We start from the raw sequence: 45,667 nt of genomic DNA, 5'->3' as shown, positions 1-45,667 counted from the left end.
CGGGCGCGCTGGCAGGCGCAAGCCGCTGTGCAGCCTGGACTTTTTGCTTGAGAGTTTTTTCCGGACAGCAGTGCGCGAAAGCGGGAACCCAGTGCCTCGGTTCCCGCTACTTCAGACGCGGTCGCCGCGATCGAATGTCGATCCGCCCTAGGGCCGGTTGGCCCTAGCCGCGCGCCTGCATCCAGGCCAGCGTGGCCATGCGGCCGGTGCGCCGGTCGCGGCGGTGCGAGAAGAAGCGTCCGGCGTCCGAGATCGTGCACAGCCCGCCGCCGTGCACCTGCCCCGCGGCCAGGCCGGCACGCTCCAGGCGCCTGCGTGCAAGCGCGTACAGGTCGACGAGCCAGTGGTCGGGCCGCGTGCAGCGGAAGGCGCTGCCGCAGGCCCAGTCGCGCGAGACGAAGGCGTCGTACACCTCCACCCCGACCTCGTAGCGTTCCGGCCCCGCGGCCGGACCCAGCCAGGCGACGACCTCGTCCGGACGCGCACGCATGGCCGCCAGCGTGGCTTCCAGCACGCCGTCGGCCAGACCGCGCCAGCCGGCATGCGCGGCTGCGACCTCGCTGCCGTCGCGCGCGGCGAAGACCACGGGCAGGCAGTCGGCCGTGAGGATGGCGAGGACTACCCCCGGCGTCGACGTCACCGCCGCATCGGCCTCCGGCTCGGCGGCATCGGCCTGCGGCGGGGCGTCGAAGCGCCGGACCGCGACGCCATGCACCTGCCGCAGCCAGTTCGGCGGCGAGGGCAGGCCGAAGCGCGCCGCCAGTTCGTCGCGATTGGCCTGCACCACGGCGGGGTCGTCGCCGTCGGGGGCAGAGCGGTTGCCCAGGTTGAAATGGTCGAACGGGGCCGGCGACCGCCCGGCGCCATGCCGGACCGTGGTGAAGGCGCATACGCCCGGCGGCACGGGCCAGTCCGGGGTGATGCGCGCGGGCGTCACCGCCCGCGCTCCGCCGCCTCGCGGCTGTCGGCGCGCAGCGCATCCACCAGTGCCTGCATGTCGGCCGGCATCGGTGCGCTGCAGCGCACCGGCTCGCCCGTCACCGGATGCGCGAATTCCAGCGTCTCGGCATGCAGGGCCTGGCGGCGGAAACCGCGCAGCATGGCCACGGTCCCGTCCGACGCACCCTTCGGCAGCTTCAGCGGCCCGCCGTAGAGCGGGTCGCCCACGATCGGGTGCTTGAGGTGCGCCATGTGCACGCGGATCTGGTGCGTGCGGCCGGTTTCCAGCCTGCACTCCAGCAGCGTGTGCGCACGGAAACGCTCGCGCAGGCGGAAATGCGTGACCGCGTCCTTGCCGTCCTCGCGCACGGCCATGCGCAGGCGGTCGCGGGGATGGCGGTCGATGGGCGCATTGGCGGTGCCGCCGGACACCAGCGCGCCCACCACCACCGCGAGGTACTGGCGGTGCACCTTGCGTGCGGACAACTGCTCCACCAGCGCGGTATGCGCCTCGAGCGTGCGCGCGATGACCATCACGCCCGAGGTGTCCTTGTCGAGGCGGTGCACGATGCCGGCGCGCGGCAGCGCGGCCAGCGCGGGGTCGCGGTGCAGCAGCGCGTTGACCAGCGTGCCGGCCGGATTGCCGGCGCCTGGATGCACGACCAGCCCCGCGGGCTTGTCGACCACGATGACGTGGGCGTCCTCGTAGAGCACGTCCAGCGCGATGTCCTCGGCCGGGGCGTCGGTGGCGATGCCCACCTCGGCCTCGACGCTGACCCGCTCGCCGCCGCGCACCGGATCGCGGGGACGCGCCTCGCGGCCGTCGAGCCGGGCCTGCCCGGACTTGATCCACCCGGCCAGGCGCGAGCGCGAATGCTCGGGGAACAGCTCGGCGAGCACCGCGTCGAAGCGGCGGCCGGCGCTCGCGTCGGGCACGCGCGCCTCGAGGCGGACGGGTTCGGGCATCTGCGGAACCATTGGGCGCGCGCGGGGTCGGTTAATTCGGGCCTGCTATTATCGGCCCTTCCCGCTCCGGCGTCCGTAAGAACCCCAATGCGCCCACGCTCCAGCCGCATTTCCGCCGCCTCCCTGCTCCGTCCCGGCCTGGCCGCCGTCCTCGCGGTCGCCCTGCTCGCCGGCACGGGCTGCGCGCGCCTGGGCAAGATGTTCAAGGACGACGACGCGAACGAGGGCGTGGCCGTCGAGACGCTCTACGAGCGCGGCCACCGCTCGATGACCAACGGCAACTGGTCGGGCGCGGAGGAAACCTTCCGCCGCCTGGTCGCCCAGTACCCGTACGGCCCCCACACCGAGCAGGCCCTGATCGAGACCGCCTACGCCCAGTACAAGGCCGGCAAGCACGAGGAAGCGATCAGTTCCATCGACCGCTTCATCCGCACCTACCCCACGCACCGCAACATCGCCTACCTGTACTACCTGCGCGGGCTGGTCAATTCCAGCCGAGACACGGTGTTCCTGCAGCGCGTCTGGCGCCTGGACCCGGCGCGTCGCGACCTGGCCACGCCGATGCAGGCCTACAACGACTTCAGCATCGTGGCCGAGCGCTACGGCAACTCCCGCTATGCCGAGGACGCACGCAAGCGCATGGCCGACCTGCGCGACATGTTCGCCCGCCACGAGATGGACACCGCGCTGTACTACCTGCGCCGCGGCGCCAACGTCGCCGCCGCCAACCGCGCGCGCTACGTGCTCGACACCTACCCGCAGAGCCGCCACCAGGCCGACGCCATCGCCACCCTGGCCGCGGCCTACACGGCCCTGGGCAACGAGGCGCTGGCCAACGACGCCCGCACGCTGCTGCAGCAGCAGGCGCCGAACCATGCCTACCTGCGCGGCGACTGGCCGGACTACCCCAGCCACCTGCGCCGCCTGAACCCCTTCGCCGGCGACCGCTCCGCGCTGCAGGCCGACGAGCACTGAGCCGGCCCGCCCGCGCCAGGCCGAACGACGCCGCCTCCGGGCGGCGTCTTCGTTCCAGCAGGGCAGATCCGCCGGCCGCGCATCCTGCCCGCTTGGCGCGCGCAGCCCCGGGCAATCGACCACCGGCGCGGGGGCCGCAGTGCAGGCACGCGGCCCGGGCCCGGGCGCGCTGCGCGGTAGCCGGGCCCACAGATCCTCGGGTAACGGGGCCCGGCGGTCCCGGGTGCGGCGGGCCTGCGGGGTCGTGCCCGTGGCGATGGCCGGTCCGCGCCCGGTCGGCCCTCAGCGGTACCCGTTGGTGATCGGATAGCGGCGCTCGCGTCCGAACGCGCGGCGGCTGACCTTCGGCCCGGGCGCGGCCTGCTGGCGCTTCCATTCCGCGGCGCGAACCAGCCTGACCACCCGGTCGACCGTGGCGGCATCGAAGCCCGCCGCCACCACGTCCTCGCGCGACTGCTCCTGATCGACGTACCGGTGCAGGATCGCGTCGAGCACGTCATACGGCGGCAGGGAATCCTGGTCGGTCTGGTTCTCGCGCAGTTCGGCCGACGGCGCGCGGTCGATCACCTCGTTCGGGATCACCGGGTCGCCCACCGTGTTGCGCCAGCGGGCGAGGCGGTAGACGTCGGTCTTGTACACGTCCTTGATCGGCGCGTAGCCGCCGGCCATGTCGCCGTAGATCGTGGCGTAGCCCACCGCGTACTCGCTCTTGTTGCCGGTGGTGAGCAGCAGGCCGCCGAACTTGTTCGACAGCGCCATCAGCATCGCGCCGCGGATGCGCGACTGCAGGTTCTCCTCGGTCGTATCGGACGCGCGACCTTCGAACGTCTCGGCCAGCGTCTGGAGGTAGGCGGCGAACGGCTTCTCGATGGGCAGGGTCAGCAGGCGCACGCCCTGGCGTTCGCACTGCTCCTGCGCGAGCGTGTTCGACAGGTCGGCCGTGTAGCGCGAGGGCAGCCGCACCGCGGTCACGTTCTCCGCCCCCAGTGCGTCCACCGCCAGAGCAAGCACCACGGACGAATCGATGCCGCCCGACAGCCCCAGCCACGCGCGGTCGAACCCGTTCTTGCGGCAGTAGTCGCGGGTGCCACGGACCAGCGCGCGCCAGGCCAGCGCCTCGCGGCTCTCGTCGCCGTCCACGGTCCACTGCAGCGCGGCGAAGCGGCGCGTCGGCGCGTCGAACTCGACCACCAGCCACTCCTCGCTGAAGGCCGCCGCCGCCGGGTGCACACGACTGTCGCCGTCGCAGACGACCGACGCGCCATCGAAGACCACCGAATCCTGCCCGCCCACGCAATTGAGATACGCGATCGCGGCACCCGTCTCCTTCGCGCGCTGCTCCAGCAGCGCATCGCGCGCGGCGTGCTTGTCGTGCTCGAAGGGCGAGGCATTGGGCACGACGACGACCTCCGCGCCCGCCCGCACGGTGTCGGCGATCGGCTCGGCGAACCAGAGGTCCTCGCAGATCACCAGGCCCACCTGCACGCCCTCGACCTCGAACACGCAGGTTTCGGCGTCCGGGTCGGCGCTGAAATAGCGGCGCTCGTCGAAGACCGCGTAGTTGGGCAGCTCGCGCTTGCGGTAGGTCTGCTCGACGCGGCCGTCGCGCAGCACGCTGGCGGCGTTGTAGACGATCGCGCCGGCCGTCTGCGGCCAGCCCACCACCGCGACGATGCCCGTTGCGGCGGCCGCGACCTCCTGCAGGGCCTTCTCGCAGTCGGCAAGGAAGCTCGGGCGCATCAGCAGGTCTTCCGGCGGATAGCCGCTGATGGCGAGCTCGGGAAAGACGACCAGCTGCGCGCCGTACTCGTCGCGCGCCTCCGCGATCATGCGTGCGATGCGGCCGGCATTGCCGGCGACGTCGCCCACCGGGAAGTCGAATTGCGCGAGTGCGATCCGCAGAGCCGCCATGATCCGTCCTCAGATTCCCGAAACCAGCATGTCCAGGGCCGCGAGTATCCGCGCGCGCTCGTGCGAAAGGTCGGCGACGGCGCTGCCCAGGACCGTCCGCGGTACGCCGGCGAGCTGCAGCGTATCCATGACCCAGGGCTCGCCGGCGATGTCGAACGTCGGCATCAGGCGCTCGGCCGGGCGCCCGGCGCGCGCCGTGGAGATGAGCGGCACCACGACGCAGGTCGCGGCCTTGGCGACGAGGTCGCTCTGCACGTCGAGCAGGTAGGGCACCGCGGCGCGCGTGCGCTCATCGCCATTGGCGTAGACGGTGAACTGCACCGCTCAGAACGCCCGCAGCATGTCGCTGAAGGCGCCCTCGCGCTCGACGCGCGCGTTGTAGGCCTCGATGGCCTCGCGGTTCTCCTCCAGCCAGCGGGCGCGGCGCCGGGCGCGGACCTCGGCCTCGATCGCCCGCTCCAGCGTGGCGGAGAGGTTGATGTCCAGCTCCTTGGCCAGCCGCAACAGGCCCTCGTTGATGCTGAGGTTGGTGGGCCGCTTGCCGTAGCCGGCCGTCTCGTCATGGATGCGCATCGCCCGCTCCCGTTAAGGATGCGCATCGATCATGCGCATTCACGTGGCCGGGCGTCAACCCCGAACGAAAAACAACAACGCCCCTGACGGGGCGTTGTCGGGGCCGCGCTGCAGCTGCTTTCACACAGACTGCGAGGCGGCCTTTTCGATGCACCTCGCCGGTATCAGCCGGCGAGGCGCCTGGCGATCGCCGCGCCGAGGTCGCCCGGCGACTTCACCGTGGTGACGCCCGCCTTCTCCAGCGCCGCGAACTTGCCTTCGGCCGTGCCCGAGCCGCCGGACGCGATCGCGCCCGCATGGCCCATGCGCTTGCCCTTCGGGGCGGAGGCGCCCGCGATGAAGCTCACCACCGGCTTGGTCACGTGCTGCGCGATGAACTCGGCCGCCTCTTCCTCGGCGCTGCCGCCGATCTCGCCGACCATGATGATGCCTTCGGTCTGCGGATCGTCCTGGAACCAGCGCAGGGCGTCGATGAAGTTGGTGCCGTTGATCGGGTCGCCGCCGATGCCGATGCAGGTCGACTGGCCCAGGCCCACGTCGGTCGTCTGCTTCACCGCCTCGTAGGTGAGCGTGCCCGAGCGCGAGACGATGCCGATCTTGCCCGGCTGGTGGATGTGGCCCGGCATGATGCCGATCTTGCACTCGCCCGGCGTGATCACGCCCGGGCAGTTCGGGCCGACGAGCACCGTCTCCGGATGCGACTTCAGCACGTTCTTGACGCGCAGCATGTCCAGCACCGGGATGCCCTCGGTGATGCACACGATCACGCGGATGCCGGCGGCCGCGGCCTCGAGGATCGCGTCGGCCGCGAACGGCGGTGGCACGTAGATGACGGAGGCGTCGGCGCCGGTGGCGGCGACCGCCTCGGCCATCGTGTTGAACACGGGCAGCCCGAGGTGCTGGCTGCCGCCCTTGCCCGGGGTGACGCCGCCCACGACCTGCGTGCCGTAGTCGAGCATCTGCTGCGCGTGGAAGGTGCCCTGCGAGCCGGTGAAGCCCTGCACGAGCACCTTGGTGTTTTTGTTGATCAGAACGGACATGTCTTGGAGTCCTTCGTGGTTCGTGTCGCTGCGGCTTCGGATGCATCGGACAACGATGGAGCTGCGTCGTCCGCCAGGGATTGCTTGCACAGCCCCCGCCCGTTGCTTCGCTTGGGGCCGCCCCCCCCGTGACTGGAGGGGCCTGGAGCATCGCGTCGCCGCGCGGGGTCAGGCGGCCTGCTGGACGGCCGCGACGGCCTTCTTCGCGCCGTCGTTGATGTCGTCGGCCGCGGTGATGGCCAGGCCGGAGTTGCGCAGCAGCTCCTTGCCGGCCTCCACGTTCGTGCCTTCCAGGCGCACGATCACCGGCACCTTGACGTCCACCTCGCGCACCGCCGCGATGATGCCCTCGGCGATCATGTCGCAGCGGACGATGCCGCCGAAGATGTTCACGAAGATCGCGCGCACCTTGTCGGACGAGAGGATCAGCTTGAAGGCCTCGGTCACGCGCTCCTTGGTCGCGCCGCCGCCCACGTCGAGGAAGTTCGCGGGCTGCCCGCCGTTGAGGGCGATCACGTCCATCGTGGCCATGGCCAGGCCCGCGCCGTTGACCATGCAGCCGATGTCGCCGTCCATCGTGACGTAGTTGAGGTCCCACTTCGACGCGAGCACCTCGGTCTCGTCCTCCTGGCGCACGTCGCGCATGGCGACGAGCTCGGGGTGGCGGAAGGAGGCGTTGTCGTCGGAGTTGATCTTGCCGTCGAGCACGGCCAGGTCGCCGCTGGTGAGGATGGCGAGCGGATTGAGCTCGACCAGCGCCAGGTCCTTCTCGTTGAACAGGCGGTACAGGCCCAGCATGATCTTCGTGAGCTGGCCGACCTGCTTGGCGTTCAGGCCCATCGCGAAGCCGAGGTCGCGACAGTGGTAGGGCTGCAGGCCTTCGACGAAGTCGACGTTGAGCGTGTGGATCGCCTCCGGCTTCTCGTGGGCGACCTGCTCGATGTCCATGCCGCCCTCGGCCGAGGCGATGAAGGTGATGGAGCGCGTCGCGCGATCCACGAGCACCGACAGGTACAGCTCCTTGGCGATGTCGGTGCCTTCGGAGATCAGCACCGAGTCGATCGGCAGCTCGACGCCCGCCGTCTGGTAGGTGGCCATCTTCGTGCCGAGCATCGCCTTGGCGTACTCGCGCACCTCGTCGAACGACTTCGCCAGCTTCACGCCGCCGGCCTTGCCGCGGCCGCCGGCATGGATCTGCGCCTTGACGACCCACAGGTCGCCGGGGATCTGCTTGGCCGCCGCCACCGCCTCGTCCGGCGAGCGGGCGACGATGCCCTTGGGAACGGCGATGCCGTAATCGGCAAAGAGCTGCTTCGCCTGGTATTCGTGGAAATTCATGCGTCACCGAAGGATGGACGTGGGAGCTCGCGCGAAAGCGCGGCGCAGGGCCGGCGCGAGGGGGCGGTATTGTCGCCGATCGGGCATTTGCGGGCAAAAGACGGCCCGATGCCGGCGGATCCGGCTCGGCGTGGCCGCCTATACTCGGGCCAAACCGCCTCCGGACACGCGCCGTGCCCCTGCAGACGACCGTCTCCCCGCGCGATGCCGACCAGGTGCTCCATCGCGAGCTCTGGCTCTTCAGCCTGTATCGGGTGCTGGAGGCCGCGCTGCTGGTACTGGTGGTATTCGGCCCGGCCGCGGACGTGGCCGATCCGGTGCGCCACGAGCTCCTCGCCCGCTCGGTCACCCTGGCCTACCTGTTCTTCTCGCTGGTCATGCTGGCGCTGGTGCGGCGCGTGGAGCTGCGCACGCTGGCGGCGATCGGCGTTGCCGGCGACCTCTTCTTCGGCATCCTCGCCATGCACGCCGCCCCGCTGGCCGCGGTCGGCATCGCGCTGATGCTGATGTTCAACGTGGGCGCCGCGTCGCTGCTGCTCCCCACCCGGCTGGCCGCGCTCGTCGGCGTGGCCGCCGTGGGCGGGCTGCTGGGCGAGTACGCCTGGAGCCGGGTGGACATGGACATGGCCCGCTCGTTCGCCGAGGTGCTCATGTTCGCCATCGGCTACGCGGCGCTGGGCACGCTCATGAACGTGCTCGGCCGCCAGATGCGCGAAAGCTACGAGCTGGCCGCCTCGCATGCCTCCGAGAACGAGCACCTGGCGCAGGTCAACGAGCTCATCATCCGCCGCCTGCGCACGGGCGTGCTGCTGGTCGACGGACAGGGGCGCCTGCGGCTGGCGAACGAGGCGGCGGTGGCGCTGGTGGGCGACGTGGGCGACGAGGAGAGCGGCTACCGCGAGCTGGCCGTCGCCGTGCCCGAGCTGGGCCGGCGCCTGGCCGAGTGGCGCGCCACGGGGCGTTCGGACGACAGCCCGCTGCGCATCGCCCCCGACCAGCCCGACGTGATCCCGCGCTTCGCCCGCCTGCAGGCGCAGAGCGACCAGGTGCTCGTCTTCCTCGACGACACCTCGCTGGTGTCGCAGCGCGCCGAGTCCATCACCCTGGCCACCCTGGGGCGCTTTTCCGCGAGCCTGGCGCACGAGATCCGCAATCCGCTGGCGGCCATCAACTACGCCGTGCAGCTGCTGCAGGAGTCCGACGACATCCGCGCCGCCGACCGCCGCCTGCTCGAGATCGTGCACCAGCACGCGCAGCGCATGAACGGCATCGTCGACAACGTGCTCGGCCTGGCCCGCCGCGAGCCGGCCAAGCCGGAAGTGATCGACGCGGTGGACTTCGCGCGGCACTTCGTCGACGAGTATCTCGTCAGCCACCCGATCGAGGGCGACACGATCACCGCCAGCTCCACGCTGCAGGAGCTGCCGGCGCTGTTCGACCCGCGCCAGCTCCACCAGGTGCTGACCGTGCTCGTGCACAACGCCCTGACCTACGGGCGCATGCCCGGCCAGCCCGCGCGCGTGACCCTGCGCGTGGCCAGCGACAACGGCCGGCCGGTGCTGGACGTGCTCGACCGCGGCCCCGGCATCCCCGAGGGCGTGCGCGGCCGGCTGTTCAAGCCCTTCTTCACCACCTCGCACCACGGCACCGGCCTGGGGCTCTACATCGCCCGGGAACTCTGCCGCGCCAACCAGGCCGGGCTCGACTACCTGCCCACCGCCGGCGGCGGCGGCTGCTTCCGCATCCGCATGAGCGCGCTGGGCCACCGGCTGACCGACGAGCGGTCGATGGACCTGGCCGCCGGTTGACACAGACCGCCCGAAGTGGCCGCTTTCCGTCACTTCGGCTAAGGTGGGGGGCGGAGGATCCGATGACCGAAGCCCGCACCGCCCCGCCTTCGCGTACCGCCCTCGTCGTGGACGACGAACGGGACATCCGCGAACTCCTGGTCATGACCCTCGGCCGCATGGGCCTGCGCTGCGACACCGCGGCCAACGTCACGGACGCCCGCGCCCTGCTCGCCCGCAACCGCTACGACCTCTGCCTGACCGACATGCGCCTGCCCGACGGCAGCGGGCTGGAGATCGTCGCCGACATCAACCAGAACCACCCCAATACCCCGGTGGCGATGATCACCGCCTTCGGCAACGTCGAGGCCGCGGTGGAGGCGCTGAAGGCGGGCGCCTTCGATTTCGTGGCCAAGCCCGTCGATCTCGGCGTGCTGCGCGACCTGGTCAAGCAGGCGCTGGAACTGCACGAGCGCCGCCGCGTGGCCGCCGAATCCGGCATCGCCACCCGCCTGCACGGCACCTCGCCGGCGATGGCGCAGCTGCGCGCCACCCTGACCAAGGTCGCCCGCAGCCAGGCGCCGGTCTACATCTCCGGCGAGTCGGGCGTGGGCAAGGAGCTGGTCGCGCGCACCATCCACGCCGAGGGCGGCCGCGCCTCGGGCCCGTTCGTGCCGGTCAACTGCGGCGCGATCCCGGCCGAGCTCATGGAGAGCGAGTTCTTCGGCCACAAGAAGGGCAGCTTCACCGGCGCCCATGCCGACAAGCCCGGGCTGTTCCAGGCCGCCGACGGCGGCACCCTGTTCCTGGACGAGGTGGCCGAGCTGCCGCTGCCCATGCAGGTCAAGCTGCTGCGCGCGATCCAGGAGAAGTCGGTGCGGCCGGTGGGCGCCAATGCCGAGGTCAAGGTCGACGTGCGCATCCTCTCGGCCACCCACAAGGACCTGGCCGCGCTGGTCGAGGAAGGCCGCTTCCGCCACGACCTCTACTACCGCATCAACGTCATCGAACTGCGCGTGCCGCCCCTGCGCGAGCGCCCCGAGGACCTGCCCACGCTCTCGGACCTCATCCTCCAGCGCCTGGCCACGGCGCAGGGCCGCCCGGTGCCGCGACTCTCCCCGGAGGCCGTCGAGGCGCTCAAGACCTACCCCTTCCCGGGCAACGTGCGCGAGCTGGAGAACATCCTCGAGCGCGCCATGGCCCTGGCCGATGGCGACGCCATCCAGGTCGAGGACCTGAGCCTGCCGCGCGCCGTGGCCCGGCCGGCTGCGCCCACCACCACCATCGCGCCCGCGGCCGGCGCCGACCCCCGCAGCCTGGACCCGCGCGACACGGCCACCAGCGCCCTGCCCTCCTACATCGAGGAGATCGAGCGCGCCGCCATCCAGCACGCGCTGCAGGAAAACCGCTACAACAAGACCCGCACCGCCGCCGCCCTGGGCATCACCTTCCGGGCGCTGCGCTACAAGCTCAAGAAGCTCGGGATCGAGTAACCCGCCGCCGCCGCGCAGGCACCGATCTGACGCGGAGCGTCACCTTCCCCCGCCCACCTGACGCTGCGCGTCACCGCGACGGAATCCCGGCGCCCGGCAAGCGTGATGAACTGCCGGAAAACCGTAACGCCGGCTGGCGTTCAGGCTTGGCACGGGTTATGCGTATGCCCGGATGCACGGACAGCCTCGGCGGACCTACAGGACCCAGGCGAGCCGTCCGGCACCGTCCGTGAGGATCCACTCCACTCCTAGGGGATACACCATGAAGAAGCAGCAGGGCTTTACCCTCATCGAACTGATGATCGTCGTCGCGATCATCGCCATCCTGGCCGCCATCGCGCTGCCGCAGTACCGCAACTACACGCAGCGTTCGGCCAATGGCGCGTGCCTGGCGGAGGCGAAGTCGTGGATGAACACGGCGGTCGCCGAGGCTGCCGACAACCGCACGGGCGCTGCGTTCGTGGCTCGCGCCTGCGCAGCCGGTGGGCAGACCCTGACCCCGACCGAGTACGGCACCACCGGCCACACGGAAACGTTCACGACCCCGGTTCGCGGCAACGGCGCTCTGCGCGAGAACGTGTCCTGCGAGGGCGGCAGCGGTACCTGCCAGCTCGTGGCTGCCCCTGCCACGTAAGCATCAGGCTTGGTTCGTACGGAAGCCTCCGGCAGGTGCCGGAGGCTTTTGCTTTTTTTGCCAGCCTCTACCCAGTGCGGCAGCTTTGAACCGGCTATGGCGGGGATCGGAAATCGCCTGAGCGAAGCACGCGCCGCCTGCCCGTGCGCGCGCAACGTTGGACCGATTCTTGCTGACGTCGATGCATTCCAATGGCACCGGCCGAGAATCGACGTGCACCTGCGCAACGACGGCTTTTCACTTGTCGAGATGATGGTCGTCGTGGCGATCATCGCACTGCTCGCCGCCATTGCCCTCCCCGTTCTCTCGCGACAGCAGGTACGCGCGGCCGAAACCGCCTGCTTGTCGGAAACGAGGACGTACGTGACCATGACGCTCGCCGCCATGGCGAGCGGGGCCACGCCCCAGGCGCACCCCCGCCGGGCCTGCACGAGCGGCGACGACATCACGGCGGACAGCATTTCGGTGGCCGCCAGCCCCAGACCTCCCGGGACGCGACAGTCCGTCTGCCTCGTGGCGACGTCGACCTGCGCGCTGGAATAGCGCGGGGCAAGGCAGCGGCCAAGCCGCGCATGGCGGGCTCGACACTACGCATCGACCGCACTCGCGAAACAACGGGCTTGGCCTGAAGCGACGCCCAGGGGATCGAGAAACGCGGTCGACTCCGCAATGCAGGCGCCACGTTTTGCGCTAGAGTCCCGACGGGGAATTGGGACCGCGCACATGAACACCGTCGCTACCGCCAATCTGGTGGGGATCACGGGCATCGCCCGACGTTTGGTGCTTGACGGCGCGCTCGACGAGAGCGCGGCCCGCGAGGCCATGGCGGCCGCGACCGCCGAGAAGAAGCCCCTCGCCCAGTATTTCGTCGACCGCCGGCTCGTGTCGGCCGCCAGTCTGGCGGCCGCGAACTCGGTCGAGTTCGGGGTGCCGATCTTCGACGCCACCGCCTTCGACCCCTCACAGGCCGCCCTCAAGCTGGTCAACGAGGAACTGCTCCGCAAGCACGGGGTGCTGCCCCTGCTCAAGCGCGGCAACCGGCTGTTCGTCGGCATGACCGACCCGACCAATACCGCGGCCCTGGACGAGATCAAGTTCCAGACCAACCTGGCGGTAGAGGGCATCCTGGTCGATGCCGACACCATCGCCCGCTGCCTGGACCGCTGGGCCGACTCCGGCGACGCCCTGTCGGATGCGACCGGTGACGAGGAGGGCCTGGACCTCATCGACACCGGCAAGGACGAGGACGGCGGCGTCGGCGACTCCGGGGTGGACGCCAAGGGCGACGACACGCCCGTGGTCAAGTTCGTCAACAAGGTGCTGGTGGACGCCATCCGGCGCGGCGCCTCGGACATCCATTTCGAGCCCTACGAGACCGACTACCGGGTGCGCCTGCGCATCGACGGCATCCTCAAGCAGGTCGCCAAGGTGCCGGCCAAGCTCAATACCCGGATTGCGGCGCGCCTGAAGGTGATGGCCCAGCTGGACATCGCGGAAAAGCGCGTGCCCCAGGACGGGCGCATCAAGCTCAACCTGTCCAAGACGAAGCAGATCGATTTCCGTGCCAGCACCCTGCCCACGCTGTTCGGCGAGAAGGTGGTGCTGCGTATCCTCGATGGCAGCGCCGCCAAGCTGGGCATCGACAAGCTCGGCTACGAGGAGGACCAGAAGAACCTGTTCCTCGAGGCCATCCAGAAGCCCTACGGCATGGTGCTGGTCACCGGCCCGACCGGCTCGGGCAAGACGGTCTCGCTCTACACCGCGCTCAACATCCTCAACGACGAGACGCGCAACATCTCCACCGTGGAGGATCCGGTGGAAATCCGCGTGCCCGGCATCAACCAGGTGCAGCAGAACCAGAAGCGCGGCATGACCTTCGCCGCCGCCCTGCGCAGCTTCCTGCGCCAGGACCCGGACGTGATCATGGTGGGCGAGATCCGCGACCTGGAAACGGCCGAGATCGCGGTGAAGGCGGCGCAGACGGGCCACATGGTGCTGTCGACCCTGCACACCAACGACGCGCCGCAGACGGTCGCGCGCCTGATGAACATGGGCATCGCGCCCTACAACATCATCTCGTCGGTGACCCTGGTGATCGCCCAGCGCCTGGCCCGCCGCCTGCACGACTGCAAGCGGCCGGCCCACCTGCCGGAGCACGCCCTGATCGCCGAGGGCTTCACGGCCGAGGAAATCGCGCAGAGGTTCACGGTTTACGAGCCCGTCGGTTGCCCCGACTGCACCGAGGGGTACAAGGGGCGGACGGGCATCTACCAGGTCATGCCCATGACCGAGGAAATCCAGTCCATCATCCTGGAAGGGGGCAATGCCATGCAGATCGCGCAGGCCGCGCAGCGGTCGGGGATCCGCGACCTGCGCCAGTCGGCATTGCTGAAAGTGAAGAACGGCGTGACCAGCCTCGCCGAAATCAACCGCGTGACCAAGGACTAAGCCATGTCGGCCACCCGAAACGCCGCCAAGTCTTCCGCCCGCGCCAATGACGGCCTGCAGACGTTCACCTGGGTCGGCAAGGACAAGCGCGGCGTCGTCATGAAGGGCGAGCAGGCCGCCCGCAACATCAACTACGTCAAGGCCGAGCTGCGCCGCCAGGGCATCACCCCGCAGACGGTCAAGCCCAAGTCCAAGCCGCTGTTCGGCGGCGCCGGCAAGGCCATCAAGCCGCGCGACATCGCCATCTTCAGCCGCCAGCTGGCCACCATGATGAAATCCGGCGTGCCCATCGTGGGCGCCATGGAGATCATCGCCAACGGCAACAAGAACCCGCGCATGCGCAAGCTGGTGGAGACCATCGGCGCGGACATCCAGGGCGGCATGTCGCTGACCGAGGCGCTGAGCCGCCACCCGGTGTACTTCGACGAGCTTTACCGCAACCTCGTGCGCGCGGGCGAGTCGGCGGGCGTGCTGGAGACGGTGCTCGAGACCATCGCGACGTACAAGGAAAACCTCGAGGCGCTCAAGGGCAAGATCAAGAAGGCGATGTTCTACCCGATCATGGTCGTCGCGGTGGCGCTGATCGTGAGCTCGATCCTGCTCGTGTTCGTGGTGCCCCAGTTCGAGGAGGTCTTCAAGAGCTTCGGCGCCGACCTGCCCGCCTTCACGCAGATGATCGTCGGGCTCAGCCGCTTCATGGTGGCCTGGTGGTGGGCGATCGCGCTTGGAATCGGCGCGGCGATCTTCGCCTTCCTGGCCGCCTTCAAGCGCTCGGTCGCGTTCCAGCACTTCCTGGACCGCATGATCCTCAAGGTGCCGGTGATCGGCCAGATCATGCACAACTCGGCGATCGCCCGCTTCTCGCGCACGCTGGCGGTGACCTTCAAGGCGGGTGTGCCGCTGGTGGAGGCGCTGGATACCGTCGCGGGCGCCACGGGAAATTCCGTCTACACCGATGCCGTGCGCCGCATCCGCGACGACGTGGCCGTGGGTTATGCCGTCAACATGGCCATGAAGCAGGTCAACCTGTTTCCCCACATGGTCATCCAGATGACGGCCATCGGCGAGGAGGCAGGCGCGCTCGACACCATGCTGTTCAAGGTGGCGGACTTCTACGAGCAGGAAGTCAACAACGCCGTGGATGCGCTGGCCAGCCTGCTGGAGCCCATGATCATGGTCTTCCTGGGCGTGGTGGTGGGCGGCATGGTGGTGGCCATGTACCTGCCGATCTTCAAGCTCGCCTCCACCGTGGGCTGACCCCGAAGGATGGCGTTCCTCGACCAGAACCCCGCCCTGGGCTACCCGCTCGCCGCAGGCTTCGGCCTGCTGGTGGGCAGCTTCCTCAACGTGGTGATCCTGCGGCTGCCGCCCCGGCTCGAATGGGGCTGGAAGCGGGACTCGCGCGAGATGCTGGAGATCCCCGACGTCTACGACCCGCCGCCGCCGGGGATCGTGGTGGAGCGCTCGCACTGCCCGCACTGCAAGCACGTGCTGAGCTGGTACGAGAACATCCCGCTGTTCAGCTGGCTGGCGTTGCGCGGCAAATGCCGGCACTGCAAGGCGCCGATTTCGGCCCAGTACCCGCTGGTCGAACTGCTGACGATGCTGCTGTTCGTGGCCTGTGTCTGGCGCTTCGGCTTCGGTTGGCAGGGCTTCGGGGCGATGGTGTTCACCGGGTTCCTGATAGCGCTGTCGGGCATCGACCTGCGCACGCAGCTGCTGCCCGACCAGCTCACCCTGCCGCTGATGTGGCTGGGCCTGATCGCGGCCTCCGACAATCTCTACTTCGGCGCCAAACCGGCCCTGCTGGGCGCGGTGGCGGGCTACCTCAGCCTCTGGGTCGTGTGGTGGCTGTTCAAGCAGCTCACCGGCAAGGAGGGCATGGGGCATGGCGACTTCAAGCTGCTCGCCGCCATCGGGGCCTGGACCGGGCTCAAGGGCATCCTGCCGACCATCCTGATCTCCTCGCTGGTCGGCGCGATCATCGGCTCGATCTGGCTGGCCATGAAGGGCCGCGACCGCGCCACGCCCATCCCCTTCGGGCCGTACCTGGCCATCGCCGGCTGGATCGTCTTCTTCTGGGGCGAGGCGCTGGTCGACGGCTACATGCGCTATTCAGGCCTGAAGTGAGATGGCCGGCTATGCCGTCGGCCTGACCGGGGGCATCGCCTCGGGCAAGTCCGCGGTCGCCGGGCGCTTCGCGGCGCTGGGCATTACGGTGGTCGATGCCGACCTGGTTGCGCGCGAGGTGGTCGCGCCGGGTACCGAAGGCTTGGCGGCGCTGGTCGAGGCGTTCGGCCAGGACATCCTCGACCCCACCGGCGCGCTCGACCGCCGGCGCATGCGCGAGCGCGTGTTCGCGGACGACGCGGCCCGGGCCCGGCTGGAGGCCATCCTCCACCCCCGCATCCGCCGCCTGCTGCGTACTCACGCGGGCGAGGCGCCGGGCGCCTACGTGGTCGTCGCGATCCCCCTGCTGGCCGAAGGCGGCGGGCGGACGGCCTATCCCTGGCTGGACCGCGTCCTCGTGGTCGATGTACCCGAGGCGACGCAGCTGGCGCGCCTTGCCGCCCGCGATCGTATCGACGCGGCGCTGGCACGTCGCATGCTCGACGCCCAGGCCACGCGCGCGCAGCGCCTTGCGATCGCCGACGACGTGGTCGTCAATGCAGGCGGCGTCGAGGAACTCGACCGACTCGTGGCCGCGCTGGACCGCCGCTATCGGCAGCTCGCGGAAGCGAAGGCTTCGCCTGCGGCGTAGGCGAAGCGACATCCAGCGCGCGGTGCCGCACATGGGCGCCCTGTGCCGGGGCAGGCTGCGGTCTCGCGAGCGCCCGTGGACATCGGCCCACCCATCCGGCGCGCCCGCCCTGCTCCCTGGGCATCGCGCAACGCCGGTAACGCCGCGTCGACTGCGTCAGTCGACGAACGCGCGGATCGCCGCGACGCCCTGCGCGCCATGTGCGCGGGCCGCGTCGAGATCGGCGGGGCCCAGCCCGCCGATGGCGTAGATCGGCAGGCTGGCGCGCTCCCGTAGCCCGGAAAAGCCCGCCCAGCCCAGTGGCGGCAGGCCCGGGTGCGAGGGCGTGGGCGCGACGTGGCCGAGCACCGCGAAGTCGCAGCCCAGGCGCTCGGCATGCGCGAGATCGGCCGCGTCGTGGCAGGACGCGGCCACGGGCAGGTCGTCCGGCAGCGGTCGCGATGGCAGGGCCGCGAGCTGTGCGGCCTTGAGATGCAGCCCGGTGCCCAGCGCCCGCGCCAGCCCAACATCGGCATTGAGCAGCACCTGCGCGCCCGCCTCGCGGCATCGCGCCAGCGCGGCTTCGACGCGCCTGCGCCAATCGGGCGAACCGGGGCTGCCGCCGCGCAGCTGGATGCGCCGGATGCCGGCGGCGAGTGCACGGTCCAGCGCGCGCTCCCATGCGTCGCCCGCATCCGGCGGGGGCGTCACGAAGTAGTACGCAGGCTCGCGGAGCGCGGCGACCACCGGCCGGTCGGCAGGCGGCATCGGATAGCGTGCGAGGCGTTCCTCGGGCACCCAGGCCAGCGCCTGCCCCTCGCGTCCGCGGGCCGGCCCCTGCCATGCCTCGACGAGACGCACGTCCAGCACCAGGCGCTTGTCGGGATAACGCTGCGGCACGGCGATCAGTGGCGCGCCGATGCGGGCCTCGATGCCCAGCTCCTCGCGCAGCTCGCGCACCAGCGCGGCCTCGTCCGATTCGCCGGGCTCGCGCTTGCCACCGGGAAATTCCCAGAGCCCCGCGAGGTCGCGCCCCTCGGTGCGCCGCGCGAGCAGGATCCGGCCCCGCGCGTCGCGGATGACGCCGGCCACCACGTGGACAGTCCGGGATTCCTTTGCCGGAGACGGGAAATCGGTCATGCCGAGCACTGTTCGCCCATGCGCCGCGCCGGCTCAAGCGGGCCGGGAACACGTGCGCCGACCGGATCCGCCCGCCGCGCCACGGCTACTGCGTGCCGCGGGCTGCGGCGAATGCGGACCCGCCGTCAGCCGGGACCACGGGCATGCGCAGGTGCCGGTGCCGCGATTCCCGATTCCTCATGCCCGCGATCCGACGGAACTCAGCCCAGCTGCCCGTGGCAGTGCTTGTACTTCCTCCCGCTGCCGCAGGGGCAGGGGTCGTTGCGGCCGATGTTGACCGGCACCGCCCCGGCATCGAGCGCCTGGGCGGCCTCCTCGTCGGCGCCCAGGCCACCGCTGCCCGGGTGCTGGAACTGCATCTGCCGCGCCTGGGCTTCCAGCGCCGCGCGCGCCGCGGCCTCTTCCTGGGCGATCTCTTCCTCGGTGCGGATGCGCACGCGGGCCAGCATCGTCACCACCTCGCGCTTGACCTTCTCCAGCATGTTGGAGAACAGCTCGAAGGCCTCCTTCTTGTACTCCTGCTTGGGCTGCTTCTGCGCATACCCGCGCAGGTGGATGCCCTGGCGCAGGTAGTCCATGCGCGCCAGGTGCTCCTTCCAGTTCTGGTCGAGCACGTTGAGCATGATGTGCTTTTCCAGCATGCGCATGGTTTCGGCGCCCAGCTGCTGCTCGCGCTGCTCGAAATGCGCGTCGATCTCGCGGTCGACGTGCTCGAGGATGCCCTCGGCGTCGAGGTTCGCCTCGCGCTGCGCCAGGCCCTGCAGGTCGAGCCGCACGCCGAACTCCTCGGCGATGGTCGCCTCCAGCCCCGGCAGGTCCCACTGCTCGTCGATGGAGTTGGGCGGCACGAAGCGCATGACCATCTCGCCCACCACGTCGCGGCGGATCGCGGCGATGTTCTCGCCCACGCTCTCGGCCTCGAGCAGCTCGTCGCGCTGGCCGTAGATCACCTTGCGCTGGTCGTTGTTGACGTCGTCGAACTCGAGCAGGTTCTTGCGGATGTCGAAGTTGTGCGCCTCGACCTTCCTCTGCGCATTGGCGATCTGCTTGGTGACCAGCGGGGACTCGATGATGTCGTCCTCCTTCAGGCCCATGCGCGCCATCACCTTCTGCACCCAGTCGGCCGCGAAGATGCGCATCAGGTTGTCTTCGAGCGACAGGTAGAAGCGCGAGGAGCCCGGGTCGCCCTGGCGGCCGGAGCGACCGCGCAGCTGGTTGTCGATGCGGCGGGACTCGTGGCGCTCGGTGCCGATGATGTGCAGGCCGCCGGCGGCTTTGACCGCCTCGTGGCGGGCCTGCCACTCGGCCTTCAGGCGCTGCCGGGTGACCTCGTCAACCTCCTGCCCGCCGGCCTCGAGCTGCGCGATCTCGGCCTCGAACGAACCGCCGAGCACGATGTCGGTACCGCGGCCGGCCATGTTGGTGGCGATGGTGATCGCGCCCGGGCGGCCGGCCTGCGCGACGATGATCGCCTCGCGCTCGTGCTGCTTGGCGTTGAGCACCTCGTGCGGGATACCCGCCTCGCGCAGCTGCTCGCTGAGCATTTCCGACACCTCGATCGAGGTGGTGCCCACCAGCACGGGCTGCTTCTTCTCGTAGCAGGCCTTGATCTCGCCCACCACCGCGCGGAACTTGCCCGCCTTGTTGAGGAACACCGCGTCCGGGTGGTCCTTGCGGATCATCGGGCGGTTGGTCGGGATCACCACCACCTCGAGCCCGTAGATGCTCTGGAACTCGTAGGCCTCGGTGTCGGCCGTGCCGGTCATGCCGGCGAGCTTGCCGTACATGCGGAACAGGTTCTGGAAGGTGATCGACGCGAGCGTCTGGTTCTCGCGCTGGACCGGCACGCCCTCCTTCGCCTCCACCGCCTGGTGCAGCCCGTCGGACCAGCGGCGGCCCGGCAGCGTGCGGCCGGTGAACTCGTCGACGATCACCACCTCGCCGTCGCGCACGATGTAGTCCACGTCGCGCTGGTAGATCGCGTGCGCGCGCATGGCGGCGTTGAGGTGGTGCACGACGCTGAGGTTCTTCGGGTCGTACAGGTCGTCGTCCTCGCCGAGGATGCCGGCGGCGCGCAGCAGCGCCTCGGCATGCTCCTGGCCGGCCTCGGACATGTGCACCTGCTTGGACTTCTCGTCCACCCAGAAGTCGCCCTCGCCGTCTTCGGTGGCCTGGCGGGTGAGCTGCGGGACGATGCGGTTGACCTTGATGTACAGCTCCGGCGACTCGTCGGCCGGGCCGGAGATGATCAGCGGCGTGCGCGCCTCGTCGATCAGGATCGAGTCGACCTCGTCGACGATGGCGTAGTTCAGGCCCCGCTGCACGCGGTCGTCCTTCGACAGCGCCATATTGTCGCGCAGGTAGTCGAAGCCGATCTCGTTGTTGGTGGCGTAGGTGATGTCCGCCGCGTAGGCCGCATGCTTGTCGCCGTGCGGCATGCCCGGGTAGACCACGCCCACGCTCAGGCCCAGCCAGTTGTAGAGCTTGCCCATCTGCGCCGAGTCGCGGCGGGCGAGGTAGTCGTTCACGGTGACCACGTGCACGCCCTTGCCTTCCAGCGCGTTGAGGTACACCGGCAACGTCGCGGTGAGGGTCTTGCCCTCGCCCGTGCGCATCTCGGCGATCTTGCCCAGGTGCAGCACCATGCCGCCGATCAGCTGCACGTCGAAGTGGCGCATGCCCAGCACGCGGCGGCTGGCCTCGCGGCAGACGGCGAAGGCCTCGGGGAGGATGCGGTCGAGCGACTCGCCCTTGGCGATGCGCTGCTGGAACTCGGGGGTCTTGGCCTGGAGCTGCTCGTCGCTGAGTTTCTGCAGGTCGGCCTCGAGGGCGTTGATCTTTTCGACCGAGCGCTGGAGCTGGCGCAGCAGGCGGTCGTTGCGGCTGCCGAAAACGCGGGTGAGCAGGCTGTTGAGCATCGTGGGGCCGAGTTGGGGTGAGGCGCGGGCCGGGGGCCCACGACAAAACGGGGCGCTCGGCGCCCCGCATGGCAATCACGGATTGTACGTCGGGGCGGCCGGCGGCGTTTCAAGCCGCGGCCACCCGGACCGCGGGGGCTCAGCCGCGCTGCGAGAGGAAGCGCCGCGGGTCGATCACGCGGCCGTCCTGCCAGACTTCCAGGTGCACGTGCGGGCCGGTCGAGCGGCCGGTGGAACCGGCCTTGGCGATCTCGTCGCCCGCGCGCACCAGCTCGCCGACGCGCCGAACGAGCCGCGAGTTGTGGGCGTAGCGGGTGGTGATGCCGTTGCCATGGTCCACCTCCACCGTGCCGCCGTAGCCCGCGCGCTCGCCGGCGAAGCTGACCACGCCGTCGGCCACCGCCAGCACCGGGTCGCCCACGTCGGCCTCGAAGTCGATGCCCTTGTGGAACTGCCCGCCGCCCAGCAGCGGGTCCACGCGCATGCCGAAGCCGGAGGTGACGTAGCTGTCGCGGATCGGCGCGCGCAGCGGCAGCGCATTGGCCGCGAGGCGCTGCTCGCCCAGCAGGCGTTCGATCACCGACAACTGCTCGCCGGAGGCGGCGAACTGGCGCTCGAGCGCGGCGATGGAGTTGTCGAGCTCGGTGCGCGGCAGCGACTGCACGTCGCCCATGCCGCCACCCACGCCCGGCGGGCGCTCGAAGTCGAACTCGCCGCCCTTGAGCTCGCCCATGCGGGTCAGGCGCTCGCCCAGCGCATTGAGGCGGTTGGCCTGGGCCTGCAGCTCGCCCACGCGGGCGGCCAGCGCGTCCAGCTCGCGCTGGGCCTGGTCGCGGCTCATCGAGGCCTCGGCGGCGCGGGCCTGCAGGTGGTCGCGGGTGAGCGCCGTGCCGGCCGCGGCGCCGGCGCCGAGCAGCGCCAGGCCGCCGGCCATGAACATGGTCAGGGCCATCGCCGGGCGCCGGGCCGCGTGCTGGCCCAGGAAGGCGATGCCATCGCTCACGAGATGACGGGCATTTAGGATGTCGAAAAAGCGCATAGGTCCGATGTCAGATTCCAAGCCCAGGTTCCGGAAGGCCACCGGACCCGCCCGCACGCCGCTGGACGTGCTGATGGCCGATCCGGGCGCCGATCCGGTCCGCCGAGCCCTCTGGCTCGACGACCTGGACGGTCGATTACGCCCATGCCTGCCGGACGGGCTCGCCGCGCATGCGCGGCTCGCGAATTTCGATCGCGGCAGGCTCGTGTTTGTCGTCGATGCCCCGGCGTGGCGCGCGAAGCTGAGGCTCGCCGCGCCGGAACTCCTCCAAGTGGCCCGCTCCATCGGGCTCGCTGCGAGCGAGGTCGTGGTGAAGACCTCGCCGGGGACTTCCGCCGACCGACCGGTCAAGGCGCCTCGTCCCATGTCGGCCGCGACCCAGCAGGCGCTGCGGTCGGCCCTGGCATCGCTGAGGGAACCCGGGGAGCCCCGTACGCCTGATGCCGGCTCCGTACGGCGACGTACGCCGTGAAGCGGGAGTGATGCTAGCGGGGGGCCCGGCCCGGGGTGTTAAGGGGTCGGTAAGCGAGGCGACGCAGGCGTTAAGAAAACTGAAATCGTCACCGGGAATTCACCGGTGTGACGACGAGCGGTCGCGGGCGCCTGGCCGATGCCCGGACGAGGCGGCTGGCATTCCAGAGGCGGCGGAACGTGCAGCCGGGCCCGGTGCGGGCCGGCTCGGGCGCGGGTTTGCGCCGGTGTCGGCGCCAGCCCGCGATCCGGTTGGACGCGAGCCGGCAGTCGACAGGCTCAGGCGAAGACAGGCAGGCCGTAGACGACGGGCGTGGGCGCGCCGCTGGTGAAGGTGACTTCCTCCCACGCCGCCTGCTCGGCCAGCAGCGCGCGCACCAGCTGGTTGTTGAGCGCGTGGCCGGACTTGAAGCCCTCGTAGGCGCCGATGATGGGCCGGCCTGCGAGGTAGAGGTCGCCCACGGCATCGAGGATCTTGTGGCGCACGAACTCGTCCGGATAGCGCAGGCCGTCCTCGTTCAGCACGCGGAACTCGTCGAGCACGATGGCATTGTCCATCGAGCCGCCCAGGCCGAGGTTGCGCTCGCGCATGTACTCGAGGTCGCGCATGAAGCCGAAGGTGCGGGCGCGGCTGACCTCGCGGATGTACGCCTCGGTGGAGAACTCCAGCACCTGCCGGGACTGCGTGGCCGGGATGGCGGGATGGTCGAAGCGCACGGTGAAGTCGAGGCGGAAGCCGTCGAAGGGGGTGAAGCGGGCGAACTTGTCGCCGTCGCGCACTTCCACCGGCCGCGTGATGCGGATGAAGCGCTTGGGCGCATCCTGCTCGGCGATGCCCGCCGACTGAAGCAGGAACACGAAGGGACCGGATGAGCCGTCCATGATCGGCACTTCGGCCGCCGACAGCTCGACGTAGCAGTTATCGACACCCAGGCCCGCAAGCGCGGACAGCAGGTGCTCCACCGTCTGGACCTTCGCCGGTCCGCAGGCCAGGCCGGTGCAGAGCGTGGTTTCGGTGACCAGATCGCCCCGGGCCGGAATCTCCTGGACGGGCTGCAGGTCGACCCGGCGGAACACGATGCCGGTGTCGGCCGGCGCCGGCCGTAACGTCAGGAACACCTTCTCGCCGCTGTGCAGGCCCACGCCGGTCGCACGGATGACGTTCTTGAGGGTGCGCTGGCGCAGCATCGGGGCTCGGGCGGTGGGTTCGGAACGGGAAGTTAGCACGCAAGCGGCTGAACCTGAACGGAAAAGGCTGCCTGCCGTCGGCTGCATCAATCGCCGAATCCGCCGCAGTCCGCCTGCGCGGGGCGTGAGTGCGGCGCGCCGGGTGCAGGCACGCGCGGCCTGAGCGCGGAAGGCGCCCCCGCCGGGACATGGAACCGGCGGGATGCGCGCCGCATCCAGACGCGCCGCGACGCGGCCTGTCCGGCCGGGCCACTCGCGCGGCCGTGCCGAAGCGGCACGACCACGTCATCGGCGGCGGGCGAACCGGCGCGGCGCCGGCACGCAGCCGAACGCTTCAGTCGGCCTGTCGGCGCAGGAACGCCGGGATGTCCAGGTAGCTTTCGCTCGGGAAGTCGGCCACGGCCGGCTGGGCGGCGGGGGCGGACGGTTCGATGCGGCCGGTCGGCTGGCGCAGGCTGCCGGTGAAGCTGGGCATCGCGCCGGCCGTCGTGGCCGGGGTGTAGGCGCTACCGACCTCGTCGATGGGCAGGCCGGTGGTGCCGTCGCGACGCGAGGCCACGACCTGCATCTGCGGACGGCGCTGGCTCTCGAAGCCGCGGTCGGTGGCACGCGCAGCCACGCGGTTGAGACCGGTGGCCACCACGGTGACGCGCACCTCGTCCTGCATGTCCGGATCGAGCACGGTGCCGATGACGACGGTGGCGTCCTCGGAGGCGAACTGCTCGACCGTGCGGCCGACCTCGTCGAACTCGGCCATGGTGAAGTCCGGGCCGGCGGTGATGTTGACGAGGATGCCATTGGCGCCCGACAGGTTGACGTCGTCGAGCAGCGGGTTCTGGATCGCGGCCTCGGCGGCGGCCTGCGCGCGGTCGTCGCCGCGGGCGGCGCCGGTGCCCATCATCGCCAGGCCCATCTCGCTCATGACGGTGCGCACGTCGGCGAAGTCCACATTGATCAGGCCCGGACGGACGATCAGGTCGGCGATGCCCTGCACGGCGCCGAGCAGCACGTCGTTCGCCGCACGGAAGGCCTGGATCATCGTGGCGTTGCGGCCGAGCACGGTGATCAGCTTCTCGTTCGGGATCGTGATCAGCGAATCGCAGTGGTGGCTGAGCTCCTCGATGCCCTTGAGCGCGACCTGCATGCGGCGGCGGCCCTCGAACGGGAAGGGCTTGGTGACCACGGCCACCGTCAGGATGCCCATCTCCTTGGCCAGCTGCGCCACGACCGGCGCGGCGCCCGTGCCGGTGCCGCCGCCCATGCCGGCGGTGATGAAGACCATGTCCGCGCCCTGCAGCGCGTCCATGATCCGCTCGCGGTCCTCGAGCGCGGCCTGGCGGCCCACTTCGGGGTTCGCGCCGGCGCCCAGGCCCTTGGTGACGTTGCCGCCCAGCTGCAGCTGCAGCTTGGCGCCGCAGTTCTTGATGGCCTGCGCGTCGGTGTTGGCGGTGATGAACTCCACGCCGTCCACGCTGCTGTTCACCATGTGCGCGACCGCGTTGCCGCCGCCGCCGCCCACGCCCACCACCTTGATGACGGCGTTGGGAGCCATCTTCTCGACCAGTTCGAAATGCGCCATGTCCGTTGTCCTCGTTGGTGCGGGGATTCGGGATTCGAGATTCGGGATTCGCAAATGCGATCCACCGCTCGTTCCGATCCACGCTTTCTTTGATGTTGATTGTTGCCGATGCCTGAAACGTTGTGTGCTGCCGCTACAAACTTTTTTTTCGACTACCGCGCTTCGCCGCCGCCCATCCGCCTGTTCGAATCCCGAATCCCCGATCCCGAATCCCGCCGTCAGAACTCGCCGCGATACCAGTTCTTCAATCGGCTGAAGAAGCCGCCCGCCCGCCCCGTCGGCAGCATCGGCCGCCGCGGGTTCTCGATCTGGCTGCCCATCAGCAGAAGGCCCACACCGGTGGCGTGCACCGGGTTGCCGACCACCTCGCCCAGGCCGGTGACGTGCTGCGGGATGCCCACGCGCACCGGCATCTGCAGCATTTCCTCGGCCAGTTCGACCACGCCTTCCATCTTCGAGGCGCCGCCGGTGAGCACCATGCCGGCGCGGACGTGCTGCTCGAAGCCCGAGCGGCGCAGTTCGGCCTGCACCATCTCGAAGATCTCCTCGTAGCGGGCCTGCACCGCCTGCGCCAGCGAGGCGCGTGGCATGCGCCGCGGCGGCCGGTCGCCGACGCTGGGGACCTGGATCGATTCCTCGGCGGTCGCCATCTGCGCCAGCGCGCAGGCGTAGCGGACCTTGATCTGCTCGGCCTCGGGCGTTGGCGTGCGCAGCATGTGCGCGATGTCCTCGGTGACCTTGTCGCCGGCGATCGGCAGCGAGGCCGAGTGGGCGATCGCGCCCTGCACGAAGACCGCGATGTCGGTGGTGCCGGCGCCCAGGTCCACGCAGACCACGCCGAGTTCGCGCTCGTCCGGGGTCAGGACGGCCTGCGAGGACGCGAGCACCGACAGGATCAGGTCGTCGACCTGCAGCCCGCACTTCTGCACGCACCTGGAGATGTTGGCCGCGGCCGACTGGGCGCAGATAACCAGGTGGGCATGCACCTCCAGGCGCACGCCGGTCATGCCGACCGGGTTGCGGATGCCTTCCTGCGAGTCGTCCAGCACGTAGTCGCGCGGGATGGCGTGCAGGATCTTCTGGTCGGCGGGGATGGCCACGGCCTTGGCGGCCTCGAGCACGCGGTCGAGGTCGGCGTAGGTGACCTCGTTGTTGTCGCGGATCGGGGCGATGCCCTGCGAATTGCGGCACTGCACGTGGCTGCCGGAGATCGAGGCGTAGACCGAGCGGATCTCGCAGCCGGCCATGAGCTCGGCTTCCTCGATCGCGCGCTGGATCGACTGCACGGTCGAGTCGATGTCCACGACCACGCCGCGGCGCATGCCGCGGGACTCGTGCGAGCCCAGGCCGATAACCTCGATGGGCTGGCCGGGCATGTACTCGCCGACCAGCGCGGTCACCTTCGAGGTGCCGATGTCGAGACCGACGATGAGGGATTTGTCGCCCTTGCGATTCATGAAAGGCCGGGAGTGGGAGTGGGAGACCGCGCCTGCGAAGGGCGGGCGGAATGGGAGGACGCGGGAACCTGCGCCCGCGCGACGGGCGCCGGGGCCGTCGGTGGAACCGCGGCGCCCGGGGCCTGCGCCTGCGCGTCCGTCTTCACCCAGGTCAGCGCGAAGCCGTTGGTGTAGCGCAGGTCGGCGAGGTCGATGCGCCGCTGCGGATTGATGAGCAACTGCGGCAGCAGGCGCACGAAGCGGCCGATGCGCGCCCGCGCCTCGCTGCGGCCGACCACGACGCGCGTCGGCGCGGCGCCGCGCGCGCGGTCGCGCAGGCGCACCGACCAGCTGCCGCGCGGATCGAGCTCCACGCCCTCGACGGTCATGCCGACCGGCGAGAACAGCTCGCGCGACTGCTGGTAGAGCTCCACCACCTCGCGCACCCGCGTCTCCGGCCCGCCGAGCTTCGGCAGCCCGTCCGGAACCTTCGCGCCACGCGCGGCGAACAGGCGCCCCCGCTGCGAGAGCAGGCGGTCGGCGCCCCAGTGCGCATACGGGCGGTGCTCGCTGATGCGCACTTCCAGCACGTCCGGCCAGCGCTTGCGCACCTCGGCCTGCTCCACCCACGGCAGCGCCGCCACGGCCGCCTGCGCCGCCTGCAGGTCCACCGCGAAGAAGCCCCGCTTCGCGTAGGGCAGCAGCGTGGCCCGCACCTGCGCGGCGTCCACGTAGTCGAATTCACCCTGCGCGCGCAGCGTGCGCAGCGGCCACTGCTCCGCGCCGATCCACCCGCGCAGCACGGCGACCACGGGCAGCGCGACCAGCGCCACCGCGACCAGCCATGCGACGAGGCGGAGCATCGCGTTCACCCGCGCGCGCCTCCGTCACGGTCGAAGCTCGACTCGAGCACGCGCCAGCACAGGTCGGCGAACCCGATGCCGACCTGGCGCGCGGCCTTGGGCACCAGCGAATGGCTGGTCATGCCCGGTGCGGTATTGACCTCCAGCAGGTGGAACCGGCCGCTGGCGCGGTCGCGCATGATGTCCACGCGGCCCCATGCACTGCAGGCGGCGGCCTCGAACGCGGCGACCGCCAGGCGGCGCAGCTCGGCCTCGTCGTCGCCCTCGGCGCCGGGGCAGAGGTACTGGGTGTCGTCGGCGACGTACTTGGCGTGGTAGTCGTACCACTCGCCCGCCGGCACGATGCGGATCGACGGCAGCGCCACGTGGCCCTGCGCGCCGTTGGCGATCACCGGCACGGAGTACTCGTCGCCGCGGACGAGCTGCTCCATCAGCATCTCGCCCGGGTAGCGCGCGGCCAGTGCCACGGCCTCGTCCAGCCCGGCGTCGTCGAGCACGCGCGAGACGCCCACGCTGGAGCCTTCGCAGGAGGGCTTCACGATCACCGGCAGGCCCAGCTCGCGCGCCGCGGCATGCACGTCCATGCCCTTGTGCAGGCGGATGTAGCGCGGGGTCGGCAGGCCCAGGCTCAGCCAGACCTGCTTGGTGCGGATCTTGTCCATCGACAGCGCCGAGCCCAGCACGCCGGACCCGGTGTACGGCACGCCCAGCGCCTCCAGCAGCCCCTGCAGCACCCCGTCCTCGCCACCGCCCTTGTTGCCGTGAAGGATGTTGAAGACGCGATCGACGCGGCCTTCGCGGATGGCGTCCACCAGGGCCGGGATGCCGTCGACCGCGAACGCGTCGATGCCCTTCGACTGCAGGGCGTCCAGCACGTTGCGGCCGGAATCGAGCGACACCTCGCGCTCGGCGCTGGTGCCGCCCATGAGCACGGCGACGCGGCCGAAGGCGGCCGGGTCGGTGGTGCGCGGCGGGGCGATGTCCAAGGTCACTTCGAAACTCCTTCGAAACCCTGCGCGGCGATGTGCTGCGCGGCATGGCCGATGTCGCCCGCGCCCATCATCAGCAGCAGGTCGTCGGGGCGGAGGACGTCGGGCAGCACGCGCGCGAGGTCCGCGGCGCCCTGCACCACCACCGGCTCGGTGCGCCCGCGTGCACGGATGGCACGCGCCAGCGACTTGGCATCGGCGCCGGCGATGGGCGCCTCGCCCGCCGGGTAGACCTCGGTCAGCACGAGTACGTCGACTTCCGACAGCACGGCGGCGAAGTCGTCGAACAGGTCCCGCGTGCGGCTGTAGCGGTGCGGCTGGAAGGCGACGACCAGGCGCCTGTCCTTCCATCCGCCGCGGGCGGCCCTGAACACCGCCTCCAGTTCCTTCGGGTGGTGCCCGTAGTCGTCGACCAGCGTGACGGTGCCCTCGCCGACCGGCACCTGCGCCAGCAGGTTGAAGCGCCGGCCGATGCCGGCGAACTTCTCCAGCGCGCCGCAGATGGCGGCCTGGCCGACGCCGAGCTGCCAGCCCACCGCGGCCGCGGCGAGCGCGTTCTGCACGTTGTGGCGGCCGGGCATGGCCAGGGTGACGCCGCAGCGCACACCGTCGGGCATCACCAGGGTGAAGCGCATGCGCGCCCCGTCCTGCTCCACGTCCTCGGCGCGCACGTCGGCCTCCGGCGCGAAGCCGTAGGTGAGCACGTGGCGCGTGGCCTTCTTCGCGAGCGCGGCCACTTCGGGGTCGTCGATGCAGAGCACGGCCAGCCCGTAGAACGGCAGGCGGTGCAGGAACTCGTCGAAGGCGGCCTGGACCTTGGCGAAGTCGCCGCCGTAGTTCTCCAGGTGGTCGGCGTCGATGTTGGTGACGATGGCGATCTGCGGGTTCAGCCGCAGGAAGCTGCCGTCGGACTCGTCGGCCTCGGCCACCAGCCAGTCGCCGCCGCCGAGCCTGGCGTTCGCGCCCGCGGCGAGCAGTTGGCCGCCGATGACGAAGGTCGGGTCGATGCCGCCTTCGCCGAGCACGCTGGCGGTGAGCGAGGTCGTGGTCGTCTTGCCATGCGTGCCGGCCACGGCGATGCCGCGCTTGAAGCGCATCAGCTCGGCGAGCATCTCGGCACGCGGCACGATCGGGATGCGCTGCTCGCGCGCGGCGAGCAGCTCGGGGTTGTCGGCCTTGATCGCGCTGGAGACCACGACGCATTCGGCGTCGTCGACGTGCGCGGCATCATGCCCCCGGTACACGGTGATGCCCAGGCGCGACAGGCGGCGCGTGACCGCGTTGTCGGCGTTGTCCGAGCCGGACACCTGGTAGCCGAGCGTGCACATGACCTCGGCGATGCCGCTCATGCCCACGCCGCCGATACCGACGAAATGCACGCGCGTGCCGTCGGCGGCCGCGTCGGAAGGCAGGCGGAAACGCTGGCGCAGGCTCATGCGGCGCGCTCCGGGTTCGGGTTGGGCAAGTTGATCTCCTGCATGACGATGTCGGCGACGCGCGCGGCGGCGTCCGGCCTGGCGAGTGCGCGCGCGGCCTCGGCCATCGGGCGAAGGGCGTCGCGGCTGGACAGCGTGGCCAGCGTGTCGGCCAGGCGCGCGGCCAGCGTGTCGCTCTGCGGCAGCAGCCTGGCCGCGCCGCGCTCGACGAGGTACTGGGCGTTGCGGGTCTGGTGGTCGTCCACCGCCTGCGGGAAGGGGACGAGCACGCTGGCCACGCCCACGGCGCAGACTTCGGCGAGCGTGAGCGCGCCGGCACGGCAGACGACCAGATCCGCCCAGGCATAGGCGGCGGCCATGTCGGCGATGAACGGCTCGACCGAGGCTTCGACGCCCGCCTCGCGGTAGGCCGCGCGCGCGTCGTCCAGCATCTTCTCGCCGCACTGGTGGCGCACCACCCACTGCGCCTCCTCGCCCAGCGAGGCGATGGCGCGCGGCACGGCGCGATTGAGCGCCGCCGCGCCCTGGCTTCCGCCGAGCACGAGCAGCCGCAGGGGGCCATCGCGGCCGGCAAGGCGTACGGACGGCAACTCGACCGCGGCGATCTCGGCGCGCACCGGGTTGCCCACGACCTCCTCGCGGAGCGGGAAGCTGCCGGGAAAGCCGGTGAGCACGTGGCGGGCCAGGCGCGAGAGCACCTTGTTGGTCATGCCCGGCGCGCGGTTCTGCTCGTGCACCAGCAGCGGGATGCCCGCCAGCCGGGCGGCCAGGCCGCCGGGCCCTGCGGCGAACCCGCCGAAGCTGATCACGGCGCGCGGCTTGCGCCCGGCCAGCACGCCGCCGGCCTCCCACACCGCCGACATCAGCTTGAACGGCGCGGCCAGCAGCGTGGCCGCGCCCTTGCCGCGCACGCCGCGGATCGCGATCTCGTCGACCTCGATGCCGTGCTGCGGGACCAGGCGCGTCTCCATTCCGCCCGCGCTGCCGAGCCAGCCCACGCGCACGCCGCGTCGGCGCAGCTCGTGCGCGACCGCGAGCCCCGGGAAGATGTGCCCGCCGGTACCGCCGGCGAGGATCATCACCGAGGGCCTTGCGGCGGCGGTGGCGCGTGCGTCGCTCATGCGATGTTGCGCCCGAAGGTGGGTTCTACGCGCGGCCGCAGGCGGCTGGTGCCCGGCGAGGCGGGACGCGCGGCGGACGCCGTCGCCGGCTTCGGCACGGCCGTCGGGCGCAGGCCCACCGGCGGCGGCGCGACCGCGGGCGAGGGCTCGCCACGCAGGCGCGCGACCTGGCGGCGTGCGCGCTCGAGTTCGTAGGAGATGCGCAGCAAAAGGCCCATCGCCGCCATCGTCATCGCCACGCTGGAGCCGCCGTAGGACACCAGCGGCAGCGTGAGGCCCTTGGTCGGCAGCAGGCCGAGGTTCACGCCCATGGACACCGTGCTCTGCAGGCCGATCCACAGCGCGATGCCGAAGGCGCAGTAGCCGGCGAAATGCCGGCGCATCTCGATGCACTGCAGGCCCAGCCACAGCGCGCGGCCGACCAGGCCGACGTAGAGCGCGACCACCACGCACACGCCCACGAAGCCGAGTTCCTCGGCGATCACCGAGAAGATGAAGTCGTTGTGCGCCTCGGGCAGGTAGCCCGGCAGCTTGTGCACCGAGGCGCCCAGGCCCACGCCCAGCCATTCGCCGCGGCCGATCGCCATCAGCGCGTTCGACAGCTGGAAGCCGGCGCCGAAGGCGTCCTCGAACGGGTTGGTGAACGACATCAGGCGACGCACGCGGTAGGGCGCGGCGAAGGCCAGCGCCACCATCGCCAGCAGCACCAGCATGGCCGGGCCGAACATGCGCGGCAGGTGCGCGCCGCCCAGCACCAGCATGCAGCCGGCGATCGCCATCAGCAGCGTGGCCGAGCCGAAGTCCGGCTGCACCAGCAGCAGCCCCATGAACAGCACCGCGACGCCGAGCGGCTTGAGCATGGCGGGCCAGGTGGCGCTCACGTCCTCGGAGAAGCGCTTGAGGTAGCTCGCCATCCAGACGATGAAGAAGACCTTGACCGCCTCCACCACCTGGAAGCCGGCCACGCCCAGGTTGATCCAGCGGCGCGCACCCTTCACCGACACGCCGATGCCGGGAATCAGCACGAGCACGAGCAGCAGCAGGCTGACCGGCAGCAGCCAGTGCGCGAGGCGCTCGACGGTCTTGAGCTCCAGGCGCATCGCCCAGAGGGCGGCGATCGTGCCCACCCCGAGGAACATCAGGTGGCGCGTCAGGATGTAGGTCGGCGTCTCGGCCTGCGCCACCGAGCTCGAGCCCACCATCACGATGCCCAGGCTCACCAGCGCCACGATGAAGCCGATCAGCCACGCATCGAAGCGGCCGGTGACGGCATCGAGTCGGGTGGCCTGGCGCGAGGCGGCGTCCATCAGCGCACCTTCAGCGTGGCGAGAGCCACGAGCACGAGGATCACGCTGATGATCCAGAAGCGCACGATCACGCGCGGCTCCGGCCAGCCCTTGAGCTCGAAGTGGTGGTGGATCGGCGCCATGCGGAAGACGCGCTTGCCGGTGAGCTTGAAGCTCGCCACCTGGATCATCACCGAGAGCGTCTCGACGACGAAGATGCCCCCCATGATCACCAGCACCAGCTCCTGGCGCACGATCACCGCGATGGTGCCCAGCACGGCGCCCAGCGACAGCGCGCCGATGTCGCCCATGAAGACCATGGCCGGGTAGGTGTTGAACCACAGGAAGCCCAGGCCCGCGCCGGCGATGGCCGCGCAGATGATCACCAGTTCGCCCGCGCCGGGGATCTGCGGGATCTGCAGGTAGTTCGAGAACACCGCGTTGCCCGAGGCATAGGCGAACACGCCCAGCGCGCAGGCCACCAGCACGGTGGGCATGATCGCCAGGCCGTCGAGGCCGTCGGTGAGGTTCACCGCGTTGGAGAAGCCGACGATCCACAGGTAGGCGATGAGCACGAAGCTGACCGACACCAGCGGCAGCGCGACCTGCTTGAACAGCGGGATGTAGAACGTCGTCGCCGCCGGCGCGTCGGCGGTGAAGTACAGGAACAGGCCGACCCCGAGCCCGAACACCGACTGCAGGAAGTACTTCGTGCGCGAGCGCATGCCGTTGGGGTCGCGGCGGACGATCTTGATCCAGTCGTCCCACCAGCCGATCCAGCCGAAGGCGATCATCACCGCGAGCACGACCCAGACGTACTTGTTGCGCAGGTCGCCCCAGAGCAGCACAGAGGCCAGCACGGTGAGCAGGATCAGCGCGCCGCCCATGGTCGGCGTGCCGGCCTTGGAGAAGTGCGACTTCGGCCCTTCGCTGCGGATCGGCTGGCCGCCGGCCTTGAGCTGGCCCAGGCGGCGGATGATCGCCGGCCCCCACCACAGCGAGAGCAGCAGCGCGGTGAGCGCGCTGAGGATGCCGCGGAAGGTGAGGTAGCCGAACAGGCCGAACAGGCTCTGCAGCTCCTGCAGCCAGCGGGTGAGTTCAAGCAGCATGCGGGTCCTTCGCGGCCTCGGCGGGCAGCAGCGCGGTGACGATGCGGTCCATCGCGCTGCCGCGCGATCCCTTCACCAGCACACGGATGTTCGATGTGAGGTCGGCACGCAGCGCCTGGGCCAGCGCCTCGTGCGTGTCGAAATGGCGGGCGTCGGGCCCGAAGGCCTGCGCGGCGGCGGCGCTGAGCGGCCCGAGCGTGTACAGGCGCGCGATGCCTGCGGCCTTCGCGCGCTCGCCGGCCTGCGCGTGCAGCGAGGCGCCCTCCGGCCCGAGCTCCCGCATGTCGCCCAGCACCAGCCAGGAGGCGCCGGGCTGCGCGGCGAGCGTGTCGATGGCCGCGGCGAGCGAGGCGGGATTGGCGTTGTAGCTGTCGTCGATCAGCGTCACGCCATTGGCCAGGCGATGCGTGACCAGGCGGCCGGCGACCGGACGGGCGGCATTGAGCCCGCGCGCGATCGTCGCAAGGTCCACGCCCGCGCCCAGCGCGAGCGAGGCGGCGGCCAGCGCGTTGCGCACGTTGTGGCGACCCGGCATCGCGAGCGCGACCGGCGCCTCGCCCTGCGGGGTGACCAGCACGAAGCGCGAGCCGTCCTCGACCAGCACGATGTCGCGCGCGGTCAGGTCGGCGGTGTTCTCGAGGCCGAAGCGGATCTGCCGGCGCCCGGCCGCGCGCTCGGCGAAGAACGGCGCGAAGGCGTCGTCGGCATTGATCACCGCCACGCCGTCGGCCGGCAGCGCGTCGTAGATCGCCGCCTTGGTGTCGGCGATGCCCAGCAGCGAGCCCATGCGCTCCAGGTGCGCGGGGCCGATGTTGTTGACGACCGAAACGTCCGGCCGCGCGATCGCGGTGAGATAGGCGATGTCGCCGGGCTGGCCGGCGCCCATCTCGTAGACCGCGAACTCGGCGTCGTCGGGCGCGTCGATCACCGCCAGGGGCAGGCCGATCTCGTTGTTGCGGTTGCCCGGCGTCGAGTACGTGCGCCCGGCTTCCTCGAAGATGGCGAGCGCGAGCGTCTTGGCCGAGGTCTTGCCGTTGCTGCCGGTGATGGCCACCACCTTGGTCGGGCGCGAGGCCTGCAGCCCGCGCGCGAGGTCGGCGAGCGCGAGCTGCGTATTGCCGACCTGCACCTGCGGCATGTCGCCGTGCACGCGCGACACCAGCGCGGCGCCGATGCCCGCCTCCTGCGCCGCGGCCACGTGGTCGTGCCCGTCGAAGTTGGCGCCCCTGAGGGCGACGAACAGGCTGCGCGCGCGCTCCTCCGGCGGAACATGCGCCAGCGCGCGCGTATCGGTGAGCAGGCGGTCGACCAGGATGTCCTCGCCGACCACGCGGCCGGCCGTCATCGCGGCGATGGCGGAAAGCTGCAAGGGCCTCATGCGGCAACTCCCAGCGCGTCGCGCGCCACCTGCGTGTCGTCGAACGGCTCGAGCACGCCGCCGATGTCCTGGTAGGGCTCGTGCCCCTTGCCCGCGATCAGCACCACGTCGCCCTCGCCCGCCATCGCGATGGCGCGGCCGATGGCGGCGCGGCGGTCGCGCTCGACGATCGCCGCATCGCGACGGGTAAGGCCCGCGAGGATCTGCGCGACGATCGCGTCGCCGTCCTCGCGGCGCGGGTTGTCGTCGGTGACGATGGCGACGTCGGCCAGGCGCTCGGCGATCGAGCCCATCTGCGGGCGCTTGGCGGCATCGCGCTCGCCGCCGCAACCGAAAACGCAGACCAGCCGCCCCGCGGTGTGCGCACGCAGGGTGGCCAGCGCCTGTTCGAGCGCGTCCGGCGTGTGCGCGTAGTCGACCACGACCAGCGGCTGTCCCGCCTCGCCGCCGAGGCGGTTCATGCGGCCGTGGATGGGCGCCAGGCGCGAGAGCGTGGCGGCGATGCCGCCCACGTCGTCGCCCAGCGCGAACAGCGCGCCGCCGACGGCGAGCAGGTTGTCGACGTTGAAGCGCCCGAGCAGCGGCGAACGCACCGGATGGCGTGCGTCGCCGGCCACGAGTTCGAACGACAGGCCGCGCGCGTCCAGCAGCACGTCGTCCGCGCGCAGCGTGGCATCGGCATGGCCGCGCGAGCTCAGGCAGACGGCGCGGATGTGCGGCGGCAGCGCCGCGCAGAGCTGGCGGCCGTAGTCGTCGTCAATGTTAATCGCGGCGGCCTTCAGCCCGGGCCAGCCGAACAGGCGCGCCTTCGCCGCGCCGTAGGCGGCCATCGTGCCGTGGTAGTCCAGGTGGTCGTGGGTGAGGTTGGTGAAGACGGCGACGTCGAAGCGCACGCCGTCCACGCGGCCCTGGTCGAGCGCGTGCGAGCTCACTTCCATCGCCAGCGCCTCGGCGCCCTCGGCGCGCATGGCGCCGATGAGTGCGTGCAGCCGCAGCACCAGTGGCGTGGTGAAGCCGGTGGGCTCGATCCTGCCGTAAAGGCCCGCGCCGAGCGTGCCGATGGTGCCGGCGCGCAGCCCGCGCAGCGCCCAGGCCTGCGCGAGCAGTTGCACGGTGGACGTCTTGCCATTGGTGCCGGTGACGCCGACCACGGTCATCGCCTCGCTGGCGCGGCCGTGGAAGCGGTGCGCCATCTCGCCCAGCCGCGAGCGCAGCCCGGGCACGGCGATGGCGTCCGCGGGCGCCGGGAAGTCCGCGGGCGCCGGCGGCTCGAACAGGATCGCCGCGGCACCGCGCGCGCGCGCGGACTCGACGAAGGACAGGCCATGCGCGCCGAAGCCGGCGATCGCGACGAAGGCGGCGCCCGGCACCACTTCGCGGCTGTCCTGCACCAGCGCGGTGATCTCGAGCCCGGCGGGAACGCCGTCGACGTCGGGCAGCAGGTCGGCCAGGCGCATGCTCATGGCGTCACCTGCGTCGCCACCGGCGCCGGCAGCGCCGTGGCAACCTGCGGAACGGGCGTGTCGGTCTTCTCGGCGGCCTTGGCCTGCGCGGCGAGCCAGGTGTCGATGTCGTCGGGCGCGACGTCCATCAGCCGCAGCGAGCCCTCCATCACCGCCTTGAACACGGGCGCCGACACGATGCCGCCGAAATAGCCCTTCGCCGGGTCGGGGTCGTTCACCACCACGACCGTGGCGAAGCGCGGGTTCTGCACCGGCACCACGCCTGCGAAGTAGGAGATGTAGCGCCGCGAGTAGCCGCCCGTGCTGTTGAACTTGCGCGCGGTGCCGGTCTTGCCGGCCACGTGGTAACCCAGGATCGCGCCCTGCGTGGCCGTGCCGCCCTCTTCCGTCACGGTCTGCATCATGCGCATCACGGTGCGGGCGATTTCCGGATCGACGACCTGCCGCGTCTGCGGCTTCTCGCCCTTGACGAACGTGGGCACCGTGTAGCGCCCGTCGTTGGCCAGCGCCGCATAGGCCGCGGCGATCTGCAGCGGCGTGGCCGACAGCCCGTAGCCGTAGGAGATGGTCGCCTTCTGCAGGCCGTTCCAACGCGAGGGATCGGCCAGCACGCCCGAGGACTCGCCCGGAAAGCCGCTGCCCGGCTTGCTGCCGTAGCCGAAGCCGCGCAGGAACTCGTAGAAGTAGCGGTCGTCCATCTTCTCGGCGAGCTTGGCGGCGCCGAGGTTGGAGCTCTTGCGGATGACGCCGGTGATGTCCTGGACGCCGTAGTTGTTGTGGTCGCGGATGGTGTAGCGCCCGAGCTTCATCCAGCCCGGGTTGAGGTTCATGGTCGAATCCGGGCGGACGATGCCGGCCTTCAGCGCCGCGGCCACGGTGAGCGGCTTCATCGTCGAGCCCGGCTCGAGCACGTCGGTGACCGCGCGGTTGCGGTGCGCATCGCGCGGCGCGCTGCCGATGGCATTGGGATTGAACGTGGGCAGGTTGGCCATCGCCAGCACCTCGCCGGTGGCCACGTCCACCACCACGATCGATCCGCTCTGCGCGCCGTGCTTGACCAGCGCATTGCGCAGCTCGCGGTGGGCGAGGTACTGGATGCGGCGGTCGATGGTGAGCGTGAGGTCGCGCCCCGGCTGCGCCGGGCGGAGAAGGTCGACGTTGCCGACGATGTGGCCGCGGCCGTCGCGGATCACGCGCTTGGCACCGGGCTTGCCGCGCAGCCATTCGTCGAAGGCGAGCTCCAGCCCTTCCTGCCCCTCGTCGTCGACGTTGGTGAAGCCCAGCACGTGGGCGAGCGCTTCGCCCTGCGGGTAGAAGCGGCGGTACTCGCGCTGGCTCGAGACGCCCGGGATGCCGAGCGCGAGGATGCGCTGCGCTTCGTCCGGGTTGATGCGGCGCTTGAGGTAGAGGAACTCCTTGCCGGCCTTCTGGCTCAGCTTGCGCTGCAGCTCGTCCAGCGGAACGCCCAGTGCGGCGGCCAGCTGCGGCAGGCGGTCGGGCACCTTGAGCAGCTCCTGCGGATTGCCCCAGACCGACTCCACCGGCGTGGACACCGCCAGCGGCTCGCCGTTGCGGTCGGTGATCATGCCGCGCGAGGTCGGGATCGGGATCTCCCGCAGCGAGCGCGCCTCGCCCTGCGCGACGTAGAAGTCGTTGTCGACGATCTGCACGTAGAAGGCGCGCGCCACCAGTGCGAACGAGCACAGGCCGAGCATCCCGGCCAGGCCCAGCAGGCGGATGCGAAGGTCCATGCGCGCGCGTCCGCGCGGGCCGTTGCCGGAGCCCGCGAGCAGGCGCAGCAGGCGGCGCGGGTCGAGCGGCCGGCGATCGGGGTGGTTGCGGCGGAGGTCCCCCGGCCTGTTCATGGGCGGATCACCACGATCTCGTTGCCTTCGGGGAACTTCATGCCCAGTCGGTCGCGCGCGACCTGGTCGATGCGATTGGCCTCGGCCCAGGTGGCCTGCTCGAGCTGCAGGCGGCCGAACTCGATGTTGAGTTCGTCGCGCACCTTCTCCAGGCGCGTGGCTTCGATGAAGAGCTGGCGATGGCGATGCCGCGACTGCACCACCGCGAGCGCGGTGGCGATGTTGGCCACGATCAGGCCGACCAGCAGCGCGCGCAGGATCATGCAGCGCCTCCCGGGAAGGCCGTGGCGCGCGATTCGCGGTCCGCGCTTCGCACGAGCGGATCGGCCGCACCCGGCAGCTTCTCGGCCACCCGCAGCACGGCGCTGCGCGCGCGCGGGTTGGCGGCGAGCTCGACCTCGTCGGCCTTCACCGCACCGCTCACGTCGCGCAGCGTGGGCACGAAGGCCGCTTCCACCGGCATGCGGCGGTTGCCGGCCGGCGCCTTGGCATGCCGCGCGATAAACTGCTTGACGATGCGGTCTTCCAGCGAGTGGAAGCTGATCACGGCAAGGCGTCCGCCGGGCTTGAGCCGTGCCAGCGCAGCGTCGAGCCCGTCCTCGAGGTCGCCCAGTTCGCGGTTGATGTACATGCGGATGGCCTGGAACGAGCGCGTGGCCGGGTGGATCTTCTGCTCGCCGCGCGGCACTACCGAGGCGATGAGGTCGGCGAGCTGCGCGGTGCGCACGAGCGGCGTGTCGGCGCGGCGCGCGACGATCGCCCGGGCGATGCGGCGGCTCTGGCGTTCCTCGCCGAAGGTCCAGAGCACGTCGGCGATCTCCTTCTCGGAGGCGCGTGCCAGCCACTCGGCGGCACTCTCGCCGCGCTCGGGATCCATGCGCATGTCCAGCGGGCCGTCCTTGCCGAAGGAGAAGCCGCGCTCGGCCACGTCCAGCTGCGGCGAGGACACGCCGAGGTCGAACAGCACGCCGTCGAGGCCGGCCGCGGTGGCGTCCCACTGCGCGAGCTGCGCGAAGCTGCCGCGGAAGATGGACACGCGCGGATCGGCGCCGAACTCGCGTTCGGCGACGGCGATCGCTTCGGGATCCTTGTCCATCACGAGCAGGCGACCCTCGGGGCCCAGTTGCTCGAGTACGCCGCGGGCATGCCCGCCGCGACCGAACGTGCCGTCCAGATACGTTCCATCCCCCACCACCCGCAGGCCGTCCAGGACCTGCGCGTACAGCACCGGGAGGTGGCCTGCGAGCGCGGCGCGCTCCATGCCACCGGCCGTCACAACTCGAGACCCAGCAGGTCGTCGCCCAGATCCTCGTCAGACAGGGTCTGGCGGATCTGCGCGAGATGGGCCTGCTCGCTCCATAGTTCGAACTTCTCGCCCATGCCCAGCAGCACGGCACGCTTCTCGATGCCGACCGCGGCGCGCTGGCTCGCGGGCACGGAGATGCGGCCGTTGCCGTCGGGTTCGACGAAGGCGGCGGCGCCGACCAGCTTGAGCTGGAGGAAGCGGCTCTGCTTCTTCGCACGCGGCAGCGCGTTGACCTGGTCGCGCACGCGCTCCCAGACCGGCTGCGGGTAGAGGTAGAGCGAGCCGGCCTCGAACGGGTTGTAGGTGAACACCAGGCGGCCGCCGCACGCACGCGCGATCAGGTCCCGATAGGCAGTGGGAACTGCCATGCGGCCCTTGTCGTCGATGGTGATGGCGGTCTCGCCCTGGAACACGCGGGTCCCCTGTCCGGTCGCCCGTCTTCACGCGGGCTTGATGGCTACGGGAAAACCACGAAACACCCGGTTTTCCCACTGACAGCCACCTTAGGCCCCGCCCTGGGGGTTGTCAACAATCCGCGACGCTCATTTTCCTAAGTGAAGTCAACGACTTGCGGCGCTCTTCAGAGACTTGTTCAAGCTTTATCCACAAGCTGCTGTTTCATCTCAAATTTTGAGAATCCGGGCAGTTACGTGCGCATCGTCACTGGATGTCCACAGCCTCTACGGCCGCTGTGCTGCTGCGCAGCAGCCGCTTCCGTGGCCACCTTGGGAGGCGACCATTCGTCGGCAGGCGGGTGGGGAAAAGTGGCGGAGCCGGCCGGTAAGCCGGGTTCTGTCGTGGACAGTCATTCCTCTCGGCGAGGGGTCACCCCCTGCGCTCAAGCAACCTACCCGGAGGCACCGCGGGCCGCGGCATCGCCTCCCTATTTGGTCTTGCTCCCGGTGGGGTTTGCCGTGCCGGTCCGTTGCCGGACTCGCGGTGCGCTCTTACCGCACCGTTTCACCCTTGCCTGATCCCGTGAGGGCCATCGGCGGTCTGCTCTCTGTTGCACTTTCCGTCGGGTCGCCCCGCCCAGGCGTTACCTGGCACCGTGCCCTGTGGAGCCCGGACTTTCCTCGGCACCGTTTCCGATGACGCGACTGTCTGGCCGGCTCCGCCACGGGCCATTCTACGGCAGTCCCGGCTGGGGCCCGGCCCGCTGCAAGGCGGTCGCGGAAAACCGGGGGTGCGGCGTGCGGCCGGAGAGCCCGGAATGTGTCGCCAGGGACGGCCGGGAGGGTCGAGAGCTCTCCGGACACGCCTTCGCTACAGCCCGGAGGGGTCTCGACCCTCCCGGCCTCTGCCGCCGCCGTGGCGCCTGGATGAGAGCCGCGCTATTCGCCGCCGTAGAGGGCCTTGCGCGGCGCGCCGCTGAGCTCGGCGGCGAGCTTGGCGGCCTGCGAAGGCTTGAGGTACTCGCAGAGCCTGGCGTAGAGGCGACGGCCCTCGGCGATGCGGGCGTCGGCGTCCTCGCCGGCGCCTTCGACGATCAGCACGAATTCGCCACGACGCTGGTTGGCATCGGCACCGACGACTTCACGCACGCGTTCGACCGGCCCGTCGAGCACCGTCTCGAAGAGCTTGGTGAGCTCGCGGGCGAGCACGAGGGGGCGTTGGGGGCCGAAGGCGGCGGCGAAGTCCGCCAGCGTCTCCTCGATGCGGTGCGCCGACTCGTAGAAGATCAGCGTGCGCGTCTCGGCGGCGAGCTGCGAGAGGCGCTCGCGGCGCGCGCCCGCCTTCGCCGGGAGGAAGCCCTCGAAGACGAAGCGGTCGGACGCGATCCCGGCCACGCTCAGCGCCGCGATCGCCGCGCAGGGCCCCGGCACCGGGGACACGCGCAGGCCCGCCTCGCGCGCCGCGCGGACCAGCCGGAAGCCGGGGTCGCTCACCAGCGGCGTGCCGGCATCGCTGACCAGCGCCAGCGACTGGCCCTCGCGCAGGCGCGCCACCAGTTGCCCGGCCTGCGCGTCCTCGTTGTGCTGGTGCAGCGCGATGAGGGGCTTCTCGACGCCGAAGTGCGCGAGCAGCTGGCGCGTGTGGCGCGTGTCCTCCGCGCAGATCGCGTCGACCGTTCGCAGCGTGTCCAGCGCGCGGGGGCTGAGGTCGGCCAGGTTCCCGATCGGGGTGGCGACCACGTGGAGCGTGCCGGGGGTCTGCATCGGCGCGGCGTGATCCTCGGGCGGGAAGCGGGGGCTAGAATCCTAACCCGGTCCACGCCGTCCCCCGCGCGCATGCCCATGCCCAACTCCGATCGCCGCGTCACCCTCCGCCTTCGTGGCATCGCCGCCTGCGCGCTCGCACTGCTCCTGGTCGCCGGCTGCGCGCAGGTGTCCACGCGGCCGCAGGCGCCGGCCGAGCCCGCCGCGGCCGCGGCCGCGCGCGAAACCGTGCGCCAGGCGCGTGAGCGCGCCGCTGCCAACGCCGGCCTGCAGGGCGCCGAGCGCCGCGCGAACGAGACGGAGATCGAGCGCCTGCTCGCCCAGCTCGACGACGCGGCGCTGCAGCGCGAGGCCGCCGCGCTGCCCGCGGGCGATGCGCTGTACCGCTTCGCCGGGCGGGCCCTGATCCGCCGCGGCCTGCCGCTGCCGCGTCCTTTCGACCGCGCCGGCTGGAACTTCGACAACCGCCCCGCCGCCGACCGCGACGGCTATCGCCCGCCGGTGAAGCTGGCGGTGCTGCTGCCACTGTCGGGCAGCCTGTCGGCGGCCGCCGCGCCGGTACGCGACGGCCTGCTGGCCGGCTACTACGGCGAGGATCGCCGCCGTCCGGACATCCGCTTCTACGACACGGCCGGCACGCCCGCGGGCGCGCTCTCGGCCTACGACCGCGCCGCCGGCGACGGCGTGGACTTCGTGCTCGGCCCGCTCGGCCGCGACGAGGTCAGCGCACTGTTCGAACGCGAGCGCCTGCCCGTGCCCACGCTGGCGCTCAACCGCGGCACGCAGGCCACGCCCGAGGGCCATGCGAGCTTCTCGCTGTCGCCCGAGGACGAGGGCCTGGCCGCGGCCGACACCCTGCTCCGCCGCGGCGCGCGCAACGTGCTGGTGATCGCGGGCGGCGACGACACCCAGCGCCGCGCGGTCGCGGCCCTGCGCGAGCGTCTGGCCGCGCGTGGCGGCAGCGTGGTCGACGTGCTGCCCGAAGGCACGACGGACTTCTCGGCGGCCGCGGCCAAGCCGGTGGACGCCGTGTTCCTTGCGGTGCGCGGCAGCACCGCGCGCGCGATCGTGCCGCGGCTGGCGTCGACGGCGCTGGCCGGCAAGCCGCGCGTGGCCACCTCGCAGCTGCTCAGCGGCACCGGCAAGGCGGCGGAGGACCGGGTGCTGGACGGCATCGCCTTCCCCAGCGAGTCCTGGCTCACCCGCGGCCTGCGGGGGCTGGCCAATGCCGAGGCCACCGGGGCGCGCCTGCCCAGCGCGCGCGGCGCCGCCGGCCGCCTGTTCGCCTTCGGCTTCGATGCCTGGCTGCTGACCGCCTACCTCGACCACCTGGGCCGCAGCGCGGAGGGCTCGGTCGACGGTGCCACCGGCGTGCTGCGCCTGGACGGGTTCGGCAACGTGCAGCGCACGCCGGCCTGGTCGACCTTCTCCAATGGCGAACCGGCTCCGCTGGCCGACGCGGGCCGCTGAGCCCGCGCCGGGCTCCAGCCGCGAGCGCGGCGCCGCCGTCGAGGCGGCCGCGCGCGATTTCCTCGTCCGCCACGGCCTCTCGCCGCTCGCGTCGAACGCGACCTACCGCGTCGGCGAGCTGGACCTCGTCATGCGCGAGGGCGATGTGCTGGTCTTCGTGGAGGTACGGCATCGCAGCGCCAGCCGCTTCGGCGGCGGGGCCGAGTCGGTGACGCGCGCCAAGCGGCGCAGGCTGGTGCAGGCGGCCAACGCCTTCCTCGGCGCACATCCCCGCCTGGCCGGCCTGCCCTGCCGCTTCGACGTGGTCGAAGCCGAGGGCGATGCGCAGGCTCCGCGGCTGAACTGGCTGCGCGACGCCTTCCGCGCCGACGACTGCTGATGGCCCGCGCCGCAACCCCGCACGGATCCCGCGTCGGGACGCCCCGCGCATGAGCGCCCTGCCGCGCGCCCTCGCCGCGCAGCTCGCGGCGCTGCTCGACGAGGGTTTCCTCGAGGACCCCGCCGAGCGGCTGGCCTATGCCTACGACAACTCGCGGCGCCAGGCCCTGCCCGATGCAGTCGCGCTGCCGCGCACGCGGGCGCAGGTGCTCGAGCTGGTGCGCGCCTGCCGCCGGCACCGGGTGCCGGTCATCGCGCGCGGCCGCGGCACCAACACGACCGGCGCGACGGTGCCGGTGGCCGGCGGCGTCGTCGTGTCGTTCGAGCGCATGGCGCGCATCCTCGACATCCGCCCCGGCGACCGCTGCGCGGTGGTCGAGCCCGGCCTGCTCAACGGCGCGCTGCAGGATGCGCTGACGCCGCACGGCCTGTTCTGGCCGCCCGATCCCACCAGCGCCGGCTTCAGCACCGTCGGCGGCAACCTGGCCTGCAATGCCGGCGGCCCGCGGGCGGTGAAGTACGGAGCGAGCCGCGACAACGTGCTCGCGCTCACCGCGGTCACCGGCGCGGGCGAGCTGGTCACCTGCGGGAGCGCCACCACCAAGGGCGCGACCGGCTACGACCTGCAGCGCCTGCTCGTGGGCAGCGAGGGCACGCTTGCGCTCATCGTGGAAGCCACCCTGCGGCTGGTGCCCCGCCCCACCGCGCGCCGCGCCCTGCGCGCGGTCTATCGCGACGTGGCCAGCGCGGCGCACGCGGTCGCCCGGCTGATGGCGCAACCGGTCACGCCGTCCATGCTCGAGTTCATGGACCACCATGCCGTGCGACTCGCACGCGAGGTGGGCGGCGCGGACCTTCCCGCCGACGCGGGCGCGCTGCTGATGATCGAGGCCGACGGCGAAGCGCACGCGCTCGACGCCGCCGCCGATGCACTCGCGCGCGCCGCCGCGGGCGACGGCCTGCTGGCGCTCGACGCCGCGCCCGACGAGGCCGCGCGCGAGCGCCTCTGGGCCGCGCGCAAGGCGCTCTCGCCCGCGCTGCGCACGCTGGCGCCGGGCAAGATCAACGAGGACGTGGTGGTGCCCGTCTCGCGCATCCCGTCGCTGGTGGACGGCGTGCAGGCGATCGCACGCGAGACCGGGCTGCCCATCGTCTGCTTCGGCCATGCGGGCAACGGCAACCTGCACGTCAACATCCTCTACGAGCCCGCCGACGGCGCGCAGTGCGCGCAGGCCGAGACGGCCCTCGCCCGGGTCTTCGCCCTCACCGTGTCGCTGGGCGGCACGCTCTCGGGCGAGCACGGCATCGGCCTGGCCAAGCGCGACTTCATGCCGCAGGCGATCGACGCCGCGACGCTGGCGCTGATGCGGCAGGTCAAACAGGTGTTCGACCCCGACGGCATCCTCAATCCGGGCAAGCTGCTGCCCTGACGCGGAGCGCGGGACCCGCAGGCGGTTCATGGATGGACATCGAGTGCCCGATGCATGCCGTGACGCCCACCACGGCTCAGGCCCGCCTCATGCGCCCGGGCCCACACTGGCGCGCCGATACGTTCGCGGAGCGACGCGCCATGGCGGAGACGCTCGACAGCCTGCTCGCCGAGATCCGCGCCTGCCGCCTGTGCGAGGCGCGGTTGCCGCTCGGGCCGCGGCCGGTGCTGCGTGCCGCGGCCGGCGCGCGCCTGCTGGTGGTGGGCCAGGCGCCGGGCACGCGGGTGCATGCCAGCGGCCTTCCCTGGGACGATGCCAGCGGTCGGCGGCTGCGCGAGTGGATGGGCGTGGACGCCGCGACCTTCTACGACGCCGGCCGCATCGCCATCGTGCCGATGGGCTTCTGCTATCCCGGCCGCGCCGGCTCGGGCGACGCCCCGCCGCGCCGCGAATGCCGCGAGACCTGGCATCCGCGCCTGTTGCCCATGCTGCCGCGCGTGGGCCTGACGCTGCTGGTGGGCCAGTACGCGCAGGCCCACGGGCTGGGCCCGCGCCGCCGCGAGAGCCTCACCGCGACGGTGCGCGCCTGGCGCGACTACCTGCCCGGGGCCATTCCGCTGCCGCATCCCAGCCCGCGCAACGTGGGCTGGTTCAAGGCCAATCCCTGGTTCGAGGCCGAGGTGCTGCCGGAGCTGCGCGCGCAGGTGGCGGCCGCCCTCGCCGGCGACGATGACGGCGGGTGAGGCCAGCGCCGGCGTCCACGCGCCGCACCCTCGGCTACGAGCTGACCTGCTCGATC

40 protein-coding genes and 1 other RNA gene are annotated in these 45,667 nt (G+C 71.2%); 14 read left to right on the top strand and 27 right to left on the bottom strand.

Annotated features, from left to right (window positions below):
• Window positions 1–163: 163 nt before the first annotated feature.
• Both pgeF and rluD read right to left on the bottom strand, forming a co-directional pair.
• Window positions 164–937 carry a peptidoglycan editing factor PgeF gene (pgeF, locus tag EYQ95_RS20265; RefSeq protein WP_132329870.1) on the bottom strand — a complete coding sequence of 258 codons (774 nt, stop codon included), beginning with the start codon at window positions 935–937 and terminating at the stop codon, window positions 164–166.
• A complete protein-coding gene (rluD, locus tag EYQ95_RS20260) occupies window positions 934–1,905 on the bottom strand; it encodes a 23S rRNA pseudouridine(1911/1915/1917) synthase RluD (RefSeq protein ID WP_243700003.1) in 972 nt (323 codons plus the stop codon). The genes pgeF and rluD overlap by 4 nt, the downstream gene beginning before the upstream one ends.
• Window positions 1,906–1,992: 87 nt before the next feature.
• On the opposite strand from rluD, the gene EYQ95_RS20255 reads away from it, so the two are divergent.
• Window positions 1,993–2,880 (top strand): outer membrane protein assembly factor BamD, encoded by an 888-nt coding sequence (locus tag EYQ95_RS20255; RefSeq protein WP_132329866.1) that lies wholly within the window; start codon window positions 1,993–1,995, stop codon window positions 2,878–2,880.
• A gap of 282 nt (window positions 2,881–3,162) precedes the next feature.
• Here the strand turns inward: EYQ95_RS20255 and EYQ95_RS20250 are convergent, their stop codons facing one another.
• The 5 genes from EYQ95_RS20250 to sucC form a co-directional block, all read right to left on the bottom strand.
• Window positions 3,163–4,791: an NAD+ synthase gene (locus EYQ95_RS20250; RefSeq protein WP_132329864.1), complete on the bottom strand. Its 1,629-nt coding sequence runs from the start codon at window positions 4,789–4,791 to the stop codon at window positions 3,163–3,165.
• Window positions 4,792–4,800: 9 nt separating this feature from the next.
• Window positions 4,801–5,112, bottom strand: coding sequence for a CcdB family protein (locus EYQ95_RS20245; protein WP_132329862.1), 312 nt, complete (start codon window positions 5,110–5,112; stop codon window positions 4,801–4,803).
• Window positions 5,113–5,115: 3 nt separating this feature from the next.
• A complete protein-coding gene (locus EYQ95_RS20240) occupies window positions 5,116–5,364 on the bottom strand; it encodes a type II toxin-antitoxin system CcdA family antitoxin (RefSeq protein ID WP_132329860.1) in 249 nt (82 codons plus the stop codon).
• Between the two features lie 164 nt (window positions 5,365–5,528).
• Window positions 5,529–6,404, bottom strand: coding sequence for a succinate--CoA ligase subunit alpha (gene sucD / locus EYQ95_RS20235; protein WP_132329858.1), 876 nt, complete (start codon window positions 6,402–6,404; stop codon window positions 5,529–5,531).
• Between the two features lie 168 nt (window positions 6,405–6,572).
• On the bottom strand, window positions 6,573–7,742 hold the full coding sequence (gene sucC, locus EYQ95_RS20230; RefSeq protein ID WP_132329856.1) for an ADP-forming succinate--CoA ligase subunit beta: 1,170 nt from the start codon (window positions 7,740–7,742) through the stop codon (window positions 6,573–6,575).
• A gap of 179 nt (window positions 7,743–7,921) precedes the next feature.
• Between sucC and EYQ95_RS20225 the strand changes: the two genes are divergently transcribed.
• The 8 genes from EYQ95_RS20225 (at window position 7,922) to coaE (ending at window position 16,865) form a co-directional block, all read left to right on the top strand.
• A complete protein-coding gene (locus EYQ95_RS20225; RefSeq protein ID WP_132329884.1) occupies window positions 7,922–9,550 on the top strand; it encodes a PAS domain-containing sensor histidine kinase in 1,629 nt (542 codons plus the stop codon).
• Between the two features lie 62 nt (window positions 9,551–9,612).
• Window positions 9,613–11,022 (top strand): sigma-54 dependent transcriptional regulator, encoded by a 1,410-nt coding sequence (locus EYQ95_RS20220; protein ID WP_132329854.1) that lies wholly within the window; start codon window positions 9,613–9,615, stop codon window positions 11,020–11,022.
• Between the two features lie 262 nt (window positions 11,023–11,284).
• The gene (locus EYQ95_RS27055) at window positions 11,285–11,656 is read left to right on the top strand and encodes a prepilin-type N-terminal cleavage/methylation domain-containing protein (protein WP_132329852.1); all 372 of its coding nucleotides are present in this window, start codon (window positions 11,285–11,287) and stop codon (window positions 11,654–11,656) included.
• A 96-nt stretch (window positions 11,657–11,752) separates the two neighbouring features.
• Window positions 11,753–12,199, top strand: coding sequence for a prepilin-type N-terminal cleavage/methylation domain-containing protein (locus tag EYQ95_RS20210; RefSeq protein WP_132329850.1), 447 nt, complete (start codon window positions 11,753–11,755; stop codon window positions 12,197–12,199).
• A gap of 180 nt (window positions 12,200–12,379) precedes the next feature.
• Window positions 12,380–14,104 (top strand): type IV-A pilus assembly ATPase PilB, encoded by a 1,725-nt coding sequence (gene pilB, locus EYQ95_RS20205; protein ID WP_132329848.1) that lies wholly within the window; start codon window positions 12,380–12,382, stop codon window positions 14,102–14,104.
• Window positions 14,105–14,107: 3 nt separating this feature from the next.
• Window positions 14,108–15,361 carry a type II secretion system F family protein gene (locus EYQ95_RS20200; protein ID WP_132329846.1) on the top strand — a complete coding sequence of 418 codons (1,254 nt, stop codon included), beginning with the start codon at window positions 14,108–14,110 and terminating at the stop codon, window positions 15,359–15,361.
• A 9-nt stretch (window positions 15,362–15,370) separates the two neighbouring features.
• Window positions 15,371–16,234, top strand: coding sequence for an A24 family peptidase (locus tag EYQ95_RS20195; RefSeq protein WP_132329843.1), 864 nt, complete (start codon window positions 15,371–15,373; stop codon window positions 16,232–16,234).
• A gap of 1 nt (window position 16,235) precedes the next feature.
• Window positions 16,236–16,865 carry a dephospho-CoA kinase gene (coaE, locus tag EYQ95_RS20190; RefSeq protein WP_132329841.1) on the top strand — a complete coding sequence of 210 codons (630 nt, stop codon included), beginning with the start codon at window positions 16,236–16,238 and terminating at the stop codon, window positions 16,863–16,865.
• A gap of 156 nt (window positions 16,866–17,021) precedes the next feature.
• Here coaE and EYQ95_RS20185 read toward each other — a convergent pair whose 3' ends face one another.
• The 3 genes from EYQ95_RS20185 to EYQ95_RS20175 form a co-directional block, all read right to left on the bottom strand.
• Window positions 17,022–17,984 carry a Nudix family hydrolase gene (locus tag EYQ95_RS20185; protein WP_132329839.1) on the bottom strand — a complete coding sequence of 321 codons (963 nt, stop codon included), beginning with the start codon at window positions 17,982–17,984 and terminating at the stop codon, window positions 17,022–17,024.
• 200 nt (window positions 17,985–18,184) lie between these two features.
• Window positions 18,185–20,902, bottom strand: coding sequence for a preprotein translocase subunit SecA (gene secA / locus EYQ95_RS20180; RefSeq protein WP_132329837.1), 2,718 nt, complete (start codon window positions 20,900–20,902; stop codon window positions 18,185–18,187).
• Between the two features lie 139 nt (window positions 20,903–21,041).
• Window positions 21,042–21,962, bottom strand: a complete 921-nt coding sequence (locus tag EYQ95_RS20175) for a peptidoglycan DD-metalloendopeptidase family protein (protein WP_370451303.1) — start codon at window positions 21,960–21,962, stop codon at window positions 21,042–21,044.
• Here EYQ95_RS20175 and EYQ95_RS20170 point away from each other — a divergent pair.
• Window positions 21,949–22,413 (top strand): DUF721 domain-containing protein, encoded by a 465-nt coding sequence (locus EYQ95_RS20170; RefSeq protein ID WP_243700001.1) that lies wholly within the window; start codon window positions 21,949–21,951, stop codon window positions 22,411–22,413. The two genes, EYQ95_RS20175 and EYQ95_RS20170, sit on opposite strands and share 14 nt — an antisense overlap.
• A 278-nt stretch (window positions 22,414–22,691) precedes the next feature.
• On the opposite strand, the gene lpxC is transcribed toward EYQ95_RS20170, so the two are convergent.
• The 17 genes from lpxC to rsmI form a co-directional block, all read right to left on the bottom strand.
• Window positions 22,692–23,600, bottom strand: a complete 909-nt coding sequence (gene lpxC, locus EYQ95_RS20165; protein ID WP_132329835.1) for a UDP-3-O-acyl-N-acetylglucosamine deacetylase — start codon at window positions 23,598–23,600, stop codon at window positions 22,692–22,694.
• 334 nt (window positions 23,601–23,934) lie between these two features.
• Complete coding sequence (ftsZ, locus tag EYQ95_RS20160) at window positions 23,935–25,179, bottom strand: cell division protein FtsZ (protein WP_132329833.1); 1,245 nt, start codon at window positions 25,177–25,179, stop codon at window positions 23,935–23,937.
• 218 nt (window positions 25,180–25,397) lie between these two features.
• Window positions 25,398–26,636 (bottom strand): cell division protein FtsA, encoded by a 1,239-nt coding sequence (ftsA, locus tag EYQ95_RS20155; RefSeq protein ID WP_132329831.1) that lies wholly within the window; start codon window positions 26,634–26,636, stop codon window positions 25,398–25,400.
• Window positions 26,633–27,487, bottom strand: coding sequence for a cell division protein FtsQ/DivIB (locus EYQ95_RS20150; RefSeq protein WP_132329829.1), 855 nt, complete (start codon window positions 27,485–27,487; stop codon window positions 26,633–26,635). Before EYQ95_RS20150 ends, ftsA begins: the two co-directional genes overlap by 4 nt.
• Window positions 27,484–28,470: a D-alanine--D-alanine ligase gene (locus EYQ95_RS20145; protein ID WP_132329827.1), complete on the bottom strand. Its 987-nt coding sequence runs from the start codon at window positions 28,468–28,470 to the stop codon at window positions 27,484–27,486. Before EYQ95_RS20145 ends, EYQ95_RS20150 begins: the two co-directional genes overlap by 4 nt.
• Window positions 28,467–29,903, bottom strand: a complete 1,437-nt coding sequence (gene murC, locus EYQ95_RS20140; protein WP_132329825.1) for a UDP-N-acetylmuramate--L-alanine ligase — start codon at window positions 29,901–29,903, stop codon at window positions 28,467–28,469. Before murC ends, EYQ95_RS20145 begins: the two co-directional genes overlap by 4 nt.
• Entirely contained in the window at window positions 29,900–31,024 is a 1,125-nt protein-coding gene (murG, locus tag EYQ95_RS20135) for an undecaprenyldiphospho-muramoylpentapeptide beta-N-acetylglucosaminyltransferase (RefSeq protein WP_243700000.1), read from the bottom strand. Before murG ends, murC begins: the two co-directional genes overlap by 4 nt.
• Window positions 31,021–32,331, bottom strand: coding sequence for a putative lipid II flippase FtsW (ftsW, locus tag EYQ95_RS20130; RefSeq protein ID WP_132329822.1), 1,311 nt, complete (start codon window positions 32,329–32,331; stop codon window positions 31,021–31,023). Before ftsW ends, murG begins: the two co-directional genes overlap by 4 nt.
• Window positions 32,331–33,419 (bottom strand): phospho-N-acetylmuramoyl-pentapeptide-transferase, encoded by a 1,089-nt coding sequence (gene mraY, locus EYQ95_RS20125; RefSeq protein ID WP_132329820.1) that lies wholly within the window; start codon window positions 33,417–33,419, stop codon window positions 32,331–32,333. The genes ftsW and mraY overlap by 1 nt, the downstream gene beginning before the upstream one ends.
• Window positions 33,409–34,797: a UDP-N-acetylmuramoyl-tripeptide--D-alanyl-D-alanine ligase gene (murF, locus tag EYQ95_RS20120; protein ID WP_132329818.1), complete on the bottom strand. Its 1,389-nt coding sequence runs from the start codon at window positions 34,795–34,797 to the stop codon at window positions 33,409–33,411. The genes mraY and murF overlap by 11 nt, the downstream gene beginning before the upstream one ends.
• Window positions 34,794–36,254 carry a UDP-N-acetylmuramoyl-L-alanyl-D-glutamate--2,6-diaminopimelate ligase gene (locus EYQ95_RS20115; RefSeq protein WP_132329876.1) on the bottom strand — a complete coding sequence of 487 codons (1,461 nt, stop codon included), beginning with the start codon at window positions 36,252–36,254 and terminating at the stop codon, window positions 34,794–34,796. The genes murF and EYQ95_RS20115 overlap by 4 nt, the downstream gene beginning before the upstream one ends.
• 2 nt (window positions 36,255–36,256) lie before the next feature.
• Window positions 36,257–38,011: a penicillin-binding protein 2 gene (locus EYQ95_RS20110; RefSeq protein ID WP_132329874.1), complete on the bottom strand. Its 1,755-nt coding sequence runs from the start codon at window positions 38,009–38,011 to the stop codon at window positions 36,257–36,259.
• A gap of 110 nt (window positions 38,012–38,121) precedes the next feature.
• Window positions 38,122–38,385: a cell division protein FtsL gene (ftsL, locus tag EYQ95_RS20105; protein WP_132329872.1), complete on the bottom strand. Its 264-nt coding sequence runs from the start codon at window positions 38,383–38,385 to the stop codon at window positions 38,122–38,124.
• Window positions 38,385–39,386 carry a 16S rRNA (cytosine(1402)-N(4))-methyltransferase RsmH gene (gene rsmH, locus EYQ95_RS20100; RefSeq protein ID WP_132329816.1) on the bottom strand — a complete coding sequence of 334 codons (1,002 nt, stop codon included), beginning with the start codon at window positions 39,384–39,386 and terminating at the stop codon, window positions 38,385–38,387. Before rsmH ends, ftsL begins: the two co-directional genes overlap by 1 nt.
• A gap of 11 nt (window positions 39,387–39,397) precedes the next feature.
• Window positions 39,398–39,844 (bottom strand): division/cell wall cluster transcriptional repressor MraZ, encoded by a 447-nt coding sequence (locus EYQ95_RS20095; RefSeq protein WP_132329814.1) that lies wholly within the window; start codon window positions 39,842–39,844, stop codon window positions 39,398–39,400.
• A 352-nt stretch (window positions 39,845–40,196) separates the two neighbouring features.
• Window positions 40,197–40,547: RNase P RNA component class A (rnpB, locus tag EYQ95_RS20090), an RNA gene on the bottom strand.
• A gap of 218 nt (window positions 40,548–40,765) precedes the next feature.
• Window positions 40,766–41,590, bottom strand: a complete 825-nt coding sequence (gene rsmI / locus EYQ95_RS20085; RefSeq protein WP_132329812.1) for a 16S rRNA (cytidine(1402)-2'-O)-methyltransferase — start codon at window positions 41,588–41,590, stop codon at window positions 40,766–40,768.
• A gap of 78 nt (window positions 41,591–41,668) precedes the next feature.
• Here rsmI and EYQ95_RS20080 point away from each other — a divergent pair, with 78 nt between their 5' ends.
• The 4 genes from EYQ95_RS20080 to EYQ95_RS20065 all read left to right on the top strand — a co-directional run bounded on the left by EYQ95_RS20080 (window position 41,669) and on the right by EYQ95_RS20065 (window position 45,611).
• The gene (locus EYQ95_RS20080; protein WP_165924801.1) at window positions 41,669–43,060 is read left to right on the top strand and encodes a penicillin-binding protein activator; all 1,392 of its coding nucleotides are present in this window, start codon (window positions 41,669–41,671) and stop codon (window positions 43,058–43,060) included.
• Window positions 43,023–43,439, top strand: a complete 417-nt coding sequence (locus tag EYQ95_RS20075; protein WP_132329808.1) for a YraN family protein — start codon at window positions 43,023–43,025, stop codon at window positions 43,437–43,439. Before EYQ95_RS20080 ends, EYQ95_RS20075 begins: the two co-directional genes overlap by 38 nt.
• A 49-nt stretch (window positions 43,440–43,488) precedes the next feature.
• On the top strand, window positions 43,489–44,868 hold the full coding sequence (locus EYQ95_RS20070; RefSeq protein WP_132329806.1) for an FAD-binding oxidoreductase: 1,380 nt from the start codon (window positions 43,489–43,491) through the stop codon (window positions 44,866–44,868).
• A 140-nt stretch (window positions 44,869–45,008) separates the two neighbouring features.
• Window positions 45,009–45,611, top strand: coding sequence for a uracil-DNA glycosylase family protein (locus EYQ95_RS20065; protein ID WP_132329804.1), 603 nt, complete (start codon window positions 45,009–45,011; stop codon window positions 45,609–45,611).
• Window positions 45,612–45,667: the final 56 nt, after the last annotated feature.

It is taken from the genome of Lysobacter sp. N42, from assembly GCF_004344885.1.
Note: the sequence above shows the minus strand (reverse complement) of the source record. Positions and strands in the feature narration are given on the sequence as shown.

Coding starts and splice junctions, on each gene's coding strand:
- EYQ95_RS20250 (WP_132329864.1), bottom strand. CDS start 4,791: ATGGCGGCTCTGCGGATCGCACTCGCGCAATTCGACTTCCCGGTGGGC.
- pilB (WP_132329848.1), top strand. CDS start 12,380: ATGAACACCGTCGCTACCGCCAATCTGGTGGGGATCACGGGCATCGCC.
- EYQ95_RS20195 (WP_132329843.1), top strand. CDS start 15,371: ATGGCGTTCCTCGACCAGAACCCCGCCCTGGGCTACCCGCTCGCCGCA.
- rluD (WP_243700003.1), bottom strand. CDS start 1,905: ATGCCCGAACCCGTCCGCCTCGAGGCGCGCGTGCCCGACGCGAGCGCC.
- rsmI (WP_132329812.1), bottom strand. CDS start 41,590: ATGCAGACCCCCGGCACGCTCCACGTGGTCGCCACCCCGATCGGGAAC.
- EYQ95_RS20210 (WP_132329850.1), top strand. CDS start 11,753: ATGGCGGGGATCGGAAATCGCCTGAGCGAAGCACGCGCCGCCTGCCCG.
- EYQ95_RS20185 (WP_132329839.1), bottom strand. CDS start 17,984: ATGACCGATTTCCCGTCTCCGGCAAAGGAATCCCGGACTGTCCACGTG.
- sucC (WP_132329856.1), bottom strand. CDS start 7,742: ATGAATTTCCACGAATACCAGGCGAAGCAGCTCTTTGCCGATTACGGC.
- EYQ95_RS20170 (WP_243700001.1), top strand. CDS start 21,949: ATGTCAGATTCCAAGCCCAGGTTCCGGAAGGCCACCGGACCCGCCCGC.
- EYQ95_RS20240 (WP_132329860.1), bottom strand. CDS start 5,364: ATGCGCATCCATGACGAGACGGCCGGCTACGGCAAGCGGCCCACCAAC.
- EYQ95_RS20080 (WP_165924801.1), top strand. CDS start 41,669: ATGCCCAACTCCGATCGCCGCGTCACCCTCCGCCTTCGTGGCATCGCC.
- EYQ95_RS20220 (WP_132329854.1), top strand. CDS start 9,613: ATGACCGAAGCCCGCACCGCCCCGCCTTCGCGTACCGCCCTCGTCGTG.
- murG (WP_243700000.1), bottom strand. CDS start 31,024: ATGAGCGACGCACGCGCCACCGCCGCCGCAAGGCCCTCGGTGATGATC.
- ftsW (WP_132329822.1), bottom strand. CDS start 32,331: ATGGACGCCGCCTCGCGCCAGGCCACCCGACTCGATGCCGTCACCGGC.
- mraY (WP_132329820.1), bottom strand. CDS start 33,419: ATGCTGCTTGAACTCACCCGCTGGCTGCAGGAGCTGCAGAGCCTGTTC.
- EYQ95_RS27055 (WP_132329852.1), top strand. CDS start 11,285: ATGAAGAAGCAGCAGGGCTTTACCCTCATCGAACTGATGATCGTCGTC.
- EYQ95_RS20110 (WP_132329874.1), bottom strand. CDS start 38,011: ATGGACCTTCGCATCCGCCTGCTGGGCCTGGCCGGGATGCTCGGCCTG.
- rsmH (WP_132329816.1), bottom strand. CDS start 39,386: ATGGAGCGCGCCGCGCTCGCAGGCCACCTCCCGGTGCTGTACGCGCAG.
- EYQ95_RS20075 (WP_132329808.1), top strand. CDS start 43,023: ATGGCGAACCGGCTCCGCTGGCCGACGCGGGCCGCTGAGCCCGCGCCG.
- ftsA (WP_132329831.1), bottom strand. CDS start 26,636: ATGAATCGCAAGGGCGACAAATCCCTCATCGTCGGTCTCGACATCGGC.
- EYQ95_RS20070 (WP_132329806.1), top strand. CDS start 43,489: ATGAGCGCCCTGCCGCGCGCCCTCGCCGCGCAGCTCGCGGCGCTGCTC.
- EYQ95_RS20200 (WP_132329846.1), top strand. CDS start 14,108: ATGTCGGCCACCCGAAACGCCGCCAAGTCTTCCGCCCGCGCCAATGAC.
- coaE (WP_132329841.1), top strand. CDS start 16,236: ATGGCCGGCTATGCCGTCGGCCTGACCGGGGGCATCGCCTCGGGCAAG.
- murC (WP_132329825.1), bottom strand. CDS start 29,903: ATGAGCCTGCGCCAGCGTTTCCGCCTGCCTTCCGACGCGGCCGCCGAC.
- lpxC (WP_132329835.1), bottom strand. CDS start 23,600: ATGCTGCGCCAGCGCACCCTCAAGAACGTCATCCGTGCGACCGGCGTG.
- sucD (WP_132329858.1), bottom strand. CDS start 6,404: ATGTCCGTTCTGATCAACAAAAACACCAAGGTGCTCGTGCAGGGCTTC.
- EYQ95_RS20255 (WP_132329866.1), top strand. CDS start 1,993: ATGCGCCCACGCTCCAGCCGCATTTCCGCCGCCTCCCTGCTCCGTCCC.
- secA (WP_132329837.1), bottom strand. CDS start 20,902: ATGCTCAACAGCCTGCTCACCCGCGTTTTCGGCAGCCGCAACGACCGC.
- murF (WP_132329818.1), bottom strand. CDS start 34,797: ATGAGGCCCTTGCAGCTTTCCGCCATCGCCGCGATGACGGCCGGCCGC.
- ftsZ (WP_132329833.1), bottom strand. CDS start 25,179: ATGGCGCATTTCGAACTGGTCGAGAAGATGGCTCCCAACGCCGTCATC.
- EYQ95_RS20115 (WP_132329876.1), bottom strand. CDS start 36,254: ATGCGCCTGGCCGACCTGCTGCCCGACGTCGACGGCGTTCCCGCCGGG.
- EYQ95_RS20065 (WP_132329804.1), top strand. CDS start 45,009: ATGGCGGAGACGCTCGACAGCCTGCTCGCCGAGATCCGCGCCTGCCGC.